This window comes from Gordonia sp. YY1 (genome assembly GCF_009872315.1).
In the GTDB taxonomy this organism is placed as follows: domain Bacteria; phylum Actinomycetota; class Actinomycetes; order Mycobacteriales; family Mycobacteriaceae; genus Gordonia; species Gordonia amicalis.
In genome coordinates, this window is the sequence record NZ_WXYI01000024.1 from 1 (window position 1) to 53832 (window position 53832).

A 53832-nucleotide genomic window follows, 5' to 3' on the forward strand; every position below is an offset into this window, starting at 1 on the left:
CAACGCTTCCGGCGCCCACCCCGGGCCCCGGAAATCCCGACCACCGTCGGGATCAACCACAGAAGAACAACCAACCAAGTCCTGTCTCAGACAGGTTGAGAAATTCCGCTCCGAGGTGGTGACTCTGCCGAAAAAGGGTGGGTTTGCGCGCTAGCGGGGCGCGAGCCAGATGGCGGAATTGGCCGGCAGCATGACCCGCGCCGAGGCGGGGCGTCCGTGATACGACGGCCCATCGGCGGTCACCGCTCCCAGATTCCCCTTGCCCGCGCCGCTGTAGGCGTCGGCGTCGGTGTTGAGGATCTCCTCCCACACCCCGCCCTGCGGCAGTCCGACCTGGTAGTCGACGCGGTCCGATCCGGAGAAATTGAAGATGCAGGCGACGACCGATCCGTCCTCCCCGAACCGCAGGAAGCTGATCACGTTGTTCGCGGTGTCGTTGGCATCTATCCACTCGTAGCCGAGGGGGGTGATGTCCTGCGTGTACAGCGCAGGGGATGACCGGTAGATCCGGTTGAGGTCCGTGACCAGCGTCGATATGCCGGAGTGCAGTTCGCCCTCCCAGCCCTCGAGCTGGTGCCAGTCGAGGCTGCGGTTGTCGGCCCATTCGCCGGTCTGACCGAACTCCTGGCCCATGAACAGCAGCTGTTTACCGGGGTGCGACCACATGTACGCGAGGTACACGCGGGCGCCGGCCGCCTTGGTGAAGGAATCGCCCGGCATCCGCGTCCAGAGCGTGCCCTTGCCGTGGACCACCTCGTCGTGCGACAGCGGCAGCACGAAATTCTCGCTCCACGCGTACATCAGCGAGAAGGTGATCTCGTGGTGATGGAAGCTGCGGTGCACCTGATCCCGCGACAGGTAGTCGAGGCTGTCGTGCATCCAGCCCATGTTCCACTTGAAGCTGAAACCGAGGCCGCCGAGATCGGTCATCCGGGTGACACCCGGCCATGCGGTGGATTCCTCGGCGACGGTGATGACGCCGGGGAAGTGTTTGTGGACCGTCGCGTTGGTCTCCTGCAGGAACTGCACCGCTTCGAGGTTCTCGCGGCCACCGTGGATGTTGGGCCGCCACTGCCCGTCGGGACGTGAGTAGTCCAGATACAGCATCGAGGCAACGGCGTCGACGCGCAGTCCGTCGATGTGGAACTCGCCGAACCAGAACAATGCGTTGGCGACCAGGAAATTGCGTACCTCGTGGCGTCCGAAATCGAAGACGTAGGTGCCCCAGTCGAGTTGCTCGCCGCGCATCGGGTCGGCGTGCTCGTAGAGCGGGGTGCCGTCGAAGCGGGCGAGAGCCCACTCGTCCTTCGGGAAGTGCGCGGGCACCCAGTCGACGATCACCGCGATGCCACGCGAATGCAGATGGTCGACGAGGTACCGGAAGTCGTCGGGAGTGCCGAACCGGGCGGTCGGCGCGTAGTACGACGTCACCTGGTAGCCCCACGAACCGCCGAAGGGATGCTCGGCCACCGGGAGGAACTCGACGTGCGTGAAGCCCTTTTCCACGACGTAGTCGGCGAGCTGGTGGGCGAGTTCGCGGTAGCCCAGGCCCTGACGCCACGACGCCAGGTGCACCTCGTAGATGCTCATCGGTTCGCGCTCGGGCGCGGAGCGCTCCCGGCGCGCGATCCAGGCGTCGTCGGACCAGACGTGCTGCGATCGCGTGACGACCGACGCCGTCGACGGTGGGGGTGTGGTCCGGTAAGCCATCGGATCGGCCTTGTCACGGATCACGCCGTCGGCGCCGTGCACCCGGAACTTGTAGTGCGCGCCGTCGCCGACGTCGGGGATGAACACTTCCCAGACACCGCTGACCCCGACCTTGCGCATGGGAGCCACGCGGCCGGTCCATCGGTCGAAATCCCCGATGACGGCCACGCCGTGGGCGTTGGGCGCCCAGACCGAGAACGCCGTGCCGGAGACCTCGCCGTCGGCGGTCGTGTACGAGACGACGCGGGCCCCGAGGGCCTCCCACAGCGTCTCGTGCCGGCCCTCACTGAACAGGTGGATGTCGATGTCGCCAAGGCTCGGCAGGAATCGATAGCCGTCGGCGACGACGAACTCGGCGGTGCCCGCACCGTCGGGGTAGACGATCCGGTAGCGGTAGTCCATCAGGTCGGCGATCGGCACCGTGACGACCCACAGGTCGTCGGTCTGACGGGTCATGGGGTGGTCGACGCCGCCGATGACCGCCGACACCGACAGCGCGTCGGGTCGTAGTGTGCGCAGGATCGTGCTGCCCCCCGGGGCGTCGTGCGCCCCGAGGAACGCATGCGGGTCGGGATGGGTCAGCGCGTCGAGCCGGCGTAGGTCGTGATCGGACGCCTCGGGGGCGGGGAGGGAACCGGCGGCGAGGGGGCTTCCCGGCGCGGCGGTGCCGGGGGTCGTGGGGGACTCGGGATCTCGACGATCGGTCACGGGCACCTCACTGGATTCGGTAGGCGAGTCGCGCTGCGGTGGCGGGGTCGAGCGGCGGGAGGGCCAGGATGTGGGCGACCGCGCGCCACGGCTCCAGCCGGACGTAGTTGTCCTGTCCCCACCAGTACTCCTCCCCGGTGACCTCGTCGCGGACCGGGAAGTGGTCGTACCACTCGAATCCGAGTGTGGGCAGGTCGAGCCAGACGGTGGAGTCCTCGGCGGCGAACGGGTTGAGGTTGACCACCACCACGACGCGGTCGCCCGAGACCGGATCGATTTTCGAATAGGCGATCAGCGACGGGTTCTCGACGTGGTGGAAGTGGATGTTCCGCAGCTGCTGCAGCGCCGGATGCCGGCGGCGGATCTCGTTGAGCGAGGTGATCCACGGTTCCAGCGACTCACCGCGGCTCGTCGCCGCCTTGTAGTCGCGGGGACGCAGCTCGTACTTCTCGGAGTCCTGGTATTCCTCGCTGCCCTCGGCGACCGCGACGTGTTCGTAGAGTTCGTAGCCGCTGTAGACGCCCCAGGTCGGGGCCAGGGTCGCGGCCAGGGCGGCGCGCAGTGCGAACATGCCCGGGCCGCCGTGCTGCAGGCTGGCGTGCAGGATGTCGGGGGTGTTGACGAACAGGTTGGGACGCGCCTCATCGGCATGATCGGCCAGTTCGCGACCGAACTGCTCGAGTTCCCACTTGGCCGTCTTCCACGTGAAGTATGTGTAGGACTGGGTGAATCCGAGGCGGGCGAGACCGTACAGACGCGCCGGGCGGGTGAACGACTCGGACAGGAACAGCACGTCCGGGTTCCGCTTCTTGACCTCGCCGATCAACCACTCCCAGAAGTTCGGCGGCTTGGTGTGCGGGTTGTCGACGCGGAAGATGTTCACGCCCAGGCCGACCCAGTGCAGGACCACCTGCAGCACGGCCCGATAGATGCCGTTGCGGTCCTCGTCGAAGTTCAGCGGGTAGATGTCCTGGTACTTCTTCGGCGGGTTCTCCGCGTAGGCGATCGTGCCGTCGGGCTGGATGATGAACCAGTCGGGGTGTTCGGTCGCCCAGGGATGGTCGGGTGCGCACTGCAGTGCGAGGTCGAGGGCGACCTCCAGTCCCAGCTCACGCGCCCGCCCGACGAAGTACTCGAAGTCCTCCTCGGAGCCCAGCTGCGGGTGGATCGCGTCGTGGCCGCCGTCCTTCGACCCGATGGCCCACGGCGAGCCGACGTCGTCGGGACCGGCGACCAGGGTGTTGTTGCGGCCCTTGCGATTGACCTCGCCGATCGGGTGGATCGGCGGGAGGTAGACGACGTCGAAGCCCATCCCCGCGATCCGCGGGAGGTCCTCGGCGGCGGTGAGGAAGGTGCCGTGCACCGGGTTGCCCTCGCCGTCCCAACCGCCGGTGGAGCGGGGGAAGAACTCGTACCAGGACCCGAAGAGGGCGCGGGTGCGGTCCACCCACACGCGGTAGGTGCGACTCTTGGTGACCAGTTCCCGGACGGGATTGTCGTGGAGCAGTTCGACGACCTCCTCGGAGATCGCCAGACTCACCCGGTTCTCGACCCGGCGGCGTCGTGCGCGGAGCAGACGCGCGGCGTCGAGCAGGAGTTCGCGGTTCTCGTCGGCGATGTCCTCGGCGGCGCGGGTGAGGATTCGGGCGCCGGTCTCCAGGTCGTTGGCGAGGTCGGCGGCGCCCTGACCGGCGTCGAGCTTCTTGGTGACCGCCGAACGCCAGGTGGTGTACGGATCGCTCCAGGCCTCGATGCGGTACGACCAGAAGCCGACCGCGTCGGGGACGAACGCCGCGTTGAAGGTGTCCGGTTCGGGCGACGGGGTCATCCGGATGTCGAGGACGCCGCGACGCGGTGCCTCGACATGGAGCGTGACGCCGATCGCGTCGTGCCCTTCGCGCCACGCCGTGGTGCTGATCGGGAAGAACTCTCCCACAACGGCTTTCGCGGGCTGCTGCCCGGCCGAGACCAGGGGTGCGATGTCATCGATACCCATGCGCCCGATCACTCGAAGCCTCCTCTCGTCAGCTCCCGCGATTGGTCAGGGTGCGTTGTCGGTCTCGCCTGCGTTGGAATCACCGCTACCCAACCTAGTGCCCCGCGTGGGCGATTGTCTCGTCGTACACGGTCGCCGTGCCGGTCGTCTCGCGTCGGGCGTGCTCAGCCCACCGGACGCGGTGCGGCGGTGAGCCGGCTGAGGGCGGACCGGACGACGGCGGGATCGGTGGTCCGCCACATCGGAGGCAGCGAGGCGAGTAGGTAGCCCCCGTATCCGGCCGTCGCCAGCCGGGAGTCGAGCACCGCGACGACGCCGCGGTCGTCGACTGAACGCAGCAGTCGGCCGGCGCCCTGCGCGAGCAGCAGCGCGGCGTGATTCGCCGCCACGGACAAGAAGCCGTTGCCGCCGCGGGCGTCGACCGCGCGCTGCCGTGCGGTCAGCAGCGGATCGTCAGGGCGGGGGAACGGAATGCGGTCGATGAGCACGAGGCTCAGCGACGGCCCCGGCACGTCGACGCCCTGCCAGAGTGACAGTGTGCCGAAAAGGCAGGTCTCGGGATCCTCGGCGAAGCGTCTGACCAGGGTCGAGGTGGTGTCGTCGCCCTGACACAGCACCGGGTACTCGCAGCGTTCCCGGATCGCCTCGGCCGCCTCGCGGGCAGCGCGCATCGACGAGAACAACCCCAGCGTGCGCCCGCCGGCGGCATCCACGAGCTGGGCGATCTCGTCCATCGTCCGCGGAGCGATACCCGAGCGATCGGGCCGGGGCAGGTGCCGGGCCACGTAGAGGATCGCCGACTTCGGATAGTCGAACGGGGAGCCCGCGTCGAGACCGGTCCAGCGCGCCGAACCCGAATCGGAGGGAACCGCCTTACCACTGGCCGTGACGTTGCGGGCGGCCGTCGGGCCGGGGCCCGGTTCGTCGCCCGGCTCGTCGGCGGCGGGACGGTCGGTGCCCCGCCCGGAGGCGGGCAGACCCCAGGTCGCGGCAAGGGCGTCGAAGGAACCGCCGATGGTCAGGGTCGCGGAGGTCAGGACGACCGTCGAATTGGCGAACAGCGACGCGCGGAGCAGTCCGCCGACCGACAGCGGCGCGATGTGCAGCACCGGACGGGGTTCGGCGCCGCGTCGGGAGGTGTCGAGGCCGACCCACACCACGTCGCGGCGTTTGGACTCGTCGGGTTCGTCGAAGGCGCCGAGGACGCGGACGACCGTGTCGTGCATGTCGTCGAGCGAGGTGAGGGCCGCCGACCGGGCGGCGGCTGCGCCGTCGTCGCCGGCGCCGGGCGCGCGCACCGGGCCGATCGCGGTCCGGGTCTGCCACAACCGGTCACGCAGCATCACCAGAACGGACGTGGCGTCGGGCGGCAGCTGCGTCCACTGTGTCTTCGGCGCCGTCTCCAGGAGTTCCCCGAGTTGCTCACCGGCACCGAGGAGGGCGTCGGCGGTCTCCTCGTCGACGAGTTTGCCGACGCGCCGGGAGACGAGGGCGATCGAGGCCGCCGACAGTTCGTCGGTCGCCACCGAGGTCATCCGGTCGACGAGTTCGTGGGCCTCGTCGATGATCACGACGTCGTGCTCGGGCAGAACGTTGGCCGGGCTCGTCGCGTCGATCGCCAGCAGGGCGTGGTTGGTGACCACCACGTCGACCTTGCCGGACCGGCGGCGGGCCTGCTCGGCGAAGCAGTCCTCGCCGTAGGAACAGTTGGCGGCACCGAGGCATTCACGCGCGGACACACTGACCTGTCGCCAGGCGCGGTCGGCGACACCGGGCACGAGGTCGTCGCGGTCACCGGTCTCGGTGTCGCTGCTCCACTCGCGCAGCCGGGTGACCTCGCGTCCGGTGCGGGACAACTCGAACGGATCGAACAGCTCGGTGTCCGGCTCGTCGGCGGCGCCTGAATGGATCTTGTTGAGGCACAAGTAGTTTCCGCGACCTTTGAGGATCGCGAAGGTGGGTTTGCGGCCGACGGGCTTCGCGAGGGCGCCGGCGAGACGGGGGAGGTCGCGCTCGATCAGCTGCCGCTGCAGCGCGATCGTCGCCGTCGACACCACCACGGTCCGTCCGGTCTCGACCGCATGGCGGATGGCCGGCACGAGGTACGCCAGCGACTTTCCGGTGCCGGTCCCGGCCTGTACGGCGAGATGTTCGCCGGTGTCGATGGCGTGCGCGACGGCCGAGGCCATGGCTACCTGACCGTCACGGCGACGACCGCCGAGCGCGGAGACCGCGGTGTCGAGCAGTTCGGTCACCGGGGGAGTGTTCGACATGTGGTGTTCCGGGGTCCTCGTTCGAGATGGTGCGAGATGGGGTGTGTGAGTTTCAGACGGATCCGCGGGCTCTACGGTTCCCTCGGGACTAACCCGTGCCGCACGAGCCGTCGTAGAGCAGGTCGCCCACCAGCTCGACCCCCGCCTCGCGCATGCTCTTCAGCGCGTCGGAGGTGGTCGCCGCCCCGACGCCCGCGGTGAAGTTGAGCAGCACCCGCGTCGTGAAGCCGGCGGCCACCGCATCGAGTGCCGTCGCGCGGACACAGTGATCGGTGGTCAGTCCCGCGATGTCGATGCTGGAGATCTTGTGGTCGCGCAGCCACTGTTCGAGGCTCGTGCCGTCGTCCGTGACACCCTCGAAGCCGGAGTACGCAGCGGCGTACTCACCTTTCGAGAAGGTCTCTTGCGCTGCGGTGGAATCGAATTCGGGGTGGAAGGCAACGCCGTCGGTGCCGACCACGCAATGCGGCGGCCAGGTGTCGACGTAGTCGGGTTCGTCGGAGAAGTGATCACCGGGATCGATGTGGTGATCGCGTGTCGCGACGACCGTCCGGTACTCGTCGAGGATCTTGGTGATCGCCCGGGCCACCGCCGCACCACCGTTGACCGCGAGGGAACCGCCCTCACAGAAGTCGTTCTGGACGTCGACGACGACCAACGCGTCGGCCGGTTTGGTGCCGTCGCTGCGTTCGCTGTTCATCTGCTACCCCCTGGCGGATCGAATCGTGTTGCTCGTCAGCCGAGCTGGTATCGGGTCGGCACCGCCGGGTCCCCGTGCGAGAGGCCGAGGCCCTCCCACGGGAGGCTCACCAGCCCTGCGGCGAGATGGGCGCGCGCGTCGGTCAGCGACGGCAGCGATGCCACCGGCTCCCCGCCGCGAACCAGCGGAATCTGCAGGTCCCGCAGGTGGAGACCGCCCTCGGCGTCGGGGCGTGGTCCCTCGGCACGGTAGACGATCTCTTCCACGATCGTCCCACTGGCACGTGCGGCCCGCACCGCCGCCTTCGCCCCGCCACGCGACTCCTTGTGGCTCGACCGCTTCGCGACGGCAAGCCCGTCGACCTCGACGAGCTTGTACACCATGCCCGCGGTCGGTGCGCCGCTGCCGGTGACCAGCGAGGTCCCGACGCCGTAGGTGTCGACCGGTTCGGCGCGCAGCGAGGCTATCGCGTACTCGTCGAGGTCGCCGGACACCACTATCTGGGTGTCGGTGGCGCCGAGGTCGTCGAGTTGCGTGCGTACCTGCCGGGCGAGCACGCCGAGATCTCCGGAGTCGATGCGAACCGCACCGAGGCCGGGGCCGGCGACCTCGATCGCGTTGCGCACGCCCTGGGTGATGTCGTAGGTGTCGACCAGCAAGGTGGTGCCGACGCCGAGCGCATCGATCTGTGCGGTGAACGCGGCCTTCTCGTCGGGACCGTCCGGTCCGGAGAAGCCGAGGGTGAACGCGTGCGCGGCGGTTCCCGCGCTGGGGACGCCGAAACGACGGTTCGCCTCGAGATTCGACGTCGCGGCGACGCCGGCCAGGTACGCGGCACGGGCGCTCGCGACCGCGGCGCGCTCATGGGTGCGTCGGGAACCCATCTCGATGATCGGCCGGGACCCGGCGGCGCTGACCATCCGGGCGGCGGCCGAGGCGATCGCGCTGTCGTGGTTGAGGATCGACAGGATCAGCGTCTCGAGCAGTACGGCCTCGGCGAAGGGCGCACGGACGGTGAGGATCGGAGAGCCGGGGAAGTAGAGCTCGCCCTCGCGGTAGCCGTCGATGTCCCCGGAGAACCGGTAGTCGCGCAGCCACGCGACGGTCTCGGCGTCGAGGAACTTCTCCACGACGGCGATCTCCTCGTCGCCGAAACGGAACTCGGCGAGCTCGGCGAGGACGCGTCCGGTGCCTGCGACGACGCCGTACCGGCGGCCGTCGGGGAGTCGTCGGGCGAACACCTCGAACACGCACGACCGGTGTGCGACCGGGTGGCGGAGAGCCGCTGCGACCATGGTCAGTTCGTACTGATCGGTCAGCAGCGCGGTGTTGTCGATGCTCACTGTCGCGTTACCCTTGTCTCCATGGCGCCTGACGAAACTCGTGCGCACGAGGCTACCCCCGGCGGTACCGCGGTTGCCGAACCCGCGGTGGCGGACGGCGCGGCGGATCTCGACAAACCCTGGATGACCGTCGTGTGGGACGATCCCGTCAATCTGATGCGGTATGTGACCTTCGTCTTCCAGAAGATCTTCGGCTACTCGGAGTCACGTGCCAATCAGCTGATGATGCAGGTGCACACCGAGGGCAAGGCCGTGGTCTCCAGCGGCGACCGTGACAAGGTCGAGGGTGACGTGCGCAAACTGCACGCGGCCGGCCTGTGGGCCACCATGCAGCGCGATTCATGACCGGGTTCGCATTTCTGCCGCCCGAGCGCGGACCGGGATCGACGATGCCGACGGGATCGACGGTGCCGACGGGGTCGACGGTGTCGACGGTGGGGAGACACTGAAGCGTGCGCACCTGGAAACGCAAGGGCCGCGGCGAGTCGATCCGGATCACCTCCCAGCTCGACGCGCACGAGGCCGAGCTGCTCGCGTCGCTGGTCTCCTCGATGTGCGAGCTGCTGACCGAACGCGCCGACACCGCACCGCGCGATGCGCTGTCGGATGTCACCGGTATCCGGGTCGGCCATGCCGACACACCCGACGACGCCACGCTCGGGCGTCTCCTGCCGGACTTCCATCGCCCCGATCAGGACCGGGAACTCTCCGCCGAGGTGGTGAACGGTCGCCTCAACTCGGCGCTGCGCAGCGTCAACGAGCCGAAGATCATCGACGCCAAACTCGCTGCGGCGCAGGTCCTTCTCGACACCCTGCCCGACGGCGGCGGCGACCTCGCACTCACCGTCGAGCAGGCGACCGCCTGGTTGACCGCCCTCAACGACGTCCGCCTCGCCCTCGGGGCGATGCTCGGGATCTCCGAGGACACCCCCGACCGGTTGCCGGCCGATCATCCGCACGCCGCGCATCTCGACGTCTATCACTGGCTGACGGTGATGCAGGATCTGCTCGTCGAAGCGGTGATGTGACCTACGATCCACGGTGACACCGCTCCATTCGGGAGCTTTGTCCGAGTTCTTCGTGGTGCGGGTCGGGACAGATGAGAGCAGAGGTGTACGTGACCACCATCGGACGACCCACCCGCCCGGGCGATCGCATCACCGACGTCGCCGGGATCACCGTCGGGCACCGTCATCGTGTCGACGCCGATGCGCAGGTCTCCGGCACCGCCGACGCACCCGACGGCCACGGCTGGGCGACCGGGACGACGGTCGTGCGGATCTCGGGACCCGCTGCGATCGCCGCCGTCGACGTGCGGGGCGGTGGTCCGGGCACCCGCGAGACCGACCTCCTCGATCCGTCGAACACCGTGCAGACCGCGCACGCCATCGTGCTCAGCGGCGGCAGCGCCTACGGTCTCGCAACCGCCGACGGCGCGATGCGCGCCCTCGAGGCCGAGGGGGTCGGCCTGCCGATGGACACCCGAGGACATGTGGTGCCCATCGTGCCCGCGGCGGTCATCTTCGATCTCCCGGTCGGCGCGTGGGATCACCGGCCCGACGCCGACTTCGGCGCCGAGGCGGTCCGCGCCGCCGGTACCGATTTCGCGGTCGGCAGTGTGGGGGCCGGCGCCGGTGCTCGTGCCGGCGCGCTGAAAGGTGGTGTGGGCAGCGCATCGGTGACGATCCCGACGGGTCCGGCCGCAGGTGTCACCGTCGGCGCGCTGATGGTCGCCAACCCGGTCGGTGCCGTCATCGACCCGCAGAGCGGCCTGCCGTGGGATCTCGGTGAGGACGACCTCGAACGCCTGGGCCTGAGGCGTCCGGAGGCCGGTGACATCGCACGGCTGGCCGAACTCGCGGAGAAACACACCGTGCTCAACACGACGATCGGAGTCGTCGCCACCGATGCCGCACTCGATGCCGCGATGACCCGGCGGATCGCCATGGCCGGCCACGACGGTCTCGGCCGCGCCATCCGCCCGGCCCACTCACCGCTCGACGGCGACACCATCTTCGCCGTCTCCACCGGTGCGGTGCGGCCGGAGTCGATCGACCCGGCGTTCGCCTCACCGCCCGGCATGCATCCGGACGCGGCGGTCATCGCGGAGATCTGCCGATGCGCGGCCGACGTCGTTCAGCGAGCCATCGTCGACGCCGTACTCGCCGCCGAGTCGGTGGCGTCCATCCCCACCTACGCGCAGGCTGCGCCGTCGGCGTTCGTCTGAACGGCCCGCCCCGGACTCACCGACGGTGACACCGGTCATAGGTGAATGCGGAATAGGCGTTCGCGCGGCGGCGTTCCCTCTCGGGACAAGTGCGACGACCTGTCGCCGACCCTCCGTGCCCTGCCCACCGGGGCCCGCGTCTGCGAAGGAGAACGGGACACCGATGCTCAAGATCGATCAGGAACTCGTCGACGCGATGGTCGCGCATGCGCGCGCCGATCATCCGGACGAGGCGTGCGGGGTGATCGCGGGGCCGGAGGGTTCCGAGGCCCCGCAGCGATTCATCCCGATGATCAACGCGGAACGGTCGCCCACGTTCTACCGGTTCGATTCCGCCGAGCAGCTGTCCGTGTGGCGCGAGATGGACCGTCGCGACGAGGAACCGGTGGTGATCTACCACTCGCACACCGCGACCGAGGCCTACCCGAGCCGCACCGACATCTCCTACGCCGGCGAGCCCGGCGCGCACTATGTGCTGGTGTCCACCCGGGACCCGGAGACCGTCGAGATCCGTAGCTATCGCATCGTCGACGGCACGGTCACCGAAGAAGAGATCGAGATCAGGAGCTGAATATGCCCGTCACCGTGTCCATCCCGACGATCCTGCGGACCCACACCAACGGCGCCAAGCGCGTCGAGGGTTCCGGGACGACGCTCGCCGCGCTGATCGACGATCTGGAGTCGGGCAACCCCGGGCTGAAGGAGCGCCTCGTCGCAGATGGCAAGCTCCACCGGTTCGTGAACATCTACGTCAACGACGAGGACGTCCGGTTCTCCGGTGGCCTCGACACCTCCATCGACGACGGTGACGAGGTGACCATCCTGCCCGCGGTCGCCGGCGGCTGCTGAGCGTGACACGCTACGACTCACTCATCGACTCGGTCGGCAACACCCCGCTGATCGGTCTCCCGCGGCTGTCCCCGCGCTGGGACGACTCGGCCGACGGGCCCCACGTGCGACTCTGGGCCAAACTCGAGGACCGCAACCCGACCGGCTCCATCAAGGACCGCCCGGCGCTGCGCATGATCGAGCAGGCCGAACGCGACGGGCTGCTGCACGAGGGTTCGACGATCCTCGAACCCACCAGTGGCAACACCGGGATCTCGCTGGCGATGGCCGCGAAACTCAAGGGCTATCAACTGATCTGCGTGATGCCCGAGAACACCTCCGAGGAGCGTCGGTCGCTCTTGCGCATGTTCGGCGCGAAGGTGATCTCCTCGCCGGCCCCGGGCGGATCGAACACCGCGGTGGCCGTGGCGAAGAAGCTGGCATCGGAGAACCCCGACTGGGTGATGCTGTACCAGTACGGCAACGTCGCGAACATCGCCGCCCACTACGAGGGGACCGGCCCGGAGCTCTTCGCCGACCTGCCGGAGATCACCCACTTCGTCGCCGGTCTGGGCACCACCGGGACGCTGATGGGCGTCGGACGCTTTCTGCGTGAACGCAATCCGGAGATCGAGATCGTCGCGGCCGAACCCCGCTACGGCGACGAGGTGTACGGCCTGCGCAACATCGACGAGGGATTCATCCCGGAGCTCTACGACGAATCAGTGCTGACGCGCCGGTTCTCGGTCACCGGAGTCGACGCGGTCGCCCGGGTGCGTGAACTGATCGACCTCGAGGGAATCTTCGCGGGCATCTCCACCGGCGCGATCCTGCAGGCCGCGCGCGGTATCGGCCGCCGGGCCATGAAGGAGGGGTCGCGCGCCGACATCGGCTTCGTGGTGCCCGACGCGGGGTGGAAGTATCTGTCGACCGGGGTCTACGAAGGTAGCCTGGACGACGCGGAGCAGGCACTCGAAGGTCAGCTCTGGGCGTGACCGGCCCCCGGGACGCCATCCACAAGAGTCGAGACCCGAAGAGATAATGGCCATGACGTCGTACACCTCGCCGGTTGGGCAGGAGCCGCAGCGGCGCTCCCGCCCGCTCTGGTTGCGTTCGTTGATCACCACCGTGTGCATCATCGCGGCGCTGTTCGTCATCGAGCTGATCGACGCGGCCACCCGGTACGACCTCGACTCCAACGGAATCGAGCCCCGCCAGGTCGACGGGCTCGACGGCATCCTCTGGGCGCCGATGCTGCACGCCGACTGGGAGCACCTGTTCGCCAACCTCATGCCCGGGGCGGTGCTCTGTTTCCTGGTGCTGATGACCCAGCGGTTCCTCGTCGTCACCGGCATCATCTGGGTGATCTCCGGTCTGGGAGTGTGGCTCTTCGCCGCGCCCTACTCGATCACCGTGGGCGCGTCGGGCATCATCTTCGGCTGGCTCACCTTCCTCATCGTGCGCGGACTGTTCAACCGGGACCTGTGGCAGATCCTCGGCGGCGTGGTGCTTTTCCTGATCTACGGCTCGATCCTCTGGGGCGTGCTGCCGACGAATCCGCTCGTCTCGTGGCAGGCGCATCTGTTCGGCGCGATCGCCGGCGTGCTCGCCGCCTGGTTCCTCGCCGCGCGTGACCGCAAGAAGCGGCAACGCACCGTGACCCCGGGGGTGGCGTCATAGCCGCACAACCCACGGCGCCCGTCTGGGCCGCCGATCCCGAGGCACCCATCGGGATCTTCGACTCCGGCGTGGGCGGTCTGACCGTCGCCCGCGCCATCATGGACCTGCTGCCCGACGAGGACATCGTCTACATCGGCGACACTGCGAACGGCCCGTACGGGCCGCTGACGATCCCCGAGATCCGCAAGCACGCCCTCGCGATCGGCGACGATCTGGCCGAGCGGGGTGTCAAGGCGATCGTCATCGCCTGCAACACCGCATCGGCCGCATGCCTACGCGACGCGCGTGAGCGATACGCGCCGATCCCGGTGATCGAGGTCGTGCTCCCCGCGGTGCGTCGTGCGGTGGTCGCCACCAAGAACGGCCGGATCGGTGTGCTCGGCACCGAGGCGACGATCGCCTCACGCGCATACGAGGATTCGTTCGCCGCCGCCCGTGACGCGGTGATCACCGCCGTACCCTGCCCGCGCTTCGTCGACTTCGTCGAACGCGGGATCACCAGCGGGCGGCAGATCCTGGGTCTGGCGCAGGGCTACCTCGAACCCCTCCAGCAGGCCGGCGTCGACACGGTCGTGCTGGGCTGCACCCACTATCCGCTGCTGACCGGGGTCCTGCAGCTCGCGATGGGCGACGAGGTGACGCTGGTGTCCAGCGCCGAGGAGACGGCCAAGGACCTCTTCCGCGTCCTCACCGAGAACGACCTGCTGCATCCGCACACCGGCCGGGAGGCGTCGCGCGTCTTCCAGGCGACCGGCGACCCGGAGATGTTCGCGAAATTGTCGCGACGGTTCCTCGGGCCCGTCGTCGGTGCCGTGCAGCACCTTTAGCCGACTCGGGCAATCTTCGCGGCTCACTTGTGACCCGGTAACCCGACAGCAGAAGGCGCGGGCATGGCACAGTAGGGCGTATGCGTCTCACGGTCCTCGGATGTTCGGGCAGTGTGGGCGGTCCGGGGGCGGCGTGCTCGGGCTACCTGCTCTCCGTCCCCGGCGAGCAGCCGGTGCTGCTGGACTGCGGACCGGGGGTGTTCGGCGAGCTGCAGCGGGTCACCGATCCGAACAGCGTTGCGGTGGTGCTCAGCCACCTGCACGCCGACCATTGTCTGGACCTGCCGGCCATGCTCGTCTGGCGACGCTATGCACCGTCGCCGGCGAAGGAACGTGCGCCTCTCTACGGCCCGCCGGGCACCGCGCTGCGGATCGGTTACGGCTCGTCGGAGTATCCCGGCCAGGTCGACGACATCACCGACACCTTCGACGTCCAGGAGTGGCGCGACGGTCTCGAGGTGACCCTCGGCGGCATGCGTATCAAGGCGATGAACGTCAACCACCCCCCGTCCACTTTCGGGCTGCGCATCACCGGGCCGGAGGGCCAGGTCATCGCCTACAGCGGTGACACCGCTCCCTGCGACGAACTCATCGACCTCGCCGCCGACGCCGACCTGTTCCTGTGCGAGGCGTCGTGGACGCACTCGCCATCGGAACGTCCACCGGATCTCCATCTGTCGGGGATCGAGGCGGGGGAGGCCGCGACGAAGGCGAATGTGCGGTCGCTGGCGATCACTCACGTGGCGCCGTGGACGGATTCGGCGGAGATCCTCGCCGAGGCGCGCCGTACGTTCTCCGGGCCGGTCGATCTGGTCCGGCAGGGACAGGTCATCGACCTGCTCTAGGGCGCCCAGCGTCAGTGGGTCACAGTCGAGTGGGTCATGAGGCGTCCGACCGTGGTCGTTACAGTTGGACCCGTGACCACACGAGCTGACGGCCGAGCCGACGACGAACTGCGTCCCATCTCCTTCACCCGCGGCTTCACCAGCCATCCCGCGGGATCGGTGCTGGTGGAGTTCGGGCAGACCCGCGTGATGTGCACCGCGAGCGTGACCGAGGGCGTGCCGCCGTGGCGCCGCGGATCGGGCCTCGGCTGGCTGACCGCCGAGTACTCGATGCTCCCGGCGGCCACGCACGAGCGGAACAAGCGCGAATCGGTCAAGGGCTCGATCGGCGGCCGCACCCACGAGATCAGCCGACTCGTCGGGCGGTCCCTGCGGGCCTGCATCGATCTCGCCGCCCTGGGGGAGAACACCATCGCCCTCGACTGCGACGTCCTGCAGGCCGACGGCGGCACCCGCACCGCCGCGATCACCGGTGCCTACGTGGCCCTCGCCGACGCCGTCACCTATCTCCGTGCAGCCGGCAAACTGTCTGACCCCCAACCGCTTTCGTGTGCCATCGCCGCGGTGAGTGTGGGTGTCGTCGACGGCCGTGTCCGTCTGGACCTGCCCTACGAAGAGGACTCCCGGGCCGAGGTCGACATGAACGTCGTCGCCACCGACGCCGGTACCCTCGTCGAGGTACAGGGCACCGGAGAGGGAGCGACCTTCGCACGGTCGACGCTCGATGCGCTCCTCGACGTCGCCGCGGTCGGGACACAGAAGCTCTTCGAGGCGCAGCGTGCGGTGCTCGCCGAGCCGTACCCGGGTCAGCTTCCGGGCAACGCCTGATGTCGAAGGTCCTGCTCGCGAGCCGGAACCGCAAGAAGCTCGCCGAGCTGCAGCGCGTCGTCGACGCCGCGGGGATCACCGGATTGCAGATCCTCGGTCTCGACGATGTGCCCGAGTACCCCGAGGAACCCGAGGACGGTGCGACCTTCGAGGAGAACGCGCTGATCAAAGCGCGCTCGGGTGTGCGTGCCACCGGATTGCCCTGTCTCGCGGACGATTCCGGGATCTCGGTGGACGCGCTGAACGGTATGCCCGGAGTGCTGTCGGCGCGCTGGTCGGGCAGGCACGGCGACGACCATGCCAACAATGCCCTGCTACTGGCCCAGCTGTCGGACACCCCGGACGACCGACGCGGTGCGGCGTTCGTGTCGGCATGCGCGCTGGTGCTGCCGGACGGGACCGAGACGGTCGTGCGCGGGGAGTGGCGCGGGCGGGTGCTGCGGGCCGAGCGCGGACCGAACGGTTTCGGCTACGACCCGCTGTTCGCGCCCGATGACGAGCCGGCCGCGGGCCGGTCGTCGGCCGAACTCACCCCGGAGGAGAAGGACTCGCTGAGTCACCGTGGCAAGGCGCTGGCACAGCTGGTCCCGGCCCTGCGGGCGCTCGCGAACTCCTGAGCTGGGCCGGTACCCTCGCCGCCACCGCTCCCTGAGGCGCTCGCCGCCACTGCTCCCTGAGGCGCTCGCCGCCACTGCTCCCTGAGGCGCTCGCCGCCACCGCTCCCTGAGGCGCTCGCCGCCACCGCTCCCTGAGGCGCTCGCCGCCCCCGCCCCCTGAGGCGCTCGCCGCCCCCGCTCCCTGAGGCGCGAGGAGCGTAGCGACGAGCCTCGAAGGGTCAGAGATCGAACTGCGCCTTCACTTCCCGGGTGCGCTTGTGCTCGAACCAGAACGACAGGAACGGGATGGTGCCGGCGATCGCGGTGATGATCGTCTTGCCCGCGGGCCAACGCACCTTGATCGCCAGGTCGATCGCCATGATCAGGTAGACGAAGTAGACCCACCCGTGGACGATCGGCACGAAGTCGAGCGCCTTGTTGTCGAAGCCGTACGCCAGGATCAGTTCGGCGACGAGCAGAAGCAGCCAGACGCCGGTGATCCAGGCCAGGACGCGGTACCTCAACAGGGCCCCACGGACCTTCTCCACCGGGGCGGTGCGGGCAGAAGCGGTGGATGCGGTCTCGGTCACTGCGGGCCTTTCGATGACGGGGCGTCGGTGGTGTCGGCCGATCTGAGCTCGGCCAGGTAGCGGTTGTATTCGATGAGCGCTGCGTCCTTGACCGGATCGTGGTCGGTCGCGAGAGACGATGCGCTCGGCGTGGTCGGGCGCTCGGGGAGGATGCCCTCGGGGATCTCGGCCACGGCACGCGCGTTCGCCGCGGCCTTACGTGCTTCCTCCGGGTCCCTTTCGAGGACGACGAATCGTCGGTAGGCGTAGATCACGGCGATCGCGAAGGCGGGCCACTGCAATGCGTAACCGAGGTTCTGGCCGCTGCCGGATGACGACTCGAAGCGCGACCACTGCCACCAGGCGAGGATCAGACACGCCGCCGCGGCGACCACGGTCAGCACCACGAGAGCCGGCCGGTGCGTGCGACGGGGGGACGAGGACATACCTTTCAAGGTACCTGGCCTGCGATGATCAGAACGCGGCCGGTAGGGTGGTCGCGGTTACAGTGCAGAGCCCGGTTCAACGCCGGGAACGCACCGAGCGCGAGTGGCGGAATTGGCAGACGCGCTGGATTTAGGTTCCAGTGTCTACGGACGTGGGGGTTCAAGTCCCCCCTCGCGCACCGGATTTCGTAGAAGGTGTGCGCCGATGGCGCGCATTGCTGCTACGAGACGTTCAGGAGTTCGACGGCGTCGTCGTCGGCGAAGACGATGTCGTGGTCGTCGGTCGAGATCGCCCAGCGCCGCAGCCGGGCGGTGTGATCCTCGTCAATGCGCGCCTCGACGGTCTGGTCGCCGGGAGCGAGGTCGGCGAAGTCGTCGACGATCTCACCCTCGCGCGTCGTGCCGTCCTCCAGCGTCACGCGCACCCGCGACGACACGTGCACCCCCTCCAGATCCGCGGCGTCGGCGAGGTCGTCCGCGCCGGACTCCTCGGACTGCTCGGTGGTCGCTTCGTCAACCGGAGCGTCGACCGGGGTGTCCTCGGCCATGGCCTCCTCGGCCGTGGCCTCCTCGACCGGGGCCTCCTCGACCGGGGCCTCCTCGACCGGGGCCGCGTCGTCGGTGCTGCTGTCTTCGGCGAGGAGCACCTCCGGGGCGATCTCCACCGTTGCGTCCTCGTCATCGGCCGGCAGATCGGCGTCGACGACATCCTTCTCCGTGTCCACCGCGTCGCTCCCGCGATCGCCGCTGCTCTCCGGTGCGCTCATCGCGTTGCCGTCCTTCCGGTCAGGGAATGTGCTCTCCGGGTGGCCGAACGCACCGATGTGGCACGTTTGACCAGGCCGTAGGGGTGATCATACTGAATACAGGCGTTGTCATCCCGAATGGGACCGAATCGTTGCCGCTCCGGAATTGTTGCCTCTGCCGGATCGGTGCCGGGCCCGGCTCTTCTCGGAGCAGACCCCCAAGCCGTGACAGGTCGACGTCGGCTCGACCTGCAGACCTCGATCGAAGTCTGCACGTCGAGCCGAGATCCACCGGTCCCGGACGGTGGATCCAGGCGTGGGGTCCGGCTGCTGACGACGAGGGTCTCCACGATCGTCGATTGTCGGACGATGAGTAGCCTCGACGAGGTGACAGCGCGACATCCCTCCCCTCATCCGCTCGTCGACGACACGGTCGTCCACCCGCTCACCGACGACACAGTCGTCGACGCCCTGAGTGCCGACCTCCGCGCTGCGGGTTACACGACCGACGGCGTGACCGAACTCCTCGGGGAGGACGTCCACGCCGCACTGCTGCGCGGGGTGTGGTGGCCGGCGGTGGCCGCGACCGCGGCGGAACAGCGCGACGGCGGTGCCGGTGAGTCGCGCCTCGCGACCGTGATCCGGCTCTTCCTGCTCGGCTCGGACGAACCGGAAGACGCCGCCGCCCAAGCGTTCCCGTCCGCCGGCGTCGACGCACTCGTCGCCCAGGGCGTCCTCACCCGGCTCGACGGCGGAGCGATACGCGCGAGCCTCGACATCCGCCCGCACGCCGACGAGACCCACGACTTCCTCGTCGTAGCGGATCAGGACGCCGCCATGCGGCCCGGTCCCGTGGCCCGCGACCACGTGCTCGGCATCGGTGGGGCCTCGGTGTCCCTGGCGCGCGCGATCATTCGCGAGCCGGCGCGACGGGCCCTCGACATCGGCACCGGGTGCGGCATCCAGGCGCTGCACCTGAACTCGCACTGCGAGGAGATCGTCGCCACCGACACCAACGAACGGGCGCTGGCACTGGCGCGGGCGACCGCCCGCCTCAACGGGATGTCGTGGGATCTGCGCGCCGGCAGCATGTTCCAACCCGTGGCCGGGGAGCGCTTCGACCTCATCGTCTCCAACCCGCCGTTCGTCGTCGGGACCGGCAGTCAGGACTACATCTACCGGGACTCCGGCGTCGTCGGAGATGCCCTGTGCGAGCAGCTCATCCGCGAGCTGCCGGCGCACCTCAACCCGGGCGGCACCGCCCAGATCCTGGCCAACTGGATCATCCGCGACGGTGCGGACTGGCGTGACCGGGTCCGTGGATGGCTCGACGGAACCGGCCTCGATGCCTGGGTCGTCCAGCGGGAGGCTGCCGATCCGATCAGCTACGTGTCCCTGTGGCTCTCCGACGCCGGGGAGGACGAACAGGCCGCGGCCCGCCGCGGGGAGCAGTGGCTCGAATGGTTCGACGACAACGACATCGTGGCCATCGGCATGGGTTCCATCACCGTCCGCGCGCCGGAGGCGGGGGAGGACCGGGAACCCGACGTCGTGATCGAGGAGATCACCGGTGCCGGTGAAGAGGTCACCGGCCCGGAGGCACAGGCGTTCCTGGCCCGCAGGCGATACCTGCGCGAGACCTCCGACGCGGAACTTCTGGACAAGCGACTCTCGGTCGCGCCGGTGATGCTCGAGGAACACTCGCTGCCCGGCGAGGACGGATGGCAACAGGTCGGGGCCGCCGTCCGCCGCCCCGGCGGTCCCGCCGCGGTTCTCGGCGTCGACGAGGTGTCACGCGCACTGCTCGCCGGATGTCGCGGGCAGGTTCCGCTCCAGGCCCTGATCGAGCTGCTCGCCGGCTTCCACGGTGTCGACGCCGATGCGTTGGCCACCGCGGCACTGCCGGTGGTCCGCGAGGCGATCGGACGCGGGATTCTCTACGAGGCCGACGGAGAACTGCCGGGGTCGGTCACATCCGTGCGTAACGCGTGAGCCAGTAGCAGTACACGCCGTAGGCGGCGATCCCGATCGCAGCGAGGATCATCAGCACCTGTCCGGCGGGCAGCCCGGCCAGTGATTTGACCGTCCCGTCGATCCCGCTCGCCTTCGACGGGTCGGCGGTCGCCACCGCGACGATCACCAGGATGCCGGTACCGATCAGCACGAGCCCCTTGCCGCAGTATCCGACCACCCCGGCGATGGTCGCGGCCCGGTCGCCGGACGCCCCGGCCCGGGATGTCGTGACGTCATCGGAGGTCGAGCGACCGATGGGGGGTTTGAGGTCATCGAGGAACGAGCGGCTCGCGCCCTTGTACACGTGGTAGACGCCGACGCCGATGATGATCAGGCCGGCCACCACCACCACGAACTTCCCACCGCCGGATTCCATCAGGCGTGCGGTGAGTCCGGCGTTCTGCTTTCCGCTCGACTGGCCGTTACCCAGAGCGAATCGCACGGCCGTCCAGGCGAATCCGACGTAGACGACGGCCAGCGACAGTGCTTTCCCGCGGTCCAGCCAGTCCTGGGCACCGTCGTTCTCCTTGCCGGGCTCCGTCGGGTGCGGCCCGAGGATCGCCTCCGCGATGCGCCACAGGGCGAGGCCGGCGAAAGCCGCGGCGGCCACCCACAGCGCGAGCCGGCCCCCGGGGTTGCCGGCGAAGATCCCCAGCGCCCCGGACTGGTCGGCCGTCCCGGTGTCACCGAATGCGAGTCGCACGATGATGTAGGCGATGAGCAGGTGGAGGAGCCCGCTGAGGGCGTGGCCGGCACGCGCCACATGCTCGAACCACGGGCTCTCGGTGGCGCGATCGACCGCGCCGATGACCGGGTTGCCTGACATCGCCGCCGCCTTTCGCCGGGGGGTGAACGAGAGGCCGGCGCCTCGAACGATACGCGCGCTCAGCCGGCGCTCGGGAAGGTTGCGTCGAGAGCCTGGGCGAGGTCGGCGATCAGATCGTCGGCGTCTTCCAGACCGACGGAGAATCTCAGGTGCCCCCATTGCCGAAACGGCTCGGGATAGACGGCGACGCGAGGGCCTTCGGGTCCGACGTGGACGATGAGCGACTCGTCGTGGCCGAGCGACACCGCCGACGTGATCACCTTCAGGGCTCCGACGAAACGGTTCTGGGTCGCCGAGTCCCCGCGGACGGCGAAGGCCATCATCGCGCCGAACCCGCGTCCGCCGAACTGGCGTGCCGCCAGCTCGTGTTCGGGATGGGAGGTGAGACCGGGATAGCGCACGAAGGCGATGCGCGGATCGGCGTCGAGGAAGGCGGCGACGCGTTCGGCGTTGCGCTGATGTTGGGCCAGTCGCAGCGGCAGGGTGATGGCACCACGGGCGATCAGCCACGCGTTGAACGGAGAGATCACGCCGCCGACGTCGACCATCGCCTGTTCTCTGATCCGACCGATCAGTTCGGACCGACCGAGCACCGCGCCACCCATCGCGTCACCGTGACCGTTGATGTACTTGGTCAGCGAATGCACGACGAGGTCGGCGCCGTCGGCGAGCGGCCGGTACAGGGGAGGCGGGGTGAAGGTCGAGTCGACGAGCAGCAGGGCGTCGGCGGAGTGCGCGATGTCGGCGAGCGCCGCGATGTCCCCGACCTTCGTCGTCGGATTCGCGATCGTCTCGACCGCCACCAGCCGCGTGGTGGGACGCAGTGCCGCCCGGACGTTGTCGGGATCGGTGATGTCGACGAAGGTCGCCTCGATCCCGTACTTGTCCGGCAACAGCTCCGCCCACAGCTTCCACGTCGCCTCGTAGGTCGTGTCCGAGACGACGACGTGGTCGCCGGTCGAGAGGAAGGTGAAGAACACCGCGTGCAGCGCCGCGACGCCGGACGCCAGGACCACCGCGTCGTCGGCCTCCTCGAGTGCGGCGAGCTTCTCCTGAAGCGCGACCTGGTTCGCGCCGGTGTTGCGCGTGTAGAACAGCTGCTCGGTACCCGACCAGCTCATCTGTTCCGGTTCGGGCGGCAGGTGATACGAGTTCGCCATCGTGATGGGCGTGCGGACCGACGGACCCGACGAGTCGTTCCCGGAATGCACGCTGCGTGTCATGTCACCGGGGATGGTCTCGCTGGTCATGCATGTGCTCCTGTCGGTTGCGGCTGATCGTCGGCCGGCACTCCGGGTTCGAGATAGGTCTCGACACCAGGGGCGTCGTCGGTGACGGGACCCGGCTCGGCTGCGTCACGGTGTGGCAGGACGCCACGCACGACTCGTCCGGGGACCTTGTGAAGTTTGTCGATGTGGGTGAAGTACCGGAACTCGGCCCACGCCCAGCAGATGCCGAAGACCAGTAGCGCGACGGCCTGCATCGTGATCGTGTCCCACGGGCGGTGAGCGATGTGAATGGGTACGACGACCAGCGCGATCGCCTGGATGACGTACGAGTCGAGGCTCCGGGTCCCGGTCATCACCAGCGGACGCAGCCAGTCGTGATGCCACCACCGGAGCAGCAGCCGGAACACTCCGTAGATGGCCGGGATCGCCAGGTAGGCGCCGATGGCACGCGCGGGCCGGAAGTCCAGCTTGTCGGCGATGGTGGGCTCGAGGTGCGCCCATGGCCCGACGTCGACTCCGTAGTGGAAGAACAGCGCGACCGTCACCGCGACCGCGACGATGACGACGAGCCAGCGGTCGATGAACTCCGGGACACGCCAGCGGGACCAGTTCCAGCCGATGACCACCGACGGGATGAACATGATCTGCCATCCCGCCACGTTCTGGATGTGGGGGGCCGCCTGGTAGGCGCTGACGTAGAACCAGTCCGGGGACCAGACGAGCGAGAGTACGTACAACGCCAGGGAAGCGGCGACGGTCCACGCCCACCAGCCACGCTGGAGGAGAGGGAACAGGGCGAACGCCGAGACCATCAGCACCATGTAGAGGAGCAGGATGTTCCCGCCGCTCGGCAGGTACTGCATCGTCACCGAGAGCCAGATGCCGTCGATCCAGCCGTCGACCGGGAGCAGGAGCGTCAGCCAGCGGTGCCCCGCGAGTGCTGCCGCGACGGCGACCAGCGCGATGACCAGCTGACACACATAGAGGACCGCGATCCGTTTGGCCAGCCGGACGTAGGCGTACCGCAACCCGTGGCGCGTCGCCCAGCGCTGGTACACGAGGCCCAGCACGATGCCCGAGAGCATGACGAATGCCGACATGCCGTCGACGTAGGGAAACGCGTGCGTGGGCGACGCCAGCGGAGCGTCGGTGGCGAAGTGTGCGGTGACCATGCTCCAGATCGCCACCCCGCGGGTGGCGTCGATGGCGAGATCTCGGTTCCCAGACCCTCGTTCTTGAGACATTGATCTGAAGATAGAACTCACCGCGGCCCGGAGTCATCCCGGGCCGCGGTGAGTCGTGACGGAAATCGCTGACGAGTGGACGCCTGCGTGTATCCGACGCGGGCGCCTACGTGTAGAGGTCGGCGATCGCCTGCTTGTGCGCGTCGTGGATGACGTTGCGCTTGAGCTTCAGCGTCGGCGTCAGCTCACCGGTCTCGATCGAGAAGTCGGTGTCGAGGATGGTGAACTTCTTGATCGCCTCGGCGTTGGAGACCTTGCTGTTGGCGTCCTTCACCGCGGCGTCGATCTCGGCCTTCAGGTCCGGATTCTCGATCAGCTCCGACAGCGGGGTGTCGGCGGGCAGATGGTGACGCTCCAGCCAGCCCGGCACGGCCTCCGGGTCGATGGTGATCAGTGCGGCGATGAACGGCTTGTTGTCGCCGACCACCAGGCACTGGCTGATCATCGGATGGGCGCGGATCGAGTCCTCGAGCTGAGCAGGGGAGACGTTCTTGCCGCCCGCGGTGACGATCAGCTCCTTCTTGCGGCCGGTGATGAAGAGGTAGCCGTCGTCGAGGGTGCCGATGTCACCGGTGTGGAACCAGCCGTCGCGGATCGCGTCGGCGCTCGCGGCCTCGTTGCGCCAGTAGCCGCCGAAGACGACCGGCCCCTTGAGGAGGATCTCGCCGTCGTCGGCGATGGCGACCGTCACACCGGGAACCGGGCGGCCCACCGAGCCGACCTTCTGGTGTTCCTCGTTGTTCGCGGTGACCGCGGCCGTGGTCTCCGACAGGCCGTAGCCCTCGTAGACCGGGATGCCGACGCCGCGGAAGAAGTGGCCGAGGCGGGCGCCGAGCGGTGCACCACCGGAGATCGCACCCTCACACTGGCCGCCGAGAGCTGCACGGAGCTTGCCGTAGACGAGCTTGTCGAACAAGGCGTGGCGGAGCTTCAGGCCGAGGCCGACCTTGCCGTCCTCGGTGGCCTTGCTGTACTCGATGGCGGTGTCGGTTGCCTTCTCGAAGATGGAGCCCTTGCCGCCGTCGTAGGCCTTCTGCTTGGCCGAGTTGTAGACCTTCTCGAACACGCGCGGCACCGACAGCACGTAGTGCGGCTTGAAGACCGCGAAATCGTTGACGAGATTGGCGATGTCGTTGGTGTGGCCCAGGATGACCCCGTTCTCCACGCTGGCCACTGCGATGACGCGTGCGAAGACGTGGGCGAGCGGGAGGAACAGCAGAGTGGTCTTGCCCTCCGCCAGACCGGCGCCGACGGCGTCGCGGGTGGCGGCGCACTCGGCCATGAAGTTGGCGTGGGTGAGCAGGACACCCTTCGGACGACCGGTGGTGCCCGAGGTGTAGATGAGGGTCGCGGCATCGGACGACAGCGAATTCGCGTAGCGGCGGTCGAGTTCGTCGTCGGCCGTCTTCGCGCCGCGCTTGGTGATCGTCGGCAGCGCGTGCTCGTCGATGACCAGGGTTTCCTTGAGTGTCGGCGTCTCGTCGATCACCCGGATGTGCTTGGTGTAATGGCCTTGGTCCTCGACGAAGAGGAGCTTGGCTCCGGAATCCTCGAGGATCCACTGCACCTGATCGGGGGCCGAGGTCTCGTAGATGGCGACGGTGCACGCGCCCGCGCGCCAGATGGCGTAGTCGAGAACGGTCCACTCGTACCGCGTCGACGACAGGATCGCCACGCGGTCGCCGGGCTCGATGCCCGACGCGACGAGTCCCTTGGCGACCGCGTCGACCTCGTCGGCGAAGTGCTTCGCGGTGACGTTGATCCACTGATTGTGGGAGCGCTTGCGGAAGAGAGGCATCGTGGGCCGCTCGGTCCGATAACGAAGGATCGAGTCGACGAGGTTCGCCTTCTCGTCGATCGTGAGATCAGACGGGGTGGCGTACTGCTGCTGCATGGCACTCCTGTGACGGCAACTATATCTGGACATTTCCGGCGTCAGTTCCGCGGTGACCGGGCACTACGCCGTTTGAGTGGCACTGACAGTACCAGTATCGGTGTGATGCATCACACGTGCCGCCAATAGTGCCTTACTCGCTGTTCAGCTGCGCTATGTGACGCGAACGTGGCACGATGCCGACATTCCGGGGTGGTGCGATTACAGTTGAGTCCGATGAATGAGACCCGCGCATGAGCACTTCCGAACAAGGCGAGCACAGCGCGCCGGCTGACACCTCCGCACAAGACGCCCCTGGTGGTTCGTTCGACGATCTCGGCATCGAGCCGCGAGTCCGCGCCGCGATCACCGACGTCGGCTACGAGACCCCCTCGCCGATCCAGGCGGCGACGATCCCGCCGCTGATGGACGGCCGCGACGTCGTCGGCCTGGCGCAGACCGGCACCGGAAAGACCGCCGCCTTCGCGATCCCGATCCTCTCGCGGCTCGACACGTCCGCCCGCACGCCCCAAGCACTGATCCTCGCGCCCACGCGTGAACTGGCCCTGCAGGTGTCCGAGGCCTTCGGTCGCTACTCCGCGCACATGCCCGAGGTGAAGGTCCTGCCGATCTACGGCGGACAGTCCTACGGTGTGCAGCTCGCGGGCCTGCGGCGCGGCGCGCAGGTGATCGTCGGCACGCCCGGTCGTGTCATCGACCACCTCGACAAGAAGACCCTCGACATCTCCGGACTCGAGTTCCTCGTGCTCGACGAGGCCGACGAGATGCTCACGATGGGCTTCGCCGAGGACGTCGAGCGCATCCTCGCCGAGACTCCGGACACCAAGCAGGTCGCTCTGTTCTCCGCGACCATGCCCAGCTCGATCCGCCGGCTCGCCCAGCGCTACCTGAAGTCGCCGCAGGAGATCACCGTCAAGTCCAAGACGGCGACCGCGCAGAACATCACGCAGCGCTATCTGCAGGTGTCCCACCAGCGCAAACTCGACGCGCTGACCCGATTCCTCGAGGTCGAGGAATTCGACGCGATGATCGTGTTCGTCCGCACCAAGCAGGCGACCGAGGAACTCGCGGAGAAGCTCCGTTCGCGCGGACTGTCGGCGGTCGCTATCAACGGCGACCTCGCTCAGGCGCAGCGCGAGCGGACCATAAACCAGCTCAAGAACGGCTCGATCGACATCCTCGTGGCCACCGACGTGGCAGCCCGTGGTCTCGACGTCGACCGCATCTCGCACGTCGTCAACTACGACATCCCGCACGACACCGAGTCGTATGTGCACCGCATCGGACGCACCGGCCGCGCCGGACGTTCGGGCAACGCGCTGCTCTTCGTCTCCCCGCGTGAGCGCCACCTGCTGCGCGCCATCGAACGGGCGACGCGTCAGGAACTGACCGAGATCGGCCTGCCCAGCGTCGACGACGTCAACGCGCAGCGCGTCGCGAAGTTCGGTGAGTCGATCACCCAGAACCTCTCCTCGGACAATCTGGACCTGTTCCGCGGACTCATCGAGAACTATGCCCGCGACAACGACGTGGCGATGGCCGACATCGCTGCCGCGCTGGCCCTCGAGACACGCGACGGCGGATTCCTCCTGTCGCCCGATCCGCCGGAGTCGGAGAAGCGGGCGAACCGTGAACGGGAGCGCACCCCGCGCCGGCCCGGTGCGAACTTCGCCACCTACCGCATCGCGGTCGGCCGCAAGCACAAGGTGTCCCCGGGTGCGATCGTCGGCGCGATCGCGAACGAGGGCGGCCTGACCCGCGCGGACTTCGGCAACATCAGCATCCGCGACGACTTCAGTCTCGTCGAGCTGCCCGACGACCTCGACAACGAGACCCTGTCGTCGCTCCGCCACACCAAGATCGGTAAGAACCCGATCGACATCCGGAAGGACCTCGGCTCCCCGCGCACCCGCGGCGGCAAGCGCGGCGGACCGCAGGGTGGGCGTGACAACTGGGGCAAGCGGCCGTCGCCGCGGGTCGCGGGTCGCGGTCGCCGGTCCTGATACCGCGCTGAGCTGAGCGGGGGTATTCGCTCAGCGTGCCGCAATGACAGTGACGGAACTTGTCAAACCGAGATCATTCCGTAACCTTGAAGCGGGGGTCTTCAAGGTGTCCATCCCGATCGGCGGATACGCCGGTGGATGTGACAGACGATTACGAGTGAGCACAGGATTGGTGAGTCACCAGTGTCAGTGGTGAGTGCAATTTCAGCAGCCGAAGCAATTGACCACAGCCGCGCAGGGAACGCGGTCATGGTGGATGCCCGCCCGCAGGTGGTGCGCCACCAGGGCAGTCTTCCCGGTGCCTTCGTGGTCGAACCCAGCGAGCTTCCCGACCTCCTGAGTCCCACCCCGACCGGAACCTTCCCGGTCATCCGGGACGCCGGTGAGGCGCGACGCAAAAAGATCGCGCGCGACACGGAGATCGCCGTGGTGTCGGTGAGTTCGGAGGCTCCGCGGATCGCCGAGCAGATCGCCGACCTGGGGTACACCAACGTCCGCTACGTCGACGGCGGGTACCGCGCGCTCCGCTCGACCACCTGAGAGGTTCCACCACCGTTCCTCTGACCAGCGGCTTGGTAGCGTAGGAACGCCGGCTACGAGAGGAACCCATCGGATGCAGGATGACACTCGCGAGACGCTGCGAGACCAGGTCACCCGGCTGATGGCGTTCCTGCGGGACGTCGTCCGCTCGCGCTCCGGGGATGTCCGGGACATCGACGACCACGCCGGCCACGTCTGGGTCGGCGCCTCGACGCCGGTCCCGGTACGGCCCGCGGCCGCACCGGGTCAGGTCGTCGTCGAGATCGGTTCCGCCGACGCGGTCCACGCCGATGTCGCACGCCTCGTCGACGAACTGTCCGCGAGTCCCGAGACGCTCGAACTCGTCCTGGCCAACGCTCTGGTCACGGTCCACGACGATGCCGACGCCGAACCCCTGGTCCGCGAGCATCTGCTCACCCAGGCCGTGGTCGCCGACCGCGACGGGTCCGGCGCCATCCGGCTGTCACTCGGCGCGGGATCCGCGCCGACGATGCACGACACCCACCTCCTCGCCGCGGTCGACGGACTGGAACTCGCGGGAGCGGTGAAGACCCGGACCAGACTCGCCGAGCAGCCGTCGGTGGTCGCGAAGAAGGTCACCGACCTCGTGGGTGAGTGGCTGGGCGAGATCGAGATCGACGCGGACCGCGCCACCCTCGCGCTCGACATGCGGCCGGCGATCGTCCTGCGGCGCCGCGGCGTCGAGAACTCGCTCGCCTTCTACGACGCGATCATCGACGACCTGCGCGACGAGGACTCGAGCGTGCCCGTCGGTCTGGCCCAGCTCGTCAGGCCGATCGACGCCGAGGACCGGCTCGCCGCCCTGGACGACCCCGATGTGCTCTTGCCCCAACGTCTCATCGCCGACGCGCTCTTCCCGCTGCCGTCGAACGTCGAGCAGCGGGACGTGCTGGTCCGGCTGGGCAACGACAGCGGCGTGGTGGTCGAGGGACCGCCCGGGACGGGCAAGACGCACACCATCGCCAACGTGACGTCGGCGCTGCTGGCGAAGGGTCAGCGCGTGCTGGTCGTCAGTGAGAAGGCGCACGTGCTCCACGTACTGCGGGACATGCTCCCACCCGCGCTGCGGGAACTCACGGTGTCGATCGCCGACATCTCCCAGGACCGTGCCGAGACCATCGTGTCGGTGGTCGAGAACCTCGCCGCACGCAAGTCGGCGTTCTCGATGTCCGTCGCCGACGCCGAGATCGCCGACCTCGAGGCCCGCCGCGACCACGCCCTGCACCAGCGCGACCAGATCATGCGTGCGCTCTGGGATCTCCGGGCGGGTGAGACCGAGGTCCACGAGTGGGTGGCGGGGGACTACCGCGGCACCCCGGCGGAGATCGTCCGCCAGGTCAAGCGCGACGCCGAGCGCTATGACTGGATGCCACCGGGACTCGACGGTGCGGTCCCGCCGCTCGACTCCGCGGAGTTCTCCCGGCTCGTCGAACTGCTGAAGGTGACCGGCGGCGACACCGGGCGGCTGACCCAGCGGTTCCCCGACCTCGCCGGCCGTCTGCCGGAGCCCACCGAGATGGACACCATCTGCGCGCGGATCGCCGCCCGCCCGCACGAGCCCCATCACGGCGCAGAATCGTTGCTCCCGTCTCTCGACGGCGTCGACAGCGAACGACTGCTCTCCATCAAGCAGCTCTGCGAGGAGCTGGGTGTGGCCGCCGGTGAGGTGTCGTCGTTCCCCGCCCCGATGGTCGACATGGCCGACCGTCTGCTGGCGGGCCGCGCAGCCCACCTGTGGTCGCGGGTGACGACCCTGTCCCCGGTGATCGCCGAAGCCGCTCGGCGCGACCGCGAGCTGGGCGCTCACACGGTCCTCGTCGACGGAGACCGACCGGGCGATGCGGCGTTGTTCGACGCGGCGGCCGACCATCTGGCGGACGGCGGCCAGTGGCGGGGCCGGCTACGTCGATCTCCGCAGCAGCGAGCGGTCGAGGAATCGCCGGTGCGGGCGACGGTCGACGGTCGTGTCCCGACCGACGAGGCATCGTTGCGGCGGGTCGCCGACCACCTGACGGTCGTCGACGCCGTCCATCAGGTCCATCGCATCCTGGCCGATCTCCATGTACCCGTCGACGCCTCCGGGTCCCGGTCCGCGCAGGTCGATCAGCTCGTCCGGCTCGACTCCCAGCTGGCGTGGATCTCACGGCTGGTCACCGGCCGTGACCGCCTCGTCCACGAACTCGAGGCCATCAGCCCCGGCGGCCCGCGACCCCGCAGCGTCGCCGAGATCGCCGAGGTGGCCAAGCAGGCCGGGTCGATCGCGGCCGCCAACGACGCCGCCCTGGCCGAACGTGAGCTCGCCGACTGCGCCTACGGGCTCGCCGCCGAGCTGGAGAAAGGTCCCTCGCCCGAGGGGGACGCGCTGCTCGCCGCGCTCGGTAGCGCCGATGCCGACGCGATCCGTTCGGCGCGCAGGGCATTCCTCCGGGCCCAGGAGCAGGCGAACGCCGAGACCGCCCTCGATCTGCTCGAACTGCGTCTGAAGAGTCGCGCCCCGGAACTGGCCCGGACGATGTGGGCGACGCCCTCCGATCCGGTCTGGTCGGATCGTGCGCGGGAGATGGCCGCCGCCTGGGCGTGGAGGTACGCCCACACCTGGGTGTCCGAGCGCAGCGATCCGCATTCCGAAGCCCGGATACAGGCCGACCTGGATGCCATCGAGGTCGACATCGCCCAGTTGACCACCCGGCTCGCCTCGGCACGTGCCTGGCGGGAGTTGCTGGTGCGCACCACGACCGGCGAGATCCAGGCGCTGCAGTCCTACCGCGACCACATGATCAACCTCGGCAAGGGATCGGGTAAGCACGCGAACCGCTTCCGGCGTGCGGCGCGCGAGGCGATGTCGGTGGCGCAGAACGCGATCCCGGCCTGGATCATGTCGATCAGCCAGGTGGCGGAGACGCTTCCGCCGCGGCGGCACTCCTTCGACGTCGTCATCGTCGACGAGGCGTCGCAGGCCGACATCACGAGTTCCTTCCTGCTGTGGCTCGCGCCTCGGATCATCGTCGTCGGCGACGACAAGCAGTGTGCGCCGGTGGGACTCGCGGGCACCACGCTCGACGACGCCTTCGCCGAACTCGATGCGGCGCTCCCGGATCTGCCGACCTACCTTCGTGACGGGCTCACCCCGCGGTCGAGTCTGTTCTCGTTGCTCCGCAGTCGGTTCGGCAACGTGGTCGGGCTGCGCGAGCATTTCCGGTCGATGCCGGAGATCATCGAGTTCTCGTCGCAGCAGTTCTACGGCAACGCGCCGTTGATCCCGGTGCGGCAGTACGGTTCGGACCGGCTCGAGCCGTTGCGGACGGTCGCCGTCGACGGTCAGGCCACCGGAAGCGGATCCGGACTGGTCAACGACGCCGAGGTGGAGGCGATCGTCGAGGCCCTCCGGCGGTGTCTGGGCGATCCTGCCTACGACGGCCGGGATTTCGGCGTGATCGCACTGCAGGGCACCAAGCAGGCCGAGGCGCTCGAGCGGGCCCTGCGTGAGGGACTCGACGCGCAGGCGTGGCGCACCCGGCGCATCCGGGTGGGCACCCCGCCGGACTTCCAGGGCGACGAGCGCCACGTCGTCTTCCTGTCGATGGTGGTCTCCGACCCATCGGCGATCTCGGCACTGACCCGCGCCGAGTCGCAGCGACGGATCAACGTCGCGGCCACCCGGGCCATGGACCAGGTCTGGCTGTTCCACTCGATCGGCCTGGACGACTTGCGGCACAACGATCTCCGGTACTCGTTGCTGTCGTACTTCACCGCCCACGAGGGTCTCGCGATCAGCCCGATGCCGACCGACGTGCCCGACGACCGTCGTGTCGAACCCTTCGACAACCTGCTCGAACAGCGGGTGTTCAACCGCCTCGCGGCACTCGGCTATCACGTCACCCCGAAGGTGACCGTCAACAACCGCATCATCGACCTGGTGGTACTCGGCGCCGACGCGCGGATGGCCGTCGAATGCGATCCCGACGCGTTCCCGGGGACCGGGCGTCAGGCCCGTTCGGATCTGGAGCGCGAGCGTGAGTTGCGGCGCTGCGGATGGGAATTCGCGCGGGTCCGCGAGTCGGAGTTCGAACTCGATCCGGACCGGGTGATCGACGCGGTGGCCGCGGCCCTCGAGGCGCGCGGCTGCAAGCCCGGTTCGCTCACCGAGCGGCCGGCCGCGGAGGACGTGCCGACGTGGACCCCGATCGACCTGACCGTGGGTGATTGAACGCGGGAAGTGACGCGGGTCGTCAGTCCAGCGCGCGGAGCAGGGCCGGCAGCCCCGCGGCGGCCGGGACCCGCAGACTGTGGGTGACCAACTCGGACACCGACGATTCGGCGGGATTGAACTCGATGACCGGGATGCCTTCGCGTACAGCACGTTCGGGTAGTGACGCGGCCGGATAGACGATGCCGCTCGTGCCGACGACGATCACCACCTCACCCGCGCGGAACGCCTGATCGGCGCGCTGCCAGTCGTCGGTCGGCAGTGCCTCGCCGAACCAGACGACACCGGGGCGGACGTCGCCGCCGCAGCGCGGACAGGTCGGCGGCGTCACCCGGGGTTGCACGTGTTCGGTGTCGGGATCGGTCGGTGAGGGCCGTGCGTCCGGGCCGTCGTAGGGGGTGTGACACACCGAGCAGCGCGGCGCGAAGAGGCTTCCGTGGAGGTGGCTGACCACGTCGCTTCCGGCGCGCTCGTGCAGGTCGTCGACGTTCTGGGTGACGACCATGACGGTGCGGGAGGCGCCGAGTTCGGCGAGTGCGCGGTGTCCGGCGTTCGGTTCGGCGGCAAGGACCTCGCGGGCGCGCCAGCGGTACCAGCCCCAGACGAGGGCGGGGTCTCGTTCCCACGCCTCCGGGGTGGCGAGTTCGGCCGGATCGAAGGTCTCCCACAGTCCGGTCTGCGCGTCGCGGAAGGTCGCGATCCCGCTCTCGGCGGACATGCCGGCCCCGCTGAAGACGGTGATCCACTCGGCGTCCCGGACGAGATCGATCACCGCCTCGGGGATGATCAGGCCGGTCATCCCGTGGCCTCGAGGGATGCGCGGACGAGGTCGGCGGTCTCGTCGGGGTTCGGGTCGCGGCGCACGACGAGCCCTTTGGCGAAGCTGAGCTTGTCGCCGTCGCGGCGGGGCACGACGTGCAGATGGGTGTGGAAGACGGTCTGGAAGGCGGCCCGGCCGTCGTTGAGGGCCAGGTTGACCCCGTCCGCGGCCATCGGTCCGGACCTCATGGCCGACCCGACCCGCTGGCCGGCGGCGAAGAGGGCCGCCCCGAGGGACGGGTCGAGGTCGTCGAGGCCGGACGAGTGGACGCGGGGGACCAGCAGGGTGTGCCCGCGTGTGATCGGCCGGATGTCGAGGAAACCGACGACATCGTCGTCGGAGTAGACGATCCGGCCCGGAGCCGTGCCCGCGACGATGGCGCAGAAGATGCAACTGCTCATGCGCCCGACTCTAGGGCACGGGCGATGTGTGCCGGGGCACCTCGCGACGGACGCAGACTCACCGACGGAACGCCGGCGTGGCCCGGATCACATCACGGTTTCATAACGGTTGACCGAGCGCGCGCTCGGCCGTCGACCCGCCGCCGGGTACGTTGCCTGGCCTGGCGGTTTCGCAACCCTTCGGATGGTCGTTGACATGGTGTTTCAAGTTACCCACGGGGTTACTGATGGGTATACCGGTAGGTCACCCGGAAACATGAGGAATCCCTCACTTTCGTGTGTCATCATGGGTGTCACGTTCACGTCCCAGACGACTCCTCAACGAGCCGGGGATTGTCAATGTCCATGTGTGGCAGGCGTGTTCATCCGTTGTACCCGTTAGTTCCGATCAGGCAGGGCTGCCGAGGTCGTTGTCGCCTGCGATGCCCCCGGTGTCGTGGACGACCCCGTTCTCATCGACGAGGAATTCGCCGGCGCTCCCGCCTGCACCCAACACTCCGCCGACCACCGAGACCGACCACCACAGAGGAGTACTCGTGACCGTCGACCAGTTCCGTACCGGCTCGCAGGGCGCCGCCAACGCCGAGCGCCCCACCACCACCCTCATCGACCGGCTCGCCCAGGGTGAGCCCTACGCGATCAGTTTCGGCGGTCAGGGCGGCGCGTGGCTGCCGACGCTGGCCGAGCTGGTCGTAGACGCCGACCTCGAACACCGGATCGCCGCCATCGTGGAGGCCGCGGAACAGCTCGTCGCGCCGGTCGCCGACGACCTCGTCGTCGCCCGCGCCGAGGGCTTCCACCCGCTCGCGTGGGTTCACGCACACGACGCAGGCGAAGAGGTGCCGACCGAGGCCGCACTCGCCGACTTCACGCTCTCGGGTCCGGGAGTGCTGCTGACCCAGCTCGCCGCCATCGAGGCGCTGCGCAAGCAGGGGCTCGACACCGCCACCCTCCCGCCCAACGCCGTCATCGGACATTCGCAAGGCTCCCTGGCCACCGACGCGGTCGGAGCCGAGGGAAGCGCCGCGGAGGCCGGCCAGGGCCTGCTGCTCGCCGTCGCCCACCTCATCGGCGCCGCAGGTTCACTGATCGCGCGCCGCCGCGGACTCGGTGTCACCACCGACGGCGCGCCGATGCTCGCGGTCAACAACGTCACCCCGGCGCGCGTCGACGAGATCCTCGACCAGTACCGCGCCGGTCTGGCCGAGAGCGACCTGGCCACGGCGCCCGTGGTGTCGATCAAGAACAGCCGTAACGCACTCGTGCTCTCCGGCGCCCCCCGTCACCTCGCCGGCTTCGTCGCCCTCTGCGAGCGCATCGCCGCCGCCGAGGCAGACGAGCGCAAGCGCAAGTTGACCGGCGGCGCGCCGTTCGCCCCGAAGTTCGACCACCTGCAGGTGTCGGTCGCCTTCCATCACCCCAACATGGCCGAGGCCGTCGAACTCGTCGGTGAGTGGGCCGACCGCTGCGGCATCGACCGCGAGCTCGCCACCCGCCACGCCCACGACATCCTCGTCGCGCACGTCGACTGGGTCTCCTCCGTCGACGAGGTCGTAGCCGGCGGCGCCAAGTGGATCCTCGACTTCGGTCCCGCCGACATCGCGACCCGTCTCACCTCCTCGCTCGTCCGCGGTCAGGGCGTCGGCCTCGTCCCCGCGGCGCTGCGCGTCGGGCAGCGCAACCTCTTCAGCCCGGGCGGCGTTCCCGAGGTCGCCGCCCCGTGGTCGCAGTTCACCCCCACCCTCGTCGAGCTGCCCGACGGTCGCACCGTCGTCGAGACCGCGTTCACGCGTCTCACCGGTCGTTCGCCGATGCTGCTCGCGGGCATGACCCCGACCACCGTCGACCCGGCGATCGTCGCCGCCGCCGCCAACGCCGGCCACTGGGCCGAGCTCGCCGGCGGTGGGCAGGTCACCGAGGACATCTTCGCCCGCAACATCGCCACCCTCACCGATCTGCTCGAGCCGGGCCGGGAGGCACAGTTCAACGCGCTGTTCCTCGACCCCTACCTGTGGAAGCTGCAGCTCGGCGGCAAGCGACTGGTGCAGAAGGCCCGCGCCCAGGGCGCACCGCTCGACGGCGTCATCGTCTCGGCCGGCATCCCCGAGCTCGAGGATGCGGTCGCCCTGGTCGATGAGTTCGTCGAGGCCGGACTCCGCTTCGTCGCCTTCAAGCCGGGCACCGTGGAGCAGATCCGCTCGGTCGTCCGGATCGCCGCGGAGGTCCCGCACCACCCGATCATCGTCCAGATCGAGGGCGGCCGCGCCGGTGGCCACCACTCGTGGGAGGACCTCGACGACCTGCTGCTGGCCACCTACGGCGAACTCCGTGCCCGGCCCAACGTCGTCATCTGCGTCGGCGGTGGCATCGGCACCCCGGAGCGGGCCAGCGAATACCTGACCGGCGTCTGGTCGACCGGTTACGGCTACCCGCTGATGCCGCTCGACGGCATCCTCGTCGGCACCGCGGCGATGGCCACCAAGGAGGCCACCACCACGCCCGAGGTCAAGCAGCTGCTGGTCGAGACCGCCGGTATCGACGAGTGGATCGGAGCGGGCCACGCCACCGCCGGAATGGCTTCCGGCCGTTCGCAGCTCGGCGCCGACATCCACGAGGTCGACAACACCGCCTCGCGTTGTGGCCGTCTGCTCGACGAGGTCGCCGGTGACGCCGAGGCCGTCGCCGCCCGCCGCGACGAGATCATCGCGGCGATGGCGGACACCGCCAAGCCGTACTTCGGCGACGTCGCCACGATGACCTACCGCGAATGGCTCGACCGCTACGCCACCCTCGCGGTCGGCGATGCACACGGCGATCAGCATCCGTGGGCCGACATCACCTGGCAGCAGCGTTTCGTCGAGATGCTGCAGCGCACCGAGGCCCGCATGCACCCGCAGGACTCGGGCCCGATCCCGACGATGTTCGCCGACCTGTCCGCCACCGACGATCCGCACGCCACGATCGACGCGCTGGGCAGCGTCTACCGCGAGATCGACACCGACATCCTGCATCCCGCCGACGTCGCGTTCTTCCTCGAGCTCTGCCGCACCCCGGGCAAGCCGGTCAACTTCGTGCCGGTCATCGACAAGGACGTGCGCCGCTGGTGGCGTAGCGACTCACTGTGGCAGGCCCACGACGCGCGCTACGGCGCCGATGCCGTCTGCGTCATCCCGGGCCCGGTCGCCGTCGCCGGCATCACCCGCGTCGACGAGCCGGTCGGCGAACTGCTGGACCGCTTCGAGGCCCGGGTCGTCACCGATCTGCTGACCGCAGGGGTGCGTTCGGCGCAGGTCGCCTCCCGACATCGCGCGGGACTGGTCCCCGACGCCGGTGTCCTGACCGCGGTCCTGGAGTCCGATGACGTGAGCTGGGCGGGGCGGATCGTCCCGAGCCCGGTCGCGCTCCTCGGTGATCGCGCCGCCTGGTCGGTGGTCGCCCCCGAACGTGCCGAGCACGAGCCCACCGGGGCGGTGATCGAGCAGGTCGGTTCGGAGCACGGCGTGACCCGCTTCGATCTCGTGGTCCCGATCTCCGGTGCGGCCGTGCGTATCCCGCTGCTCGCCGGCCTCGGTGTGCGGGACGGCGGCTCGCCCGTCGTCGGACTCGACGACGCCGCCGGCGCGATGACCGAGATCCTCACCGTCGCCGCGGGCGGCGACCTCGCCGAGGTGACCGACGGCACCGCGACCACCTCCATCACCTGGCAGCCGGACTCGGTGGCCGACCACGCGTCGGTGACCGGCTTCTCCCTGCCCGCGAACCTGCGCCCGACCACGCCGACGGAACCCTTCGGCTTCGCCGTCCCCGACACCCTGGTCGGCGCCTGCTGGCCGAGCGTGTTCAGTGTCATCGGTGCGGCCCGCACGGAGACCGGCGCACCGGTCGTCGAGGGCCTGCTCGACCTGGTCCACCTCGACCATGCGATCGCCCTCACCGGTGAGATCCCCACGGAGACCACCGAACTGACGATCACCGCGCGGACCGGAGCGGTGCGCGACTCCGAGGTGGGGCGTGTCGTCGAGGTCTCGGTCGAGATCGCCGGACCGGCCGGACCGATCGCCACCCTCGAGGAGCGGTTCGCCATCCGCGGACGCCTCGGTGCGGCCGAGCTCACCGACCCCCTCCGGGCGGGCGGTGCACCGACGGCCGAGCAGTCGGCCACCCGCAAACTGCTCCGCTCGGCCACCATCACCGCGCCGAACCGGATGCACGGTTTCGCCGTCGTCTCCGGTGACCGCAACCCGATCCACACCGACGCCTCGGCCGCCAAGCTGGCCGGACTCGGTGAGCCGATCGTGCACGGCATGTGGCTGTCGGCCGCCGCTCAGCAGGTCGTCACCGCCACCGACTCGAAGAACCCGACACCGTCGGCGCGTCCGCTGATCGGCTGGACGGCACGTTATCTGGGCATGGTGCGCCTCGGCGACACCATCACCGTGCGCGTCGACCGCGTCGGTCTCGACACCGGCCGCGAGGTCGTCGAGGTCAGCGCCAAGGTCGGGGACAACCTGGTCATGAGCGCCACCGGCCTGCTGGCCGCCCCGCGGACCGTCTACGCGTTCCCGGGCCAGGGCATCCAGAGCAAGGGCATGGGCCTCGACGCACGGTCGCGCTCGAAGGCCGCCCGCAAGATCTGGGACCGCGCCGACAAGCACACCCGCCAGGCACTCGGCTTCTCGATCCTGGCCGTCGTGCGGGACAACCCGACGACCCTCGTCGCCAACGGCACCACCTACAACCATCCCGACGGCGTGCTGTACCTGACGCAGTTCACCCAGGTCGCCATGGCGACCCTCGGTGTCGCGCAGATCGCCGAGCTCAAGGAAGCCGGCGGGTTCGTCGAGGGCGCCATCACCTGTGGTCACTCGGTCGGTGAGTACAACGCACTCGCGGCCTGTGCCGGAGTCCTGCCGCTCGAGGCCGTCCTCGAGGTCGTGTTCCAGCGCGGCGAGGCCATGCACCATCTCGTTCCCCGAGATGAGCAGGGCCGCAGCGACTACCGCATGGCCGCGATCCGGCCGAGCCAGTTCGGACTCGCCGATGCCGACGTGACCGGCTTCGTGGCCGGCCTCGGCGAGGAGATCGGGGAGTTCCTCGAGGTCGTCAACCTCAACCTGCTCGGTTCGCAGTACGCGATCGCCGGAACGGTCCGCGGCCTGGAACACCTCGAGGCCGAGATCGACCGTCGCCGTGCTGAGTTCGGCGGCAAGCGGGCCTTCATCGTCATCCCGGGTATCGACGTCCCGTTCCACTCCAGCGTGCTGCGCGCGGGTGTGCCGGAGTTCCGCGGCAAGCTCGAGGAACTGCTGCCCACCGACATCGACATCGACATCCTGATCGGTCGCTACATCCCGAACCTGGTGCCGCGCCTGTTCAACCTCGGACGCGATTTCGTCGAGGAGATCGCGGCACTCGTGCCGTCCGATCCGCTGAACGCCGTTCTCGCCGACTGGGACTCCTGGACCGCGAAGCCCGCCGAGCTGGCCCGTGTCCTCCTGATCGAGCTGCTCGCCTGGCAGTTCGCGAGCCCGGTGCGCTGGATCGAGACCCAGGACCTACTGTTCAGCGGTCCGGAGCGCAACGGTCTCGGCGTGCAGCGCTTCGTCGAGATCGGTTTGAAGGGTGCCCCCACCCTGACCGGTCTGGCGAACAACACCCTCAAGCTCGACGACTACGCCTCGGCCACCACCGAGGTCGTGAACGTCGAACGCGACTCCGACGTGATCCTGGCCAAGGACGCCGGCCACGAGCCGGACGAGGACGAGATCGAGGCCCCCGCAGCGTCGGCCGACGCTCTGGCGGAGGCGGCGCCCGCCGCGGCGGCACCGGCTCCGGCGGCAGCTCCGGCCGCCCCCGCCGGCGGCCCGCGTCCCGACGACATCGCCTTCACCCCATCGGATGCGGTGAAGTCCGTGATCGCGCTGTGGACCAAGATGCGCGTCGACCAGATCGGTGCGGCCGACACCATCGAGGCGCTGTGTGACGGTGTGTCCTCGCGTCGCAACCAGCTCCTGCTCGACATCGGCGGCGAGCTCGGACTCGGCGCCATCGACGGTGCGGCCGAGGCCGACATGGTCGCACTGGCATCGACCGTGGAGACCCTGGCGCGCGGCTACCGGCCGCTGGGTCCGGTCCTGACCGACGCCGTCAGCGACCAGATCCGCAAGGTCCTCGGCCCAGTGGGCAAGCGCCAGAACTACATCACCGACCGGGTCGCCAACGTGTGGCAGCTCGGACCCGGCTGGGGCCTGCACGCGACCGTGGCGCTCGCCCTCGGTACCCGGGACGGTGCCTCGGTCCGCGGCGAGGCACTGGGCAACCTGCTCGACGGCCCGGTCGCCAACGCGGATGCGCTCGACACGCTGATCGACAAGGCGGTCACCGCCGTGGGTGCCGAAAAGGGCATCGCGGTGAGCAAGCCCGCCGGCGAATCCGGCGGCGGCGCAACGGTCGACGCGGCCGCTCTCGGTGAGTTCACCGAGCAGATCACCGGTCGCTCGGGAGCGCTGGCCTCGGCGGCCTACACGGTGTTGGAGAAGCTGGGACTCGCCGAGGTCGCCGACCTCGCCGAGGCCGCGGCCGACCCCAACGCCGAGCTCGCCGAACTCGTCAGTGCCGAACTCGGATCGGACTGGGCGCGCACCGTCGCACCGGCGTTCGACGACGCCAAGATCGTCCTGATCGACGACCGGTGGGCAACCGCCCGTGAGGATCTCGTCCGTCTCTGGCTGACCGACGAGCACGAGCTCGACGCCGACTTCGAGAAGGTCGTCGGCGGGTTCGTCGGAGCCGGGGACACCGTCGCCGAACACGCCACCTGGTGGCAGGGCAAGGCCCTCGCGAGCGGAAACGCCGTGCACGGCCGCGTCTTCGGGGCGATCGCGCACGCTGCCGAGAACCCGGAGAAGGGCATCTACAGCCGCGAGATCGCCGTCGTCACCGGCGCCAGCAAGGGGTCGATCGCCGCGGGTGTGGTGGCGGGCCTCCTCGCCGGTGGCGCGACCGTCATCGCGACGACCTCGCGACTGACCTCCGAACGTCTGGCCTTCTACAAGAAGCTCTACCGCGAGAACGCCCGCACCGGTGCCGCGCTGTGGATCGCCCCGGCGAACATGGCGTCGTACAACGACGTCGACGACCTGGTCGAGTGGGTCGCGACGGAACAGACCGAGAACCTCGGCGGCACGACCGCGGTGGTGAAGCCGGCCATGAAGCCGACGATGCTGTTCCCGTTCGCCGCCCCGCGGGTGGCCGGAGATCTCACCGACGCCGGTGCTCGCGCCGAGCTCGAGATGAAGGTCCTGCTCTGGTCGGTCGAGCGGCTCATCGCCGGTCTGGCGGAGGTCCACTCCGACCACGACATCGCGGCCCGCCTCCACGTGGTCCTGCCCGGTTCCCCGAACCGCGGCATGTTCGGTGGCGACGGCGCCTACGGCGAGAGCAAGGCCGCCCTCGACGCGCTCGTGACGCGCTGGTCGGCGGAGGAGTCGTGGGGGTCGAAGACCACCCTGGCCCACGCTCTCATCGGCTGGGTGCGCGGCACCGGGCTGATGGGCCACAACGACGGCATGGTCGACGCGGTCGAAGCCGCCGGTGTCCGCACCTGGAGCACCGAGGAGATGGCCGCCAACCTGCTGACGCTGTGCACGCCCGAGCAGCGTGCGTCCGCGGTCGACGCGCCCGTCCTGGCCGACTTCACCGGCGGGCTCGACGCCTCGACCGACCTCAAGGCGCTCGCGGCCACTGCTGCAGCCGCTGCCGAGGCCGCCGAGGACGCCGACGAGGCACCGGCGTCGACCACCGTCGCCGCGCTCCCGGCACCTGCCCGCGCACCGCGCGGCATGCGTCCGGAATGGCCGTCGATCGACGCGCGTCCCGAGGACCTGGTGGTCATCGTGGGTGCCGGCGAGCTCGGACCGTACGGTTCGGCACGGACCCGCTTCGAGATGGAGGTCGACGAGAAGCTCTCGGCGGCAGGTGTTCTCGAGCTGGCCTGGAACACCGGTCTGATCCACTGGGATTCGGCTCCGAAGCCGGGCTGGTACGACACCGAGTCCGGTGATCCGGTGCCGGAGAGCGAGATCGCCGAGCGCTACCACGACGAGGTCGTCTCGCGGTGCGGCATCCGCCGCTACGCCGACGACGGCGCGATGGTCGACAACACCTCGCCGCTGCTCACCTCGGTGTTCCTCGACGAGGACCTGACCTTCACCGTCAACTCGGAGGCCGAGGCCCGTGCGTTCGCCAGTGCCGACCCCGAGAAGACCCGGGTGACGCAGAACCCCGACGGCGACTGGCAGGTCACCCGCCTGGCCGGCACGGAGATCCGTGTGCCGCGCAAGTTCTCGCTGACCCGCACCGTCGGCGGTCAGATCCCGACCGGTTTCGACCCGACCCGCTGGGGCGTCAGCCCCGACATGGTCGAGGCAATCGACCGGGTCGCGTTGTGGAACCTGGTCGCCACCGTCGACGCGTTCCTGTCGTCCGGCTTCACACCGAGTGAACTGATGCGGTGGGTGCACCCCGGCCTCGTGGCCAACACCCAGGGCACCGGTATGGGCGGCATGGCGTCGATGCGAGACCTGTACGTCAACACCCTGCTCGGTGAGGCGAACGCCAACGACATCCTGCAGGAGGCGCTGCCGAACATCGTTGCGGCACACGTCGTCCAGTCCTACGTGGGCAGCTACGGCGCGATGATCCACCCGGTCGCGGCGTGCGCCACGGCGGCGGTGTCGGTCGAGGAGGGCGTCGACAAGATCCGTCTCGGCAAGGCGCTCTTCGCGGTGGCCGGCGGATTCGACGATCTCGGCATCGAGGGCATCGTCGGCTTCGGCGCGATGTCGGCGACCGCCGATTCGGCGAAGATGACCGCACGCGGCATCGACGACCGCCGGTTCTCGCGAGCCAACGACCGTCGACGGGGCGGGTTCGTCGAGTCGGCCGGTGGTGGCACGATCCTGCTCGCCCGCGGCGATGTCGCGGCGCAGATGGGTCTGCCGGTCCTCGGCGTGGTGGCGTGGGCGCAGAGCTTCGGCGACGGCGTGCACACCTCGATCCCGGCTCCGGGACTCGGTGCGCTGGGCGCCGCCCGCGGCGCACTGTCCTCGCCGCTGGCCAACGCCCTGAGCGTGCTCGGGGTCGGCGCCGATGACGTCGCGCTGGTCTCCAAGCACGACACGTCGACGAAGGCCAACGATCCCAACGAGTCCGAGCTGCACGAACGGCTCGCCGAGGCGATCGGACGCGGTACGGGCGCCCCGCTGTTCGTGGTGTCGCAGAAGTCGCTCACCGGTCACGCCAAGGGTGGCGCCGCCGCCTTCCAGCTGATCGGTCTGTGCCAGATGCTCCGTGACGGCATCATCCCGCCGAACCGCAGCCTGGACTGCGTCGACGAGAAGATGAAGGAGTACCCGCACCTGGTCTGGCCGCGCGAGACCCTGCAGCTGGGCGAGCGGTTCCCGCTCAAGGCCGGTCTCTTGACCAGCCTCGGCTTCGGGCACGTGTCCGGGCTCATCGCGGTCGTCCATCCGGAGGCGTTCATCGCCTCCCTGGCACCCGAGGAGCGGGAGACCTACCGGCAGCGCGCCGACGAGCGTGCACGTCTGGGCAGCCAGCGCTTCCTGCAGTCGATCTGCGGGGGCGAGCCTGCCTACCAGCGTCCGCCGAACCGCCGCTTCGACGAGTCGGTCGACGAGCACGACGCCGAGGCGGGCATGCTGCTCGATCCGTCGGTGCGTCTCGACGAGGCGGATGTGTACGGTTCCGGTCGGGTGCCGGAAAACCGTTGACCGCAGCGGATTCGGGAAGTGAGGCGAAGCCGGGGGAGATGAGCGTTCTCGGAGTGGGCATCGACATCGTGTCGATCCCGGAATTCGCCGAGCAGCTCCGGCAGCCGGGTACGACGTTCGCCGACCGGTTCACGGTCGGCGAGCGTCGGGACTCGGCTGCCGGAACCGGCGACGATGCACGGCATCTCGCCGCGCGCTGGGCGGCCAAGGAGGCCGTGGTGAAGGCGTGGTCGGTGAGCCGGTTCTCGCGTTCCCCGCTGTTGCCGCTGATCCGGCACAGCGACATCGAGGTGGTCACCGACACCTGGGGCCGGCCGGCGATCCGGTTGTCCGGTGAGATCGGTAATCATCTGCGCGACACCGTCGTCCACGTGTCGTTGACCCACGACGGGGACACGGCTGCGGCGGTTGCGATCCTCGAGGGCCGATAGCGCCCCGCAGAACGCGACGACCCGGGGTTCAGACCGCCGTCGACTCCTCGAGCAGCAGATAGCCGGCGAGCATGCGCTTGAGCTCGGCAACGGTCTCGTCGTGGTCGTGGCCGTCCTGCACCGAGAAACTGAGCAACGAGTACGCCGTGTGCACCAGCACCTGCGACATCATCTCGCGCCGTTCACGCTGAGAAGGCGTGAGCGGCGCGATTATTCGTGCGACCTGCTCGGCGAGGACGCGTTCGTTCTCCGACGCCGTCGCGCGGGTGGCCGGGGTCGACTGGACCGCCAGCCACACCGCACGCCGCGACGGATCGGTGCGCCACAGCGCCGCGAGGTGGTCGAGGAACTTCTCGAGAAGACTGGGCCACTCGAGCGAGGGCACCTCGCTGGCGAACGCGGTCAGCTCCTCGCGCACGTCGACGGTGTCCTGCCGGTCGAGCTCGCAGACGATGACGTATTTGTTCGCGAAGTACTGGTACAGCGTGCCGATCGGGACCTCGGCGCGGGTCGCGATCTCCTCGCAGGTCAGGGATTCGAATCCGACGTCGATCAGCAGTTCGCGGGCCGCCTCGAGCATCGCCTGGAACTTGCGCTTGCTGCGTTCCTGGGTGGGCCGCTTACGCGGCACCAGCGGCTGGGCGGACTCGGTCATCGCGATGTCTCACACGGACAGGTCGCGGCGCAGCTTGGCGACGTGCCCGGTCGCCCGGACGTTGTACTGAGCGAGGGCGATGGTCCCGTCGGTGTCGACGAGGAACGTGGAGCGGATGACACCGGTGACGGTCTTGCCATACATCTTCTTCTCGCCGAAGGCACCCCACTCGGTCAGCACCTTTTTCTCGGGGTCGCTCAGCAGCGGGAAGGTGAGTCCCTCCGCCTCGACGAACTTGGCCAGCTTGGCCGGCTTGTCGGGGGAGATGCCGAGCACCGTGAGGCCCGCATCGTCGAGCTCGGCGAGGTTGTCGCGAAAATCGCACGCCTGCTTGGTGCAACCGGGCGTCGACGCCGCCGGGTAGAAGTAGACGATGACCTTCTGGCCGGCGTAATCGGACAACGACACCGGATTCCCGTTCGCATCGGGCAGGGTGAACGCGGGAGCGCGATCACCGACGGACAAACGCTGTGCCTCCGCGGGGGGAGTGACCTCTGCCATGAGAGCCAGGCTAGTGCATGGTCACATGTCGCGAGGTGGGGATGTCGTAGCATCGAATCGCCGCCGTCTGGCGGCGATCTGGAAGTCAATGACAACGCGTGAGCAGTGACGACGCGTGACAGAGCGAGAAGCGCCGGAAGGATGCAACGTGGCCGGAGACACCGAACGTATCGAGCAGGACATCGCCAGGGCCCGTGAGGACCTTGCCAACACGCTCGACGCGCTGGCCGAACGTGCCAACCCGCAGCGCCTCGCCGACGACGCCAAATCCAAAGCGCTGGCGACGCTGCAGAAGCCCGCGGTGATGTACTCGATCGCCGGTGTGGGCGCGCTCGTGCTCGTCTTTGTGGTCCGCAAGATCGCGAGCTGATCCACGCCGCTGCCGGCCCGCCGGGAACAAGAGTCTCGACGACACGTACAAACCCGTTCCGACCAGGCGATTTCACAACTGGCGACGGTGTCCTGTAATGTTCCTTCTCGCCGCCGGGAGGCAAACCGGAGGCGAAACCGGCAAGCGCCATTAGCTCAATTGGCAGAGCAGCTGACTCTTAATCAGCGGGTTCGGGGTTCGAGTCCCTGATGGCGCACAGAGTCTCACAAAACGCCTCGCAGAAGCTGCGGGGCGTTTTGTGGTATCCCGGGTCGGCGGGACGTCGGGGTATGTGGCGTGCCGAGTTTTTCCCGGGCATCGTCGCCCGGACCGTGCAGGACACGCCGCCGAACGGACGACACAGACGGAGTTCTGCAGGCGGGTTCTCGTACACTGGTGCGAGATTCGGGACGCATTCGGCCGTCCGGTCATCGGAGTCGGTCGAGACAGGTGGGAGAGAGATGGGGATCGGTCGTTCTTCTCGACGGATGCCGCTGATCATCAGTGGTGTGCTGCTCGCGATCATCGCGCTCGTGACGTCGTGCTCACAGGAGGCGTCGTACTCCGACAACGTGACCAGCTCGAGCCTCTTCGACGACCTGCTCAAGCCCGCTGTGGACATCACCGAACTGAACAATCAGCCGCTGAGTGACAACACGGTCGGCGTGCAGCCGGGTGCCCCGATCAAGGTCACCACGAGCGAGGGCACTCTTAGTCGCGTGCTCATCACCAAGTCGGACGGGACCCCGCTCAAGGGCTCCTTCAGCGACAACGACACCGTCTGGGTCAGCAACGAGGCGCTCGGCTACAACCGCACCTACACGCTGGAGACCGACGCGGTCGGCATCGGCGGCGCGGTCACCAAGAAGGTCACCTTCACGACCAGCAGCCCCAACAACCTGACGCAGGCCTACCTGACCCCCAACCCGGGTGAGACCGTCGGCGTCGGTCAGCCGATCGCGGTGAAGTTCGACGAGCCGATCCCGAACCGTCGCGCCGCGCAGAAGGCCATCCGGGTCACCACCGATCCGCCGGTCGAGGGCGCGTTCTACTGGATCAGCGACAGCGAGGTCCGGTGGCGTCCCAAGGAGTACTGGAAGCCCGGTACCAAGGTGCGGGTCGCCGTCAACACCTACGGCATCGACCTCGGCGACGGCCTGTACGGCCAGGAGAACGTACGCACCAACTTCACGGTGGGCCGCAGGATGATCATCACCGCCGACGACAACACCAAGCAGGTTGTCTTCGAGCGTGACGGCCAGGTCATCAAGAGCATGCCGACGTCGATGGGCAAGCCGGGTGACGAGACCGACAACGGTGTCTACCTGATCGCCGACAAGCACGACCACATCATCATGGACTCGTCGACCTACGGTGTGCCGTCGACTTCGCCGAACGGCTACCGCACACCCGTCGACTATGCGACGCGGATGTCCTACAGCGGCATCTTCTTCCACTCGGCGCCGTGGTCGGTGTGGGCCCAGGGCAACACCAACACCAGCCACGGCTGCCTCAACCTCAGCCCGGAGAACGCGCTCTGGGTCATGAACAACACGCTGCGCGGCGACCCGGTGGTCGTCAAGAACACCACGGGCGGCACCCTCTCGGGCACCGACGGGCTCGGTGACTGGAACATCCCGTGGTCGGAGTGGCGCAAGGGCAACGCGGACGACTCCTGATCCATGACTCATCTGTCCGGGACCCGCTCGCCGGGATCTCGCATGGGCCTGCTGAGGAGCGGAGGGCTCCGGTGGATCGTCCCGGCCTGTGCGGTGGTGGTTGCCGGCACCGCGCTCGGGGGTTCGGTTGCAGTGGTTCACGCAGCACCGTCGATCGTGTTGCCGAGCTCGGGGTGCGAGGCGGACCTGCCACCGAAGCCGAAGAAGGGCCCGGTCGATCCGCGTGATCTGATCCCGCGCTTGCCCGACCGGTTCAGCATCCCGCTCCCGTATCCGCGAATCGTGCCGGTGCCCGAGCCGGCCCCGGAGAAGCCGGTGGTGCGCATCCCGTCGGAGAAACCGCCGAAGGATCCGTGCTCGGATCCGTGCCCGGACATCACCGACCCGCCCAAGCCGAAGCCCGGCACCGGCGGGCCCGCCCTGAGCATCGAGTTCCCGAAGATCACCTTCGATCCGGCGCCGAAGGACATCCCGGTCCCGGTGCCCAACCCGAATCCGCCGCCGGTCCCGCCACCGCCCGCGGCCATCGCCCCCGGCGTCGACGCCGGTCCGGTCGCATCCAGGCCGGCGCGTCCGCGCGTGTCCGACGTCGATCTCGTCAGCACGCTCACCGGCAAGGGTTCCACGAGCCGCACCGACAAGCGCTGGCAGATCCACGGCACCGACCTCGGGATCATGTGGGAGTCGACGCCGGGCAAGGTCGCCGTCGTCTTCGGTGACACGTTCGGCAAGGGGTTCCGTCCGCCGGGAGCCAACGGTCGGGACTGGCGCTCCAACGTGCTCGGGTTCTCGAGCGACAAGAAGCTGTCCGACGGGATGAGCATCGACACGATGATCCAGGACAGCCGATGCCACGCCGCGGAACTCCTCAGCGCACGGCGCATCGACCGCTACGAGATGACCGTCATCCCGACGTCCGGTTTCGCGGTCGGTGACCGGCAGTTCATGACCTACATGTCGGTGCGGACGTGGGGCGAGATCCCGGGGGTGTGGCTCACCAACCACGGCGGGCTCGCCTACTCCGACGACGGCGGGTCGACGTGGACGAAGGACCCGTACGCCCGATGGGACAACATCTTCGGCGTGAGCCAGTTCCAGGTGTCGTCGATGGTGCCGCAGGGCGAGTACGTGTACATGTTCGGTACGCCCAACTCGCGGATCGGCTCCGTGGGCCTGGCGCGGGTCCACCGCGATCACGTGCTGAACAAGACCGCCTACCAGTACTGGCGCGACGGAAGATGGGTTCCGGCCCGGGACGGCAATGTCGCCTCGGTGATCTTCGCCGGCCCCGCGGGCGAGGTGTCGGCCCGGTACGACGAGAAGTCGCAGCGCTGGCAGCTGACCTACCTCGATGCCTTCCGCGGGGCGATCATGTTGCGCAAGGCCCGTGAGCCACAAGGACTCTGGTCCGAGCCCTCAGAACTGGTCCACTCGTCGAAATACGCCCAGCTCTACGGCGGCTTCATGCACCCATGGTCGAGCGGTGAGGATCTGTACTTCACCATGTCGACCTGGACCGACTACAACGTCTCATTGATGCGGGCGCGCATCCGCTGACCGATGCTCAGCCGACCTCGAACGTCCGCGATGTACCGCTGATCTGCCGGATGCGCCCACCCCCGTCACGGCTGTTGCCGTTGTACTTGATCCGGTACGTTCCCGATGTCCCGGCGGGCGGTCGCCACGTGATCGTGATGCGCGAGGTGTCGGTGCTGCCGGCCGGACGTGCCCAGCGGAACTCGGTGGACCAGTCGTTGTCGTCGGCAACCGTCTTCCAGGTCCCGCCGTCGCGCCGCTGGACCTCCAGATACGTTCCGCCATGGCGGAAGTCGTTGTTGGGATGGGCGCCGACGAAGTCGACGGTCACGGTCTGCTCCGGACGGTGGGACCCGCCGGGCTGCTTCAGCACGTCGCCGTAGGCGTGACCGGCGATGGGCCGGTCGGCGGGCACCGGCGGGACCAGATCCGGCTGTAGGCCGGACTTGTCGACCGGCGCCGGACCGCGATCGAGACCCCTACCCGATGCCATGGCACCGGCGAGCTTCGCGAACTCCTGCATGTACGCCGGCAGTGTGTAACGGCCGTACTGGGTTTCGCCGCCCTCGTACTGCTGGAGGTCGTATTCCTCCGGGGTGGTGACGTACTGGGTGTAGGCGTTCGCGTAACCCTGGACGAGCACGTTGTCGATGTCGACGCGCAGTTCATCGGCGACGACCCGCCGCAGCCGGAGTCCGGCGACGACGGTCACCTCGGCCGGGACCGCGACGAGCACGAGCTCGCCGATCCGCATGATCTGCAGCGGGACCACGGACGGAATCCAGCCCGACGGCGGCATGAGTCCGAGCGGGAAGAGAATCAGCTTGGGCGCCTGCATGTCCCGCACCCACGGGGCGATCGGCGGTGTCTTGTCACCGCCGAGCGCGGTGACGAGAGGGTTGGTCATGCCCTCGACGAGGAGGGGGAGCGGCTGCTCGTAGTTGTCCTCGCTGCTGGTCGCCGCGGCGGCTGCACCCATCATCGCCGGCGTCGTCGACGCCGGTTTCCCGTCGGGTGTGAAGGTTCCGGACACCCGCACCGCGGACATGTCGACATAGCGGGTGACCGAGTCGACGCCGCCGCGCGTCATCGGACGGCTGGCGTCGAAGGCGCGTCGCCCGGCGATGTACTGGCGCTCACCGATCAGTTCGCAGTTGCGCTTGTTGTCCGTGGTCGGCCCACTCGGCGTGAACCACTTGAGGGAGAGGTTCGGCGTCATGTCACCCGAGTTCGTCTGTGGGAAAGCCGCGACGAAGCCCGGTCGGGTGCGCTCCCACAGGTAGCTGGCGTACCCCTTGTTGTCGCCGGCGATCAGCACGTTGTGGTCGGCCAGCGAGGTGCCATGGGTCGAGAACCAGGTGATGGCCCCGACGTCCTTGCCGCTGGTGTGCCGCAGGCGCAGGACGGTGACCTGCGGATCGATCGCATTGGGGAACAGCTTCTTCTCCGACGACGGGTTGGCGTCGAAGGCGACCTTGGACCGGTTCGCGCTGGCGTTGTGTAGTTCCTCGCGGCCGATGGTGATCGTACCGGGGGCCAGGTTCTCGTGCGCCCGCACGATGGCGGCGAACATACCGTTGACCTCGGCGTCGTAGGAGTTCTTCTTGAAGCCGAAGGCGGCGAGCGAATACGCGTGGTCCCAGGCGGTTCCGCCGCAGGAGGCGTGCGAATGCTGCGCGTTGAGGTTGACGTTCGCCTCGGTGTAGATCGAGCCGAAACGCTTGCTCAGCTTCTCCATCAGCCCCATGTGGTGCGACTGGAAAAGGCAGGCGATGTCGGCGGTCAGGAAGACCACGCGCTTGCCGGTCGCCTGGTCGACGATGATGTAGGCACGCGCCCAGCATCGTTGGAGAAGTCCGGCCGCGACCTGCTCGGGGTTGGAGTAGCCCATCATGCCCTGTCCGGCGACGGCACCCGTGACGTCGCCGATGCCGCAGCCGACGAGGTAGTCCGTCGAATCGGCCGGAGCCGCCGACGCCTTACCGGCCCGGCCCGTGTTCAGCGCCAGGCCGGCGCCCGCGGCGGTCACCGCCGCACCGGCGATCAGTTGTCTCCGTGTCACGTTCACGTAGTGGGTCCCTTTCCGGCGTTCTCTGGGGCGTCGACGATGTGAGTCGACAGGTTGGTGACCGTGGCGTCGGCGATGAGGTCGCAGACGGTGCGGTCGCGGATGTTGAGGTACGACAGGGTGATTCCGTCGGTGGCGGCGAGGATGAGCGGTGCCAGTTCGGTGGTGGGCCGGTCCCAGCCGGTGCCGGTGACCGTGGCGACGCCGTCGAGTGCTCCGGCGATCGCCTCGTAATACCGGAGGTACATCTGTGCGCCGAGGTCGCTCAGACCGTCGGTCTGCCTGGCGTACTGGTTGAGCGAGATCATCGCCTGCTCACGGTCGGGGTCGGCCTGCACTCCGTCGATGTAGGCAGAGAGCGCGGTCTGGAGAATCGCCAGCACGCCGGCCCGTCCCGGCAAGATGTCCTGGGTGCCCTCGCCGAGCGCCGCACCCACGGCGCTGAGCTCCTTCTCGGTTCCGTGCTCGACGAGTGCGGCGAGGAGTTCGTCACGGGTGGCGAACACGTAATGGAAGGTCGACAGCGTGACGCCGGCCTCCGCGCAGATCGCTCGCGTGGTCGCGCCGTCGACCCCGCGTCGGGCGATCACCCGAAATGCGGACTCCAGCAGTAGTTCTCGCCGTTCCTCGACAGGCATCCTCATGGTCGTGGCACCGTCACCGCAGTTGGGTCATCTGAGGTCATCGAGGATCTCGCGTGCCGCACGACGGCCCGAGCGCACCGCGCCGTCCATGTAACCGGTCCAGTGGTCCGAGGTCTCCGTCCCGGCCCAGTGGATGGGGCCGACGGGCTCGCGGAGTGCGGGGCCGTATCTGGTTAGTGTCCCCGGTCGGCTGACGGCGACCGGGCCGCCGCGCGACCACGGTTCGAGGTCCCACTTGAACACACCGTGGTCGATGAAATCCCGTGCCTCGGGACCGAAGTACTCGACGAAGTTGGCGATGCACTCCCTGACCAGCGTGGATTCGGGTGCGTGGTCGAGGCGTCGCATCGCGTCGGCCGAGATGAAGCCCATCAGGATGTGCTGGTTGTCGGCGTAGCTCTCGAAGGTGACATCGATGGGGCGTCCGGACCCGTAGACCTGCCCGGACAGACCTTTGTCCCGCCAGCACGGTCGACGGTAGATCGCCGCGAACTTGCTGACCGCACCCATCCGGTAGCCGCGGTGGATCCCGATGCGTGCGGCGGGAAGCCCTGGGCGGTAGTCGATCTGGCCGGCGATGGCGGGGGACATGGCGACGATGACACGGCGGGCGCGGTGGGTTCCGGCGTCGCCGGTGACGGTCGCGATGCCGTCGGAATACGAGATCGACCGGACGGGCGCGTGGTAGACCACGTTCGCGGCGAGCTCGCGGGCCATCCGCAGCGGGATGAGTGCGGCGCCCCCTTCGAAGAGCCGCTCCTGCGCCCCGCCGTCGGTGCTCAGGAGTCGGACGAGGGTCCCGGGATTCTGTTCGTCACCGGATGCCGCGATGTAGTTGAGGTAGTAGAGCGCGGACACCTCGTCGGGCCGGACGGACAGTGGCGCCGACATCGCGATCTGCACCAGGTCGCGCGCCGTCTGGGTGTCGGCGATCTGGTGGGTGTACTGCCCCCACGTGATCGAGTCCAGGTAGGCGGCGTTCGGGTGTTTCCACGGTTCGCCGACGGGGAATCCGGCCAGTGCATCGGCCTGCGCCCGGGCCAGGGCGGCACCCGCCTGTCCGAGGTCGGCGACGGCCGGTACCGGCAGGGCGGCGGGTACGCGCGTCGTGCCGGTGCGGCTGACGAAGATGCTGTCGCCGGCGTTGTAGGTGCGCAGGGTTCGGACGTCGTACTCGCGCGCCAGTCCGGCGATGTGACCCTGTGTCGGACCGATGAATTCGGCCCCGGCGTCGAGCGTGGCACCCAGCCTGGGCGAGGCGATGTTGTGCACGCGGCCGCCCGCGCGTTCCCGGGCTTCCAGCACGGTGACCGAGGCTCCCGCGGCTTTGAGAGCCTTCGCAGCAGCGAGTCCGGACAGTCCTGCTCCGACGACGATGACGTCGACGATCCCCGACGGTGCCGCCGATGCCCGTCCGGAACCGACGAGCGAAGCCCCCGCCACCGCGCCGGTCACCGCCAGCGTTCCGCCGAGGAAGTTCCGGCGTGAGAGGTGTGTGCTCATGTGATCCCCCGATCTCCTGGTGGCGCGAGAGTATCGACCACATGTTCAGGTCAGATGACCTGAAGTATCGAGAGAGTAACAGGGAAGTGTGAGGTGCGACACCCCGCTACACACGTAGAATCGCCACTTCCGGCACAGCGCTGCTTGGGAGTAGCGCCGGTGTGCCCGAAGTGGCGATGAAGCGGAGACTTATCTGCGCGCGCGATCATCACGGCGCGCACTCGGGCGCGGCCGCGGAATCAGGGACCGGAAATCAGTCCTTGTTGCCGGGGATTCCGACCATGAATCCGACCCCGATGATGATGCACGAGATCAGCGCGACGACGAACATGACCCAATAGGCTGGCATGTGCCTCACGGTACTGCGGGAGATGTTCGTCCGCAGCTACTCCGGGATCATTGAGGTCCAAGTACCCGCAGGTCGTGGGCACAAGGTTGCGAGGAGGATCGAGGCGAGGGTGGCTTCGGCGTCGGAGGCGTTGCGCAGGTCGATGACTTGGCGCAGGTGCAGGCGTGGCTGATCGCCGGACGCCGGGTCGGGTCCGTGGATTTCGGTGCGCACCTGTTCAAGGTGCTCGGCGAAGCGTCGGGGTATGTCGGGTCGCCGGTTGATGCGTTCGGGATTCGGAGGCGCGCCGGGTTCGGCGTTGAGCCGCCAGGCGCAACGGCCCGCGTCGGGGCCCTCGCGGACCATGCGGGTGGTGTATTGGCCGGGTTGCCCTCCGACCATCCGATTGTGTTTCGGACACGCGGGTGCGAGGTCGGTGATGTCGGTGAGTCCGCCGAGGCCCCAATCGAGTTGGGCGTGATGCATTTCCACGTGTGCTGCGGATAGGTCGCAGTCGGGTGTGGAGCAGACCTCGCCGTCGGGTCGGGCGAAGGACACCAGTCGTTGTTCGCGGGTGGCCAGGCGTTTGCCGCGTCCGAAGTACAGCGGTATCGCGGTGGCGTCTTTGAACACGGCCAGCCAGTGTTGGGCGTCGGCGGCGAGGTCGATGAGGTCGGGGATGGGGATCAAAGTGCCGGTGGCGGTGGTGGCGAACCCGGCTTCGCGGATCAGATCGTTGAGGTCGGCTTTGACGATCACCTGTATCGGCAACCCGCGGTGACTCTTGCCGAGCAGGCCGTCCTCGA

Annotated in this window: 40 protein-coding genes and 2 tRNA genes; 22 read left to right on the forward strand and 20 right to left on the reverse strand. The window is 68.7% G+C overall.

The genetic code is table 11. From position 1 onward, the window contains the following. Positions 1-150 precede the first annotated feature (150 nt). The 5 genes from glgB to BPODLACK_RS21390 all read right to left on the reverse strand — a co-directional run bounded on the left by glgB (position 151) and on the right by BPODLACK_RS21390 (position 8730). The gene (gene glgB, locus BPODLACK_RS21370; protein WP_375295698.1) at positions 151-2418 is read right to left on the reverse strand and encodes a 1,4-alpha-glucan branching protein GlgB; all 2268 of its coding nucleotides are present in this window, start codon (positions 2416-2418) and stop codon (positions 151-153) included. 7 nt (positions 2419-2425) lie between these two features. Then, positions 2426-4426 (reverse strand): maltotransferase domain-containing protein, encoded by a 2001-nt coding sequence (locus BPODLACK_RS21375; RefSeq protein WP_159406196.1) that lies wholly within the window; start codon positions 4424-4426, stop codon positions 2426-2428. Between the two features lie 152 nt (positions 4427-4578). Then, the gene (locus BPODLACK_RS21380) at positions 4579-6687 is read right to left on the reverse strand and encodes an ATP-dependent DNA helicase (protein ID WP_159406197.1); all 2109 of its coding nucleotides are present in this window, start codon (positions 6685-6687) and stop codon (positions 4579-4581) included. 88 nt (positions 6688-6775) lie between these two features. Further along, positions 6776-7387, reverse strand: coding sequence for an isochorismatase family protein (locus BPODLACK_RS21385; protein ID WP_159406198.1), 612 nt, complete (start codon positions 7385-7387; stop codon positions 6776-6778). A 35-nt stretch (positions 7388-7422) separates the two neighbouring features. After that, positions 7423-8730 (reverse strand): nicotinate phosphoribosyltransferase, encoded by a 1308-nt coding sequence (locus BPODLACK_RS21390; RefSeq protein ID WP_159406199.1) that lies wholly within the window; start codon positions 8728-8730, stop codon positions 7423-7425. 21 nt (positions 8731-8751) lie between these two features. Here BPODLACK_RS21390 and clpS point away from each other — a divergent pair, with 21 nt between their 5' ends. The 11 genes from clpS (at position 8752) to rdgB (ending at position 16582) form a co-directional block, all read left to right on the forward strand. Further along, complete coding sequence (clpS, locus tag BPODLACK_RS21395; RefSeq protein WP_006437886.1) at positions 8752-9075, forward strand: ATP-dependent Clp protease adapter ClpS; 324 nt, start codon at positions 8752-8754, stop codon at positions 9073-9075. A gap of 107 nt (positions 9076-9182) precedes the next feature. Then, a complete protein-coding gene (gene aosR, locus BPODLACK_RS21400) occupies positions 9183-9758 on the forward strand; it encodes an oxidative stress transcriptional regulator AosR (RefSeq protein ID WP_159406200.1) in 576 nt (191 codons plus the stop codon). Positions 9759-9847: 89 nt separating this feature from the next. Beyond that, positions 9848-10957: a P1 family peptidase gene (locus BPODLACK_RS21405; RefSeq protein ID WP_159406201.1), complete on the forward strand. Its 1110-nt coding sequence runs from the start codon at positions 9848-9850 to the stop codon at positions 10955-10957. A 163-nt stretch (positions 10958-11120) separates the two neighbouring features. Continuing rightward, positions 11121-11528: a Mov34/MPN/PAD-1 family protein gene (locus tag BPODLACK_RS21410; protein WP_159406202.1), complete on the forward strand. Its 408-nt coding sequence runs from the start codon at positions 11121-11123 to the stop codon at positions 11526-11528. A 2-nt stretch (positions 11529-11530) separates the two neighbouring features. Next, positions 11531-11806 carry a MoaD/ThiS family protein gene (locus BPODLACK_RS21415; protein ID WP_159406203.1) on the forward strand — a complete coding sequence of 92 codons (276 nt, stop codon included), beginning with the start codon at positions 11531-11533 and terminating at the stop codon, positions 11804-11806. A gap of 2 nt (positions 11807-11808) precedes the next feature. Further along, positions 11809-12780, forward strand: a complete 972-nt coding sequence (locus BPODLACK_RS21420; RefSeq protein ID WP_159406204.1) for a PLP-dependent cysteine synthase family protein — start codon at positions 11809-11811, stop codon at positions 12778-12780. Between the two features lie 52 nt (positions 12781-12832). Further along, positions 12833-13465: a rhomboid family intramembrane serine protease gene (locus tag BPODLACK_RS21425; protein ID WP_159406205.1), complete on the forward strand. Its 633-nt coding sequence runs from the start codon at positions 12833-12835 to the stop codon at positions 13463-13465. Beyond that, positions 13462-14292, forward strand: a complete 831-nt coding sequence (gene murI / locus BPODLACK_RS21430) for a glutamate racemase (RefSeq protein WP_191834996.1) — start codon at positions 13462-13464, stop codon at positions 14290-14292. The genes BPODLACK_RS21425 and murI overlap by 4 nt, the downstream gene beginning before the upstream one ends. Before the next feature lie 80 nt (positions 14293-14372). After that, positions 14373-15137, forward strand: coding sequence for a cyclic nucleotide-degrading phosphodiesterase (locus tag BPODLACK_RS21435; RefSeq protein ID WP_159406206.1), 765 nt, complete (start codon positions 14373-14375; stop codon positions 15135-15137). Between the two features lie 72 nt (positions 15138-15209). Continuing rightward, positions 15210-15965, forward strand: a complete 756-nt coding sequence (rph, locus tag BPODLACK_RS21440; protein ID WP_006437895.1) for a ribonuclease PH — start codon at positions 15210-15212, stop codon at positions 15963-15965. Continuing rightward, positions 15965-16582 (forward strand): RdgB/HAM1 family non-canonical purine NTP pyrophosphatase, encoded by a 618-nt coding sequence (rdgB, locus tag BPODLACK_RS21445; protein ID WP_159406207.1) that lies wholly within the window; start codon positions 15965-15967, stop codon positions 16580-16582. Before rph ends, rdgB begins: the two co-directional genes overlap by 1 nt. Before the next feature lie 218 nt (positions 16583-16800). Here rdgB and BPODLACK_RS21450 read toward each other — a convergent pair whose 3' ends face one another. Next, the gene (locus BPODLACK_RS21450) at positions 16801-17151 is read right to left on the reverse strand and encodes a DUF3817 domain-containing protein (RefSeq protein ID WP_159406208.1); all 351 of its coding nucleotides are present in this window, start codon (positions 17149-17151) and stop codon (positions 16801-16803) included. Further along, positions 17148-17576 carry a transcriptional regulator gene (locus tag BPODLACK_RS21455; protein WP_159406209.1) on the reverse strand — a complete coding sequence of 143 codons (429 nt, stop codon included), beginning with the start codon at positions 17574-17576 and terminating at the stop codon, positions 17148-17150. The genes BPODLACK_RS21450 and BPODLACK_RS21455 overlap by 4 nt, the downstream gene beginning before the upstream one ends. 97 nt (positions 17577-17673) lie before the next feature. Here BPODLACK_RS21455 and BPODLACK_RS21460 point away from each other — a divergent pair. Further along, positions 17674-17755: transfer RNA gene (locus tag BPODLACK_RS21460), tRNA-Leu, on the forward strand. 42 nt (positions 17756-17797) lie between these two features. Here the strand turns inward: BPODLACK_RS21460 and BPODLACK_RS21465 are convergent. After that, on the reverse strand, positions 17798-18343 hold the full coding sequence (locus BPODLACK_RS21465; protein ID WP_159406210.1) for a hypothetical protein: 546 nt from the start codon (positions 18341-18343) through the stop codon (positions 17798-17800). A 348-nt stretch (positions 18344-18691) separates the two neighbouring features. Between BPODLACK_RS21465 and BPODLACK_RS21470 the strand changes: the two genes are divergently transcribed. Then, positions 18692-20314, forward strand: a complete 1623-nt coding sequence (locus BPODLACK_RS21470) for a DUF7782 domain-containing protein (protein WP_159406211.1) — start codon at positions 18692-18694, stop codon at positions 20312-20314. Here the strand turns inward: BPODLACK_RS21470 and BPODLACK_RS21475 are convergent. The 4 genes from BPODLACK_RS21475 to BPODLACK_RS21490 form a co-directional block, all read right to left on the reverse strand. Next, positions 20292-21161 carry a DUF1206 domain-containing protein gene (locus BPODLACK_RS21475; RefSeq protein ID WP_024498174.1) on the reverse strand — a complete coding sequence of 290 codons (870 nt, stop codon included), beginning with the start codon at positions 21159-21161 and terminating at the stop codon, positions 20292-20294. The two genes, BPODLACK_RS21470 and BPODLACK_RS21475, sit on opposite strands and share 23 nt — an antisense overlap. A 59-nt stretch (positions 21162-21220) precedes the next feature. Next, positions 21221-22411, reverse strand: coding sequence for a trans-sulfuration enzyme family protein (locus BPODLACK_RS21480; protein ID WP_024498175.1), 1191 nt, complete (start codon positions 22409-22411; stop codon positions 21221-21223). Further along, positions 22408-23634 carry an OpgC domain-containing protein gene (gene opgC / locus BPODLACK_RS21485; protein ID WP_159406212.1) on the reverse strand — a complete coding sequence of 409 codons (1227 nt, stop codon included), beginning with the start codon at positions 23632-23634 and terminating at the stop codon, positions 22408-22410. Before opgC ends, BPODLACK_RS21480 begins: the two co-directional genes overlap by 4 nt. 106 nt (positions 23635-23740) lie before the next feature. After that, positions 23741-25528 (reverse strand): AMP-dependent synthetase/ligase, encoded by a 1788-nt coding sequence (locus BPODLACK_RS21490; protein WP_024498177.1) that lies wholly within the window; start codon positions 25526-25528, stop codon positions 23741-23743. 233 nt (positions 25529-25761) lie between these two features. Between BPODLACK_RS21490 and BPODLACK_RS21495 the strand changes: the two genes are divergently transcribed. The 3 genes from BPODLACK_RS21495 (at position 25762) to BPODLACK_RS21505 (ending at position 32299) form a co-directional block, all read left to right on the forward strand. Further along, the gene (locus BPODLACK_RS21495; RefSeq protein ID WP_024498178.1) at positions 25762-27531 is read left to right on the forward strand and encodes a DEAD/DEAH box helicase; all 1770 of its coding nucleotides are present in this window, start codon (positions 25762-25764) and stop codon (positions 27529-27531) included. Between the two features lie 249 nt (positions 27532-27780). Next, the gene (locus BPODLACK_RS21500; RefSeq protein ID WP_006437908.1) at positions 27781-28071 is read left to right on the forward strand and encodes a rhodanese-like domain-containing protein; all 291 of its coding nucleotides are present in this window, start codon (positions 27781-27783) and stop codon (positions 28069-28071) included. A gap of 73 nt (positions 28072-28144) precedes the next feature. After that, entirely contained in the window at positions 28145-32299 is a 4155-nt protein-coding gene (locus BPODLACK_RS21505; protein ID WP_159406213.1) for an AAA domain-containing protein, read from the forward strand. 22 nt (positions 32300-32321) lie between these two features. Here BPODLACK_RS21505 and BPODLACK_RS21510 read toward each other — a convergent pair whose 3' ends face one another. Together BPODLACK_RS21510 and BPODLACK_RS21515 are read right to left on the reverse strand one after the other, a co-directional pair. Beyond that, a complete protein-coding gene (locus BPODLACK_RS21510; protein WP_024498181.1) occupies positions 32322-33098 on the reverse strand; it encodes an SIR2 family NAD-dependent protein deacylase in 777 nt (258 codons plus the stop codon). Then, positions 33095-33520: an HIT family protein gene (locus tag BPODLACK_RS21515; RefSeq protein ID WP_159406214.1), complete on the reverse strand. Its 426-nt coding sequence runs from the start codon at positions 33518-33520 to the stop codon at positions 33095-33097. The genes BPODLACK_RS21510 and BPODLACK_RS21515 overlap by 4 nt, the downstream gene beginning before the upstream one ends. Before the next feature lie 536 nt (positions 33521-34056). Between BPODLACK_RS21515 and BPODLACK_RS21520 the strand changes: the two genes are divergently transcribed. Both BPODLACK_RS21520 and acpS read left to right on the forward strand, forming a co-directional pair. Continuing rightward, entirely contained in the window at positions 34057-43311 is a 9255-nt protein-coding gene (locus tag BPODLACK_RS21520) for a type I polyketide synthase (RefSeq protein WP_159406215.1), read from the forward strand. 38 nt (positions 43312-43349) lie between these two features. After that, entirely contained in the window at positions 43350-43742 is a 393-nt protein-coding gene (acpS, locus tag BPODLACK_RS21525; RefSeq protein WP_006437916.1) for a holo-ACP synthase AcpS, read from the forward strand. A 28-nt stretch (positions 43743-43770) separates the two neighbouring features. On the opposite strand, the gene BPODLACK_RS21530 is transcribed toward acpS, so the two are convergent. Continuing rightward, complete coding sequence (locus BPODLACK_RS21530) at positions 43771-44397, reverse strand: TetR/AcrR family transcriptional regulator (protein WP_024498184.1); 627 nt, start codon at positions 44395-44397, stop codon at positions 43771-43773. A gap of 9 nt (positions 44398-44406) precedes the next feature. Next, a complete protein-coding gene (bcp, locus tag BPODLACK_RS21535) occupies positions 44407-44898 on the reverse strand; it encodes a thioredoxin-dependent thiol peroxidase (protein WP_006437918.1) in 492 nt (163 codons plus the stop codon). A 148-nt stretch (positions 44899-45046) separates the two neighbouring features. On the opposite strand from bcp, the gene BPODLACK_RS21540 reads away from it, so the two are divergent. The 4 genes from BPODLACK_RS21540 (at position 45047) to BPODLACK_RS21555 (ending at position 48504) form a co-directional block, all read left to right on the forward strand. Then, the gene (locus BPODLACK_RS21540; RefSeq protein ID WP_024498984.1) at positions 45047-45268 is read left to right on the forward strand and encodes a DUF3618 domain-containing protein; all 222 of its coding nucleotides are present in this window, start codon (positions 45047-45049) and stop codon (positions 45266-45268) included. Between the two features lie 144 nt (positions 45269-45412). Beyond that, a tRNA-Lys gene (locus tag BPODLACK_RS21545) sits at positions 45413-45485 on the forward strand. A 271-nt stretch (positions 45486-45756) separates the two neighbouring features. Then, entirely contained in the window at positions 45757-46947 is a 1191-nt protein-coding gene (locus tag BPODLACK_RS21550) for a L,D-transpeptidase (protein ID WP_159406216.1), read from the forward strand. Positions 46948-46989: 42 nt separating this feature from the next. Continuing rightward, positions 46990-48504: a DUF4185 domain-containing protein gene (locus BPODLACK_RS21555; protein ID WP_159406217.1), complete on the forward strand. Its 1515-nt coding sequence runs from the start codon at positions 46990-46992 to the stop codon at positions 48502-48504. 7 nt (positions 48505-48511) lie between these two features. Here BPODLACK_RS21555 and BPODLACK_RS21560 read toward each other — a convergent pair whose 3' ends face one another. The 4 genes from BPODLACK_RS21560 to BPODLACK_RS21575 form a co-directional block, all read right to left on the reverse strand. Then, positions 48512-50551 carry a neutral/alkaline ceramidase gene (locus tag BPODLACK_RS21560; protein WP_159406218.1) on the reverse strand — a complete coding sequence of 680 codons (2040 nt, stop codon included), beginning with the start codon at positions 50549-50551 and terminating at the stop codon, positions 48512-48514. Beyond that, positions 50548-51189: a TetR/AcrR family transcriptional regulator gene (locus BPODLACK_RS21565; protein WP_024498980.1), complete on the reverse strand. Its 642-nt coding sequence runs from the start codon at positions 51187-51189 to the stop codon at positions 50548-50550. The genes BPODLACK_RS21560 and BPODLACK_RS21565 overlap by 4 nt, the downstream gene beginning before the upstream one ends. Positions 51190-51222: 33 nt before the next feature. After that, a complete protein-coding gene (locus BPODLACK_RS21570; protein WP_024498979.1) occupies positions 51223-52698 on the reverse strand; it encodes a flavin monoamine oxidase family protein in 1476 nt (491 codons plus the stop codon). A 385-nt stretch (positions 52699-53083) separates the two neighbouring features. Next, positions 53084-53832 (reverse strand): DUF222 domain-containing protein (locus BPODLACK_RS21575; protein ID WP_159406219.1); only part of this gene is annotated, 749 nt, incomplete at its 5' end.

Excerpts from the sequence above, each read along its gene's own strand:
- BPODLACK_RS21530 (WP_024498184.1), bottom strand. The coding sequence starts at position 44,397 with ATGACCGAGTCCGCCCAGCCGCTGGTGCCGCGTAAGCGGCCCACCCAG.
- BPODLACK_RS21415 (WP_159406203.1), top strand. The coding sequence starts at position 11,531 with ATGCCCGTCACCGTGTCCATCCCGACGATCCTGCGGACCCACACCAAC.
- BPODLACK_RS21550 (WP_159406216.1), top strand. The coding sequence starts at position 45,757 with ATGCCGCTGATCATCAGTGGTGTGCTGCTCGCGATCATCGCGCTCGTG.
- BPODLACK_RS21385 (WP_159406198.1), bottom strand. The coding sequence starts at position 7,387 with ATGAACAGCGAACGCAGCGACGGCACCAAACCGGCCGACGCGTTGGTC.
- BPODLACK_RS21565 (WP_024498980.1), bottom strand. The coding sequence starts at position 51,189 with ATGCCTGTCGAGGAACGGCGAGAACTACTGCTGGAGTCCGCATTTCGG.
- BPODLACK_RS21410 (WP_159406202.1), top strand. The coding sequence starts at position 11,121 with ATGCTCAAGATCGATCAGGAACTCGTCGACGCGATGGTCGCGCATGCG.
- BPODLACK_RS21435 (WP_159406206.1), top strand. The coding sequence starts at position 14,373 with ATGCGTCTCACGGTCCTCGGATGTTCGGGCAGTGTGGGCGGTCCGGGG.
- BPODLACK_RS21570 (WP_024498979.1), bottom strand. The coding sequence starts at position 52,698 with ATGAGCACACACCTCTCACGCCGGAACTTCCTCGGCGGAACGCTGGCG.
- BPODLACK_RS21505 (WP_159406213.1), top strand. The coding sequence starts at position 28,145 with ATGCAGGATGACACTCGCGAGACGCTGCGAGACCAGGTCACCCGGCTG.
- BPODLACK_RS21500 (WP_006437908.1), top strand. The coding sequence starts at position 27,781 with ATGGTGGATGCCCGCCCGCAGGTGGTGCGCCACCAGGGCAGTCTTCCC.
- BPODLACK_RS21510 (WP_024498181.1), bottom strand. The coding sequence starts at position 33,098 with ATGACCGGCCTGATCATCCCCGAGGCGGTGATCGATCTCGTCCGGGAC.
- BPODLACK_RS21480 (WP_024498175.1), bottom strand. The coding sequence starts at position 22,411 with ATGACCAGCGAGACCATCCCCGGTGACATGACACGCAGCGTGCATTCC.
- BPODLACK_RS21515 (WP_159406214.1), bottom strand. The coding sequence starts at position 33,520 with ATGAGCAGTTGCATCTTCTGCGCCATCGTCGCGGGCACGGCTCCGGGC.
- BPODLACK_RS21555 (WP_159406217.1), top strand. The coding sequence starts at position 46,990 with ATGGGCCTGCTGAGGAGCGGAGGGCTCCGGTGGATCGTCCCGGCCTGT.
- BPODLACK_RS21490 (WP_024498177.1), bottom strand. The coding sequence starts at position 25,528 with ATGCAGCAGCAGTACGCCACCCCGTCTGATCTCACGATCGACGAGAAG.
- acpS (WP_006437916.1), top strand. The coding sequence starts at position 43,350 with ATGAGCGTTCTCGGAGTGGGCATCGACATCGTGTCGATCCCGGAATTC.
- BPODLACK_RS21470 (WP_159406211.1), top strand. The coding sequence starts at position 18,692 with ATGAGTAGCCTCGACGAGGTGACAGCGCGACATCCCTCCCCTCATCCG.
- BPODLACK_RS21455 (WP_159406209.1), bottom strand. The coding sequence starts at position 17,576 with ATGTCCTCGTCCCCCCGTCGCACGCACCGGCCGGCTCTCGTGGTGCTG.
- BPODLACK_RS21465 (WP_159406210.1), bottom strand. The coding sequence starts at position 18,343 with ATGAGCGCACCGGAGAGCAGCGGCGATCGCGGGAGCGACGCGGTGGAC.
- BPODLACK_RS21475 (WP_024498174.1), bottom strand. The coding sequence starts at position 21,161 with ATGTCAGGCAACCCGGTCATCGGCGCGGTCGATCGCGCCACCGAGAGC.
- BPODLACK_RS21425 (WP_159406205.1), top strand. The coding sequence starts at position 12,833 with ATGACGTCGTACACCTCGCCGGTTGGGCAGGAGCCGCAGCGGCGCTCC.
- clpS (WP_006437886.1), top strand. The coding sequence starts at position 8,752 with ATGGCGCCTGACGAAACTCGTGCGCACGAGGCTACCCCCGGCGGTACC.
- bcp (WP_006437918.1), bottom strand. The coding sequence starts at position 44,898 with ATGGCAGAGGTCACTCCCCCCGCGGAGGCACAGCGTTTGTCCGTCGGT.
- opgC (WP_159406212.1), bottom strand. The coding sequence starts at position 23,634 with ATGTCTCAAGAACGAGGGTCTGGGAACCGAGATCTCGCCATCGACGCC.
- rdgB (WP_159406207.1), top strand. The coding sequence starts at position 15,965 with ATGTCGAAGGTCCTGCTCGCGAGCCGGAACCGCAAGAAGCTCGCCGAG.
- BPODLACK_RS21380 (WP_159406197.1), bottom strand. The coding sequence starts at position 6,687 with ATGTCGAACACTCCCCCGGTGACCGAACTGCTCGACACCGCGGTCTCC.
- BPODLACK_RS21495 (WP_024498178.1), top strand. The coding sequence starts at position 25,762 with ATGAGCACTTCCGAACAAGGCGAGCACAGCGCGCCGGCTGACACCTCC.